This is a genomic window from Pseudomonas sp. SLFW (genome assembly GCF_009905615.1).
Taxonomy (GTDB): Bacteria; Pseudomonadota; Gammaproteobacteria; order Pseudomonadales; family Pseudomonadaceae; genus Aquipseudomonas; species Aquipseudomonas bambusae.
The window spans coordinates 1-46,277 of the sequence record NZ_JAAAKW010000031.1; the positions used below are offsets into that span (position 1 = coordinate 1).

The following is a 46,277-nucleotide window of genomic DNA, read 5'->3' on the forward strand; positions in this document are numbered from 1 at the left end:
GGGGCAAGGTCGGGGGCGCCGGGGGCGGTTTTGTCGATTTCGATGTTTACGGAATCGGAGAACGCTTCAGATTCGCTGAATGGGCTGTAGACTCGATAAGCAACAGCATGGACGCCTTCGGTAAGGAGCGACAGCGGGATTTCTACGATCAGTGGGTCACCTGGTTTATCGGAGGTTGAAATAGTGTGTTCTGGAGGGATTCGTTCTCCGTCGAGTACCAACTGATAGGTATAGCTGGGCTCTGCTGCTGGCCATACAGGAAAGGTCACGCTGACTGCCTCGGTCAGATGTTCGTTAGGAATCAGCCCCCCTTCTAGTGCCACTGCAATGACGGGCAGTTCGAGAGGGATGGGAGCGGTCCCGGCGGTATTATCTTGATTGTTCATTGTTGTAGCTTCCATGGTAAAGAGCAGGGCGAACTCGTTCGCGCCTGCCCAGATTTACATTATTTAGATCGTACAAATAGGCTCAATCGATTCGCGCATGTCGATGGGAACACGCGTTAATTTCGAGGTTACAGGGCTTTGGTTTTCGCCCGGTGCGGGTTCAACTCGGATATACGCTTCGCAGAACCCATTGCATGCAGTTCGTAAAATGGTATGAGGAACGTGAAAACCATAACCTTCCACTATATCCCGGTCGTCCAAAATTCGAGTCATGGTGAAGTCAGCTGCGTCGATAGGATTATTTTGTCTGTCAAACCCTTTAAAGCTAAAAGTTAATTTTTGGCCCTGTTTAATATTATCGTATGGGGCCACGAATCCATCAGTGCCATCGGGTGCAACATTAGGTGCAATAAATCCGCCACTGTTTAGCTTGAACACCGGGCCGTCAATACCATTTGCACCGCCTGGCAGTTCCTCTTTAGAACGTACTGTCACCTTTTGAGCAGGAGATATGGTTGTATTAGGGTTGCCCAATCGAGTCACGCTGTACCGCACTGGAATCTCGGCGCCGGTACCTTGAGCTTTCATGATGGCGTTATCGATTCCGATGATGAGGTCCTTAGCATCGGCAACATCGGTAGCTCGCACCTGATACCATCGCAAACGCTCTTGGTCCCCCCATTGCAGATGGATTTCATCGCTGAGTTGAAATTCATTGTTCCACTTGATGATCGCTCTGGCATTAAGATCATAATCGTCTTCGTCGATAAAGTTATCATCATTGTTAGAACTTTCCGAACTGGTACCTTGAACGGTCAGGCCCTGTAAGATTCCTGGAATGGGCAGTGTGATATGTACATCAACACGTGTAAGCAGTGACGATCCGTTAAGCTGGTTGTTTCGCATGACACGGTAGCTAATCGAGAGCGTGCCGATTGGCATTTCCGCAATCATCTCGTACGGCACGCGCAGTGAGAGCACAGTGTCTTTGGTTTCGTCGCCAGGCTGAAGCTCCACGGGACGCATCGGGGAATTGGAACCCCAATACAACGTGATTTGATCAAATGCCGACGCGCCCACATAGCGTGGAATATCTACGCGAACTCCAGGCCTGGCTTCTGCGTAGTCGATCAATGTGCCGACCACGGGGTCAAGAACAGGAGCGGGATAGTTGTCCGGAATCTCTTCAAGTAACAAAAGTACGTCAACTACCAGGGATGCGTCCGAAATATTCCCGGCACGGTCGATAACTTGGTACCACACAGGATGCGGTCCGCTGGGAATCCTTTCCAAAAACGCTTTTGTGAACTCTAAGACGACTTTGTTCAATCCCATGTCGGTTTCATCAACGGTTGCTGTTGGACCTTCGATGTCGCCCCAGTAGGTTCTGACCAGATCGTGTTTCTCCATCCCGGTATAGCCGGGAATACTGACCTCCAGTTTGTCGCCCAAGCCAGAGAGTTCCGCCGCAGTCAGGCCATTCAGTACCTCGACAGGAAACAGGATGGGCGCTAAAACAGGTTTGCCTGGAGCGGTTCGGTCAATGATGATCGGAAACACATCAGAGAAATTTTCTGATTCAGATCTCGGGCTGAAGGTTCGATATGCGAGGCTGTGATAACCCTCGATCAAGGCCTCTGCAGGGATATTCAATGTCAGCGGATCACCAGGCTTATCAGTGGCAGAGATAACTTTCTCCGGCCCCAGTCTTTTTCCGTCCCAAAAAATTTGATAAGTGTAGCCCGGCTCCGCAGCCGGCCATACTTCCAAATCTACCGTCAATGGTGTATCGAGTTCGGATACGGGAATCAATCCCAAGCTATCTTCATCGTGAAACGCCACTGCTACATCAGGTGCCGGCAACGGAATTGGCTCATCAGCTGAGCGGGTGATAATAACTTCGGGTGCAATAGTACCAGTACTCATAACTATCCTTCGAATGAGTTTTTTGTTGTTTGTTTGGAGGCGTTGTTGAGAAGCAGCCTCTTGCTAAGAACGGCTGTAGCGCCAGTTCGTAATCAAATAAATAGATATTTTTTTGGGGTGTCAACCTGTGATACCCCATGTGCTTGTAGTACCAAATGGGGTCTATGTAGGAAAATGGAAAAAGTCCTACAAACTACCTCTGCAGAGGTTTTCAATGACGACCCCAGAATATCTAGGGTTTCGAGAAAAATGAGTCGGAAGTGGACTGCATGTGCTGAGGAAACGTCCTACTTCAAATTTTTTTCAAATTTAAGCTTTTTTTTCCAGTTTCCCTCAGCCTTCGGTACTTCCACTTATGAGGTTGTAGGGGTTCGAATGGCTTCAAATAGGGTTCATGGGACGCTTGGTTTCAAGCGAACGGTTTTGGCGATTTCTGTGAGTATGTTCTCAGCGGTTGAAGCCGCAGAAGCTTTTGATAGTGAACCGAGGATGGCGATCGGGAGGAGGGCGAGTGATGAAAGTCGCAGTTCAAACACTAGAGATTCTGAAAAATTTATAGTTGGCGAGGTGGTGACCATTACCTCTGCAGACGAGATGTATAGCTACTCTGTTAGCAGTAAAGGAACACTAAACGCGCTTCCAGGGGCACAGCTTAAAGATGTTTCAATTAGCGAGTCGCGATTCAATACCGAGGGTAGCCAGATTTTCGGCGGCGTGACCGTCAGCTCAGGCATCGCCAACATTTTCGGGTCCAAAATAGAGAATGAGCGTGGCTCAGGTGTTGTATTACCCATGAACGAGATGGACCCGCTTGCCGTTTCCAACATGCATGTTGTTGATAGCGAAATAGTAGGCGCATCTGACGGAGCTAGGGTAGGCGCTACGAGTGAGATATGGCTGGAAAACTCTATTGTTAAGGGGTTGGGCGGCAAAAATAGTGGTGCTGGATTGTATTTGAGTGGTGGCATCGCCCACGCCAGCCGTAATACAACCATCCTAGGAAGTGAGAATGGTGTGTATATTGCCGATGGTTCTGCTGGAACCGGTCTACAAGAGAACCTTCTAAAAATTGACAATTCTTCTATCGTCGGCAGTGCAGGGGCGGCTATAAAAATTGATCGAAACCCTAGCGCACATCAAGGCGATACAACGGCAAAGATCCTAATCACAAACGGCTCGACACTGTCAGCAGGCAATGGCCGTCTGATTGATGTCCTCACCCGAAGCAAAGCCGATGTTGAGGTCAACAACAGCGTCCTCACCGGAAACTTCGTCGCCGACGACACCAGCACCCTGAACGTCGCGCTGCGCAACCATGCTCGTCTGGATGGGAACATCGTCAACGGCAATGCCGTGATCATCGATTCCAGTGGTCACTGGCAGTTCGCCGAAGACAATTCGGTCAAGTCTCTGGCCATCGACGGTGGCAGTGTCGGCTTTGCGGGGGAAGGCTTTCATACGCTCACACTCGGTCAGCTGTCGGGGCGAGGTCGGTTTGACATGCGCATCGATCCGGCCAACGGAGAAAGTGACTTGTTGAATGTCGAAGGCCAGGCCAGTGGCAATCATGTGCTCAACGTTCGTAATACAGGTGAAGAGGCGGTGCCGTCGGACTTCGACGCGTTGCGGGTGGTGCACACCGAAGGGGGCGATGCGCAGTTCCGCTTGCGAGGCACGCGCGCGGACATCGGTGCCTACTCGTACGCGCTGGAGCAGCAAGGTGATGACTGGTTCATCATTGGTTCCGGCAAGACCATCAGCCCTTCGACGGAAAGCGTGCTGGCGCTGTTCAACGTCGGGCCGACGATCTGGAACAGTGAGTTGAGCACGTTGCGTAGCCGAATGGGTGAGGTGCGCGGTCAGGAGCAGGGCGGCGGCTGGATCCGCAGTTACGGCAGTCGCTTCAAGGCATCGCTGGATTCGGGACTGAGTTATCAGCAGCGGCAACACGGGCTGTCTTTGGGTGCTGACGGGCCGGTGCCCGTCATGAATGGCCAATTGTTGGTGGGTGTGATGGGTGGCTACAGCCAGTCCGATCTGGACATGGGCCGTGGCACGTCCGGCGAAGTCGACAGCTACTACGTGGGCGCCTACGGCACCTGGCTGTCGGACGAGGGTTATTACCTCGACGGCGTGGTGAAGGTGAACAAGTTCCACAATGCGTCGAAGGTGGCGATGAGCGATGGCGAAAAGGCCAAGGGCGATTACACCAATATGGCGGTGGGTGGCTCGGTGGAGTTCGGCAAGCACATCAAGCTGCCTGACGATTATTTCGTGGAGCCGTTTGCCCAACTGTCGAGCGTGTGGATCGGAGGCGACAGCTACACGCTGAATAATGGCCTGAAAGCCAAGACCAGTGAGACGCAGTCGATCGTGGGTAAAGTGGGTGCCACGCTGGGCCGTTCGTTCACCCTTAAGGATGGCGGCGTGGTGCAGCCGTACGTGCGAGTGGCAGGGGCGCATGAGTTCTCCCGTAGCAATGACGTCAGCGTCAACGACCAGCGTTTCGACAATGACCTGTTCGGCTCGCGGGCCGAGCTGGGCGCGGGTGTGTTGGTGTCGTTGTCCAAACGCCTGCAAGTGCATGCCGATTTTGATTACATGAAAGGCGAGCATGTCGAGCAGCCATGGGGGGCCAATCTGGGTCTGCGTCTGGCGTTCTGACCGGTTGACCCTGTAAACGATTCAAGTCGTAAGCAAGCCCCGACGGCAGTCATGCCGCCGGGGCTTTTTTTCTCCATTGTTTGAGCGGGCATGGGGGCGCGCGACGGGTATCGAACGCCTTCATGCCGGATCGGTTTTACAGGTCGAGTTTACGTCGACGGATAGGTCGGCCATGGGAGCCTTTTGGCTCCCCTGTTCCATCGTCGCGCACGTAGATCGTCAGGGTCTCTGACACACCGACCAGACGTTTGCGACGGACCACTTCGTAGCGAATATCGATCAACCCGGTACGGTCGTTTGGTACTCCTCCAGCGTTGAGAAATTGAATCAGACGTGGCCCTTTTCGTGATTTGGAGGGCGGCACCGTGGTGTAGAACGTGCTTTTCCCCCAGCGCATCTTGAGCTGATCAGTGACCCAGATCTTTGAAGAACGCGGTACGGTAATCAGCACACCCTTGGCGAGCTGTGCGGTGGAGACCTCACCGTTTCTTCCGCCGTCCAGGGACGGCGGAGGCAACGAAGGGGCCGCCTTTCGAGCCTCTTCATCGATTTCCCAAGGGAAACCCAGAACGTGCTCGAGGTGTTCGCTGTAGAACGTGGCGATGTCCTTGGATGTGGCGCCAGGCGGGAGAATGGCGCGCAAATCTTCGTAATGCGGTATCGAATCAAAGTTAAAAGTCGACCCGTCCACACGTTCGTCAGCATTCGCCAGTTGATCTTCCGCAGATGTTTCATCCTTGTTCCGAGCGATGTCAGTCGGATTTACAGATGGCGGAATATCCTTTTCATCTTCCATTAAAGTTCCCTGAATTGGATGGGGTTGTGATAACAGAGGTTACAACGACAAACATCGTTGTGGGGCTGCGTGCCCCGGCTGCATATGTTCAAGTCATGACCTGTCACTGTCAATCGAGCCCCGTGCAGAGGTTGAATGTGTCCGCAGCGTCATTTACAACGCTTGAAGCGGAACCTGTTTTATGCATTACGGCATATTTAGTCGAATTTGACGGGGGTGTAAGTACATATGTACCGCATCCAAGGTCTTGGAGCGTGCTTGCGGCTTCACATAGTCCTCAATCGTTGTAGGCAAAAGGGAAATAAGCGAGAAAAAAATAATTCCCCGGCGTTCGAATTTCGACGTAATTGGGCCGCTCCTCCTTCAAATGAAGGGGGAGTGGCACGTCAAATGATCTAATTAATTTCAGCGGTCATGACATTACATAGTGAGGGAAATTGTTACAGGTAAGGAATTGAAGGATGGGTTGCCTGCGCGGTCGACGACAACGTACTCGATGGTCACCTCTTGGGCTGCGAGGCCCAGCAGGTAGTCTGCCTCGAAGACGATTTCGATGGGGCGCACGGTGAGTTCGTCCGCTTGCACGGTGTGGGTCGGGCCGGAAATGCCGTTGCACAGGGTGCGAACAACGTCGCCTATGGCCATGCCCGCGTAGCCGGGAAGAATGGCGTTGGCGTCGCCGTTGATCGAGCCCTCGGCGAAGAACAGCGGGGCGAGGACCGCGGCGCCGGGTGGGGTTCGGTCGACGATCAGGGGGATTGCCGGAGAGAAGTCTTCCGACTCACCAATCGGGCTGTAGATCCGGTACTGAAGGGAGTAGCGCTTGTCCTTCAACAGGTGATTTTCCGAGAGGTACAGCGTAAGGATATCGCCGGGTTTGTCAGTGGCGGTGATGACGCGTTCTTCGGTGGCGGGCAGGCCGTCCAGGTTGAGCCGCACGGTGTAGCCTGTTTCAGCCGCAGGCCAGACTTCAACCTGCACGGCGACAGGGGCATTCAAGTCAGCGGTTTTCAGCAACCCATCTTCATAGGCTGCAGGCACGAAAGCGGCTGGAAGAGGGATGGGTTTTTTGACATTCATGTCGTTCATGGCATTTCTCCATAAGGCACAGTCGTCCGCATTCGCTTGCGGAACGGGTGCTTGATTGCTCGGATGAGCGTGTAGGTTTGCCCGGCGGCTTGGCCTGCCGGGCTGTGATGTGCGTCGGGGGTGGTTACGGCACCAGTGACAGCGTTACCGGCACTGCCCGGATCGACTCATTGCCTGCGCGGTCCGTGACTGAGTAATCGACGACGACCTCGGGTGCCGCGAGACTCAGCAGGAAGTGCTCTTCGAAGGCGATCTGGATGGGAGCCAGCGAGAGTTCCTCCGCGACCACGGTGTGGACTGGGCCGGGCACGCCGTTGCAGAGGGTTTGAATCGTGTCCCCAACTGCCATGCCGAAATAGGCAGGGACCCGCGCGGTCGCACGCGCGCCAAAGCTGGCACGAGGAAACATCATTGCAGCTAGAAGCGCGGCGCCTGGAGGGGTTCGGTCGACGATCAGGGGGATCGAGGGTGAGAAAACTTCCGCCCCCGTAATTGGACTAAAAATCCGATACTCCAGGGTGTGAGTGCCTTCACTCACCAAGTGCTTTTCGGGCAGACCGAGCGTAAGGATATCGCCCGGTTTATCGGTGGCGGCGATGACACGTTCCTCAGTAACCGGCACACCATCCAGGTCCAGCCGGACGGTATACCCGGTTTCGGCGGCAGGCCAGACCTCAACCTCTACCGCAATGGGCGCATTCAGATCTGCAGTTTTCAGCAACCCATCCTCATAAGCTGCAGGCACGACCGCAGGCGGAAGGGGGATCGGTTCTCTGACATTCATGTCGTTCATATCATTCTCCATAAGGCACAGTCGTCCGCGTTCTCTGGCGGAACGGGTGCCTGATTGATCAGGTGATCGTGTTGTGTTTGTCCGGCAGGTGGGTTCGCCGGACGGCGTTACGAAACCAGCGTGAGCGTCTTGGGCAAGGATCGGATCGATTCATTGCCCGCCCGGTCGGTCACTGTGTAGTCGACCTCCACGTATTGCGCGGCGAGGCTTTGCAGGAAGGCTTTTTCGAAGACGATCTCGATGGGGCGCAGGGTGAGTTCGTCTGCCTGCACGGTATGGGTGGGACCGGCCACGCCGTTGCACAGGGTGCGAATCAGGTCGCCTGCTTCGATGCCAGCGTAGCCGGGGACGAAGGCGAGGGTGTTGCCGTCGAATTCACCTTCTGCGAAGAGCACTGAGGAGAGGAGTGGGCCGCCCGGTGGGGTGCGGTCCACTTTAAGGGGTGTGCACGGTGAAAAATCTGACACCTGCGTGTTTGGGCTGAAAGTCCGGTATTGCAATTGGTACGTACCCTCTTCGTGCAGGTACTTCGGGTCCAATTCGAACGTAAGAATATTTCCCGGTTTGTCGGCCTCAGTGATCACTCGCTCTTCAGTGACAGGGAGGCCATCCAAGTCTAGCCGTACGGTATACCCTTTCTCTGCAGCAGCCCAAACTTCGACTTCGACCAGGATAGGGGCACTCAAGTCTGCTGATTTTAACAGGCCATCTTCATACGCCGCTGGAATAACGGCGGGTGGAAGTGGAATCGGCGCTTTGACATTCATGTCATTCATAACATTCTCCATCGAGCACCCTCATCACGTTTTTCGCCAGTGGGTGCTCTTTTATTAATTGGGCTAGATCAGCGAGTTCACTCCAGAGGTGGTACATATATATCGCGATCTGAATTTCAACTAATAGCGATCCCGACTTTCTGTCAACCCTACATTTCGCTCCAATTCCTTAAAAACAGCACTGAACTTGCAACTTCGGAAACTTCCTACTTTTTCACCGCGCAATAAAAAGCCCCGGCAGGGTCGCTGCCGGGGCTGGAGTCTGGCTGACTATTGATTAGCGGTTAAAGCGTTCTACCAGCGAATACTGGCTGAGCGCAGTGTTGGTCAATTCGGCGCTGAGGTCGGCGGAGCGGCGGGCTTCGTCGGAGGTCTGGTCGGCCAGTTGGGCGATGGTGCTGATGTTGCGGCTGACCTCTTCGGCGACCGAGCTTTGTTCTTCGGTGGCGGCGGCGATTTGCGTGGTCATGTCAGTGATGTTGGCCACCGCGTCGCTGATGCCCACCAGCGCCTTGTCGGCTTCCATGACTTGTTCGACGCCTTCTTCCGCCTGGCGGCGGCCGGTGGCCATGGTTTGCACAGCGTTGTTGGCCGTGGCTTGCAGTTTGGCGATCAGGGAATGGATCTGGCCGGTGGATTCGGTGGTGCGTTGCGCCAGTTGGCGAACCTCGTCCGCCACGACCGCAAAGCCACGGCCCATTTCGCCGGCGCGGGCGGCTTCGATGGCGGCGTTCAGGGCCAGCAGGTTGGTCTGGTCGGCGATGCCTTTGATGACGTCGACCACGCCACCGATTTCGTCGCTGTCCTTGGCCAGTTGCGTGACGGTGAGCCCGGTTTCGCCGACCGAGGTCGAGAGGCGTTGAATGGCCTCGCGGGTTTCACTGGCGATGGTGCGGCCGCGACGGGTCAGTTCGTTGGCTTGCTGGGTGGCGTCGGCGGTGCGTTGAACGTGGCTGGCGACTTCCTGGGTGGTGGACGCCATCTGGTTGATCGCGGTCGCGACCTGTTCGGTTTCCACGCGCTGACGTTCCAGTCCGTTGGAACTGGCCTGGGCCAGGCTGTCGGACTGGCGCGCCTGGGAATTCAGGTGTTCGGCAGTGTCCTGCAAACGCGTGAGGCAGGTTTTTAGGCGGGCTTCCTGGCTCAGAATGGACATTTCCAGACGGGCCTGGGCGCCACGGCTGTCGGTGTACATCTGCGCGATCAGCGGGTCCGACGTGGTCTGATCCGCCAGACGCAGCAGGCGCTTGATACCCCGTTGCTGCCAGCTCAGGCCCAGCAGCCCCAATGGCACGGACAGTGCCGCCGCGAGCGCGAAGCCCCAATAGGAGTTGAGCCACACGCCGATCAGGAAGCTCAGTTGGCTGACCAGAATGAACGGCAGCCAGTCCTGCAGCACCGGCAGCCAGGTGTCGCGGCTCGGGACGGCTGACTTGCCGTTGTTCAGGCGTTGATACAGCGATTCGGCACGGCGGATCTGTTCGGCGGTAGGTTTGACGCGCACCGACTCGAAGCCCACCACCTGTTTGCCGTCGAAGATGGGCGTGACGTACGCGTTGACCCAGTAATGGTCGCCGTTCTTGCAGCGATTCTTGACGATGCCCATCCATGGCAGACCCTGTTTGAGGGTGCTCCACATGTGTTCGAACACGGCGGACGGAACGTCAGGATGGCGCACGGTGTTGTGCGGCGCCTTGAGCAATTCGTCGCGGGTGAAGCCGCTGATCTCGACGAAGGCGTCGTTGCAGTAGGTGATCACGCCGCGAGCATCCGTGGTCGAAATCAACCGCTGCTGTGCCGGGAAGGTCCGTTCGCGTTGGGTGATGGGCTGGTTATTGCGCATAAGCTGTTCTATCCGGGAAGGCTTTGAGGTGTTATCGGCCCTGTTGTCAGGAAATTAAGCATTTTGTGAACTGCGTCATGGACGGTTTGCCGCAGGTCAACGCTCATCGGTCGAACATCGGGTAGGTGAACAGGCTGAAGTGCGCAAGGTTGAGCCCAAAATGAGTGATGACCGCCGCCGGTAATCCACCATATCGGTAGGCGATGCCATAACCGAGTCCGGCGATGCTGGTGAGGATCATCCATTGCCAACCGCCGCCGAGGTGCATCACACCGAACAGCAACGAGCTGATGAGCAGTGCCAGCGTGGGGGCGTTTGGCATTCGCGCGAGCAAACGGCTGAGGCCGCCCTGCAGATAGCCGCGAAAGATCAGCTCTTCGGTCATCGTGACCAGCAGCAGATTGTTCAGCACCCAGATACCCCCTTGCTCGGGCCATTTCGGCGTCCAGCCCACCACCCCCATCCCCAGGGCGGTTGTCAGGCACACAAGGAGTGTCAAGGGCAGGGTCAGGCCAATGGTGATCAGTGATCGGCGCAGATTGAACCCGGCGAACACCCAGGGGCAGGCGAGGATGATCCAGAAGCCGATCAGGGGCTTGTCGAGGTTGAGGTACATCGAAAAGGGCGCGGCTTCGGGAGTGAAACGCGCTGCGGCGATGACCCGGGCGCTGAAGAAGCCCGGCAGCCAATGGCAGGCCAGACCCGCCGCGAGGGCGATGAACAGGGCATGACCGAATCCGCGAACGGCCCAGTGTCGGAAATGGACGACGCAGATCCCCGCCATGATCAACAGCCCGAACGTGACGACCACCGGCAGGCTCAGCTGGCCATACACCCAGGCGATGCAATAACCGAGGGTCAGCAGCGTGAGCGCGCTCCAGCGCAGCACTGGCATGGGGTCGTCCTTGAACGGGGGATAAGGACGGCGATTTTAGCGTTGTTTAAACGTGGGTGCTTGTGGGAAAGGGCTGAAAGTGTTGTCGGTGGGGCGGGGTGTGGCGGGTTCGGACAGCGTGGGGTGTCAGGTCGATCGAGTCGTCAGGTTTTGCTGCCGCTTCGCGACAGATCGCTGCCGTCGTGCCTCCGGCGTCTCCCACAGGGTTTTGTGTCGAGTCAAAGGTATGCAGTGAGTAGATCGGCGTTTTGTCTATTCTGCTGGTCGGTCTGGCGGGTTGCGTCATGGAGCGGCCCATGACCTGAGATATCCCTCAAGGGGGGGGATGGGTGTCCAACTTCTTGGGGGCAGTTCAGACCTGTGGGAGACGCCGGAGGCACGACGGCAGCGATCTGGCGCGAAGCGGCAGCAAAATCTGTGCACGCGGTGTGTCTGGAGAACCGAGCAGGGCGCTCGTCCGCGACAGCGGACAAGCGCCACACGGTCAGGCGTTACGACGCAATCAACTGCCGCAGTACGTAGTGCAGAATCCCCCCGGCCTTGAAGTATTCGACTTCGTTCAGGGTATCGATCCGACACAGCACGTCGACGTTTTCTTGCTGGCCGTTTTCTCGGGTGATCTGCAGGGTCAGGCTCATGCCCGGTTGCAGCGTCGCGTCGGTCAGGCCGGTGATGTTGAGGATTTCCTTGCCGGTCAATTCCAGGGTCTTGCGGCTCTGACCGTTCTTGAATTGCAGCGGCAAGACGCCCATGCCCACGAGGTTCGAGCGGTGGATACGTTCGAAGCTCTCGGCAATGACCGCTTTGACGCCCAGCAGGTTGGTGCCTTTGGCGGCCCAGTCACGGCTGGAACCGGTGCCGTATTCCTGACCGGCGATGACCACGAGCGGCGTGCCTTCCTTTTGATAACGCATGGCGGCGTCGTAGATCGGCAGTTTCTCGTCGGTCGGCACGTGCAGGGTGTAGCCGCCTTCTTCGTTGCCCAGCATTTCGTTGCGGATGCGGATGTTGGCGAACGTGCCGCGCATCATCACTTCGTGGTTGCCGCGACGCGAGCCATAGGAGTTGAAGTCTTTTGGCTCCACGCCTTTGCTGCGCAGGTAGCGGCCGGCCGGGCTGTCGGCCTTGATGTTACCGGCAGGCGAGATGTGGTCGGTGGTCACCGAGTCGCCCAGGATCGCCAGCACGCGGGCCTTTTGCACATCAGCGATCACCGGCAATGGACCCGCCACGTCGTCGAAAAACGGCGGATGCTGGATGTAGGTCGAATCGTCCTGCCACACGTAGGTAGCGGCCTGTGGCACTTCGATGGCTTGCCACTGCGCGTCACCGGCGAAGACCTCGGCGTATTCCTTGTGGAACATGCCGGTGCTGACGTTCAGCACGGCGTCGGCAATTTCTTTTTGCGTCGGCCAGATGTCGCGCAGGTACACGGGCTGGCCGTCGCTGCCTTCACCCAGCGGTTCGCTGCTCAGGTCCACGCGCACGCTGCCTGCCAGCGCATAAGCGACGACGAGGGGCGGGGAGGCCAGCCAGTTGGTTTTCACCAGCGGGTGCACGCGGCCTTCGAAGTTGCGGTTGCCCGACAGCACGGATGCCACAGTCAGGTCGGATTGCTGAATGGCTTTTTCAATCGGATCGCGCAACGGCCCGGAATTACCGATACAGGTGGTGCAGCCGTAACCCACGAGGTCGAAGCCGAGTTTGTCGAGGTACTCGGTCAGGCCCGCCGCCTTGTAGTAATCGGTCACGACCTTGGAACCGGGGGCCAGCGAGGTTTTCACCCACGGTTTGCGTTGCAGGCCTTTTTCCACGGCTTTTTTCGCCAGAAGGCCCGCCGCCATCATCACGCTCGGGTTCGAGGTGTTGGTGCACGAGGTGATGGCCGCAATGACCACCGCGCCGTTTTTCAGGCGATAACGATTGCCTTCATATTCATACTCGGCTTCGCCCACCTGCTCGGCGTTGCCCACGGCCACGCCACCGCCGCCTTCGCTTTCCAGACGGCTTTCGTCGTGTTTGCTGGGTTTGAGCGCCAGGCCGAGAAAGTCGTCGAATGCCTGGGAAACGTCCGGCAGTGCGACGCGATCCTGCGGGCGTTTCGGCCCGGCCAGGCTGGCGACGACCGAACCCATGTCCAGCTCCAGTGCATCGGTGAACACCGGCTCTTTGCCGGGCAGGCGCCACAAACCCTGGGCTTTGGCGTACGCCTCGACCAACGCCACCGTTTCATCCGGACGGCCCGACAGGCGCAGGTAGTCCAGCGTCACGTCGTCCACCGGGAAGAACCCGCAGGTCGCGCCGTATTCCGGGGCCATGTTGGCGATGGTGGCGCGGTCGGCGAGGGGCAGGTCAGCCAAACCATCGCCGTAGAACTCGACGAATTTTCCGACGACGCCTTTCTTGCGCAGCATCTGCGTCACGGTCAGCACCAGGTCGGTGGCGGTGATGCCTTCTTTCAGCTTGCCCGTGAGCTTGAAGCCGATCACTTCGGGAATCAGCATTGACACCGGCTGGCCCAGCATCGCGGCCTCGGCTTCGATCCCGCCGACACCCCAGCCCAGAACGCCAAGGCCGTTGATCATGGTGGTGTGGGAATCGGTACCGACCAGCGTATCCGGGAAGGCGTAAGTCCTGCCGTCCTCTTCCTTGGTCCAGACGGTGCGGCCCAGGTATTCAAGGTTGACCTGGTGACAGATCCCGGTGCCAGGCGGTACGACGCTGAAGTTGTCGAACGCGCTCTGGCCCCAGCGCAAGAAGGCGTAGCGCTCGCCGTTGCGCTCCATTTCGATGTCGACGTTTTCGCTGAACGCTTGTTGATCGCCGAACTTGTCCACCATCACCGAGTGGTCGATCACCAGGTCCACGGGGGAGAGCGGGTTGATGCGTTGGGGATCGCCGCCCGCCTTGGCCACGGCGGCGCGCATCGCAGCCAGGTCGACCACCGCGGGCACCCCGGTGAAGTCCTGCATCAGCACGCGGGCAGGGCGGTATTGAATCTCGCGGTCGGATTTGCGCTCGGTCAGCCAAGCGGCAAGGGATTTCAGGTCGTCGCCGGTGACGGTCTTGTTGTCTTCCCAGCGCAGCAGGTTTTCCAGCAACACCTTGAGCGACATAGGCAGTCGGTCGAGGTCGCCGAGTGTCCTGGCGGCGTCGGGCAGGCTGAAGTAATGGTAGGTCTTGTTGCCGACGTCGAGTGTCTTGAGGCTTTTCAGGCTATCGAGGGAGGGCATGACTAACTCCTTGACGGGTCCGCACGGCGCGGACGGGCGTATCACACAAAACGGTAAGACGATGGGTTTGAGCCCTCTGCATGGCGGCTTTAAACGGTCATTGAGTAGTACTGGACCTTTGGCGTGGGCCAGTGGTTCCTGATTCCGCTATCATGCGCGGCTTTCGAGTCACTGAGGTGAAATCGCCTCAAGTATAGGACGCGTGGGCCGTTTGCCCGGCGCGTCATGGAGAATTCCGTGAACACCCTTTTCATGCATTGCCGTCCCGGTTTCGAAGGCGAGGTCTGCTCGGAAATCAGCGAGCACGCCGCGCAGCTCGGCGTGTCCGGTTATGCCAAGGCCAAGCCCAATGCGGCCTGCGCCGAGTTCGTCTGCACCGAAGCGGATGGTGCCAAGCGCCTGATGGGTGGCGTGCGTTTCACCGACCTGATTTTCCCTCGCCAGTGGGCGCGCGGGGTGTTCGTCGAGCTGCCGGAAACCGACCGCATCAGCGTCATCCTGCAGCACATGGCGGATTTCGCGACCTGCGGCAGCCTGTGGCTGGAAGTGGTCGACACCAACGACGGCAAGGAACTCTCGACGTTCTGCCGCAAGTTCGAAGGCCCGCTGCGCAAGGCGCTTGAGAAGGCGGGCAAGCTGGTGGACAACGCCAGCCTGCCGCGTTTGTTGCTGACCTTCAAAAGCGGTCGCGAGGTGTTTCTGGGCCTGGCCGATGCTCACAATTCGGCGATGTGGCCCATGGGCATTCCGCGTCTGAAGTTCCCCCGCGAGGCGCCGAGCCGTTCGACGCTGAAGCTGGAAGAGGCGTGGCATCACTTCATCCCGCGCGATCAGTGGGACGAGCGTCTATCAGGCGACATGACCGGCGTGGACCTCGGCGCTGCGCCGGGAGGCTGGACCTATCAACTGGTGAAGCGCGGCATGTTGGTGACCGCCATCGACAATGGCCCGATGGCCGAAAGCCTGATGGACACCGGGCTGGTGCAGCACTTGATGGCCGACGGCTTTACCTACAAACCGCGTCAGACCGTCGACTGGATGGTGTGCGACATCGTCGAGAAGCCTGCACGAAATGCCGCATTGCTGGAGACCTGGCTCGGTGAGGGGTTGTGCCGTGAGGCCGTGGTGAACCTCAAGCTGCCGATGAAGCAGCGCTATGCCGAGGTCAAGCGCCTGCTGGAACGCATCGAGGAAGGCTTCAAGGCGCGGGGCGTCAAGGTATCGATCGGCTGCAAGCAGCTGTACCACGACCGCGAAGAAGTGACCTGTCATTTGCGGCGGTTGGATATGAAGCGCAAGGGGTGATGGTCGGAGTGGCAGCAAGACCTGCCACGCTCGATGCGTCAGGCTCTGCGAAGGTTTGTGACACCCGCGATTGAGCAGTACATTGCCCACCAAGCCCTATGGGGGGAGCGATCCAGTGCACAAGGAACATTCGCAACGCGCGTCGGTGCTGCAGCACGTCAGCCTCAATGTTCGACGTTTGCGGCACGAGGCGGCATTGAGCCAGACCACGTTGGCGGAAAAATCCGGGGTCAGTCGGCGCATGCTCGTGGCGATCGAGGCAGGGGAGAAGAACGTCAGTCTGGCCACGCTGGACCGCGTTGCGGCGGCGCTGGACGTGGCGTTCAGTGATCTGATCCAGGCGCCTGACGAGCGCGACCCGAGCCGCATCAATGAGGTGGGGTGGGCAGGCGCGCTGCCAGAGAGCAAGGCGGTGTTGCTGGCCAAGGCGTCGGCGCGGCATGGCGTGGAGCTGTGGGAGTTCTCGCTAGCGCCCGGCGAGGCGTACGCCTCCGAGGCTGACCCCAAGGGCTGGAGCGAGCAGGTCTATGTGATCGAAGGCTGCCTGACCGTTGCATTTCCGGACAACACCCGGCAGATCGCGGCGGGGGAGTTTTTCATGTTCGCCAGCGACCGGCCCCATGCCTACCGCAATGATGGGCGCGTGGCGCTGCGCTTTGTGCGCAATGTGGTGTCGTGAGCGTTTGGAGGAATTACCGCGCGTCACCTGTGGGAGCGAATTCATTCGCGAAAAAGGGGACTGACGATAGAGATGCATTGTCTGACAGACCATCGCGAATGAATTCGCTCCCACAGTAGAGAACTGCGCCACGGCCGGGGTTTGTGATCACCCTCGATGTTGGTCAGGCAACAGCCCTTCAGCACGTTGCCCGCTTTCCCATCAGCAAATTTCCGATATCCCGGCACGCGCTGTGCCTTGCATCCTTCGTACCGAAACGGGCCGACCATCGTCCTGTTTGAATCCCTCCGCAGGCTCGCCATAATCGGGCAGGCGCGCCACTGTGGCGAAGACAAGGCAAAAACAATGACCTCACAACACAATCGACCTGACGCCGACATCCTGATCATCGGCGGCGGCCTCAGCGGCACGATGCTGGCCGTGCAGCTGCTGCGCCTGCCGGGACAGCGGCGGATCGTGATCGTCGAATCCCGCAGCGAACTGGGCCGGGGCGAAGCCTATAGCGCTACCGAATTGGGCCACACCCTCAACGGCAACGCTGCGCGCATGAGCGTCGACCCCGACGACGCGGATGACCTGACCCGTTGGCTGGGCGAGTTCATTGCGTCGGGCGGCTGGCCAGAGTCTGATCAGCAGCACGTGCCGCTCGCCGAGCTGTTTCCGCCTCGCGGTATGTTTGGACTGTACGTGCAGCAGCGACTGGCCGAGGCACAGGCGAAAGGCGCGCAGCATGGTTCGAGTGTCGAACATGTGCGAGGTGAGGTCGTGGATGTGCAATCCGAAGCGTCCGGCATTCGCCTCGCGTTGGCTGACGGCACTGAGCTGAATGGCCGCTTCGCCGTTCTGGCGACGGGGATGTTCGCCGCCGCGCGCACGCCGCAAACCGACTCCAACGCCCTGAATGCTGCGGCCGTGGACCCATGGGACGTTGCCGCGATGCGTCATCTTGACCCTCAAGGCCGGGTGTTGATCATCGGTTCGGGCCTGACCATGGTCGATGCGGTGGTGTCGCTGGAACAAGCCGGGCATCGCGGCCCCATTGACGTGTTTTCCCGGCATGGTTTGCTGCCGCACGTGCGCCGCCAGCCGCCTGCCTGGCCGGATTTTTTCGGCGCTGACCACCGCCTTCGCAGCCCCCGGCAACTGGTGCGCGCGTTGCGTGAACAGTGCGAGCAGGCCATCGCCCAAGGGATCGACTGGCAGGCCCCGCTGGACACCGTTCGGGTTCACATCCCACGGCTGTGGAGTCAGGCGACTGACGTGCAGCGGCGCCAGTTCGTACGCCACGTCCGCCCTTGGTGGGAAAGCCATCACCACCGCTCGCCACCGCCCAGCGCGGCTTTGTTGGAGCGGCTGGTGCAGGAGGGCCGTCTGAACATTCATGCGGCGTCGTTGCAAGACGTGCAGGATCGCGAGTCGGGGCAGGTGCGCATCAGCGTGCGCTATCGCGGCGAGGATCATCCGACCGAGGTGCGGGGGGCGGCGTTGATTAATTCGACGGGTATTCAATACGACTGGCGCCGCGTGGACCGAGCCCTGCCTCGGCAATTGCTGGCGCGGGGGCTGATTCAGCCGGGACCGCTGGCGCTGGGCATCGCCTCCGATCCGGGCGGCGCGGTGCTGGACGCCGAAGGGCGCGTGTCGTCTCGACTGTTCGCCATGGGCCCGCCTCTGCGCGGGATGTGGTGGGAAAGCACGGCGGTGACCGATGTGGCGTTGCAGGCGAAGGCGCTGGCGGTGAGGTTGGCCGAGATGTCTGAACGCTGACGCGAGGCGCCTGCGGCCAGAATCAACGCCTGACAGCGTATCAACGCCAAGATTGTGTCGACCCCGACACACTTTCGGCCCCTCATCCTAAAGGGCTATCCGAAAGAGCCGACAGCGTGGGATGGAACCGGTGAAACCGTGTGGGTTTTCCACGTGGTCGCAGGGCAGCCAGGGCTATGGAGGCGTTTTTTTCATGATGAGCTTGAGTTTCCGCAACCCGGCGGACGCGGCGTTGCTTGTGCAGCAGGCGACCGCTAAAAGTCAGCACACCACTGAGGATTCAACTGACATACCCAGCGCGGCTGAGCAAATGCGCAAAAGCGTCGAGGTGCTGTTGTCGCCCGAAGCGCAGAAGGCGGCGAAAACCGGTGACAAGGACGCCGACATCGACGCCTCGAACCTGCCGGACCGGATCAAGGATCAGCTCAAGATGATCCGTTCGATACAGGCGCGCATCGCGCAAAAGATGAAGGACATGCAGGCCTTCATGAGTGATCACTCGCTGTCGCCAAAAGCACGCGAAGGCAAGATTCGTCAGTTGCAGATGGAGATCATGGCCATGTCCAACTCGTTGATCCAGGCCACGAACGAGCTGAACCAGTCGATGCAGCAAATGCACCTCTCGGTCGACGACCGAGTGCTGGCCGCCACGCTGGTGGGGCCGCAGCACGTTCAGTCCTGATCCAGAAGTCGAGGACCGGCGCCATCTTCACCCAAGGTATCGCCCCGGTTGCGCAACGGGCAGGCCTCCATCGACAGGCAGCCGCAACCGATGCAGCCGTTGAGCTGGTCGCGCAGGGCCGTGAGGCGATGGATGCGTTCGTCGAGGTCGGCTTTCCAGCATTCCGACAGCCGGTTCCAGTCATCAAGGTTGGGCGGACGATCCTGTGGCAGGCTGTCGAAGGCGGCCTGAATGGTCGCCAGCGGAATGCCCAGCCGCTGCGCCGTCTTGATCAGCGCCACCCGGCGCAGCACGTCCCGTGAGTAGCGGCGCTGATTGCCCGCATTGCGCTGGCTGCAGATCAGCCCTTTGGTTTCGTAGAAGCGCAGGGCGGTGACGGCGACACCGCTGCGGGCCGACAGTTGGCCGACGGTCAGTTCTCGGGGCAGATGCTGAGACACGGTAGGGCGCATGGATTCCTTCAATAGCCCGTTGATCAACAGGCAAAAGATGCTTGACCTCTAGTTAAGTGGAGGTTTTACCCTCCGCAGCCTGTATTAACAACTGGCAGCGCCTGGCCACACCGTCGCCCCTGACAATACGACGCAAGAAACGTAGTTCACGCGAAACCTCAATGCTGCATTTTGTTCTGCGACATCCGTTCATCTGTGGAGAGCGTTCATGACGTCACAAGACTCAAACCTTCCGTTCAGTCAGTTCGTCGAGTTCACGGTAGATCCCCGAAACCAGGCCGGTCTGGTGGCGGACCTGAATGAGCGCTTCGAGCGCTTCACCCGTACGTACCCCGGTTTTATCCGCGCCAGTGTCCACGTCAGCGAAGACCAGGGGCGAGTCATCAGCCATGTGCTGTGGCAGTCCAAATCCGCCTGTGAACAGGCGTTCCGCAATGCCGAGCAGGGGGAAGGGGATTTGTGGGGATTGATTCGCAGGCACCGGACGACGGCGATGGCGTTCAACGCCTACGAAATGGTGGGAGAAATCACAGGGTCGCGCTGAAGGTCTCAAACCGACAACTGCACCATCCGGTCGCCTTGCACCTGCTCGCCCGGTCGACGCTTGTTCACGGCCAACTCGCCGATTTTGATCAGCCGCGCCCGGATGACGTTGCGGCTCAGGCCCAACAGCTGCGCCGTGTGCACCTGGTTGTAGTGGCTGAACCGGTACGCCGCGCGCAACAGCGCATCTTCGACTTTCTCGTGCAGCGCGCCTGCCTGCTCTTCGAACAACTTTTGAAACGCCCGGGCCAACAGCGCGTCGGTGGAGTCGTCGCTAGCAGGTGATGCGTCGTCCTGACGCTCCAGACGCAGGTTCGACAGGCGCAGGTCGCTGGCCTGAACCACGCCGTTGCGGCAAATCAGCAGGGTGTGATGAATGACGTTTTCCAGCTCGCGGATGTTGCCCGGCCAGCTGTAGGTCCGCAGCTTGTGCTCGGCGTCGCTGCTGATCTGGATCGGCCCGCAGCCCAGACGCTGGCTGTAGACCTCGATGAAATGTCGGGTCAGCGGCATGATGTCGCCAGGGCGCTCACGCAGGGTGCTCAGCTCCAGGTTGACCACGTTGAGGCGGTAGAACAGGTCTTCGCGGAAGTGCCCGGCGTTGATCGCACGCTCCAGCTGCACGTTGGTCGCGGCCAGCACGCGGACGTTGATCGGCGTGCTTTTGCGCGACCCCAGCCGCACCACTTCACGCTCCTGCAACACGCGCAACAGCTTCACCTGAATGGCCATCGGCAGGTCGCCGATTTCGTCGAGGAACAGCGTGCCGCCGTTGGCCTCTTCGAACCAGCCGGCCTTGGCGGTCAGCGCGCCGGTGAACGCGCCTTTTTCGTGGCCAAACAGCTCGGCCTCGACCAGCGATTCGGAGAATGCCCCGCAGTTCACGGCCACGAACGGCTGATGGCGGCGGTCGCTCAGGTTGTGGATGTGACGGGCGACCAACTCCTTGCCGGTGCCGGTTTCGCCGATGATCAGCACGCTGGCATCACTGGGCGCGACCTGTTGCACGTGGGCCAGCAGGGCCTGGGATTTCGGGTCTTCGAACACCTGCGCGGTGGCGCGGATGGAGGTCGCCAGAGCTGGGGAGGGCGGTAAGGTCAGTAGCTGCATGGGGATCACTTGTGGTTGAAACGGAACGCTGGCGGTCATGTGGGGGAACTCCGTGTACGAATGCCGCCTAATACCTTGTGGGAGCAGCCGGAGGTTACGACGGCCGCGAAAGCGGTGTGTCAGGCGATACATCCAACCCTGACCCGACGCAGTCGCTGCTGTCGTAACCTCCGACGTCTCCCACAGGTCATGCGGTGAACGGGTTACTTCTGCGGTGGCAAATCGTTGGCGATCATCTCCCCGAACGGCCCGGTCAGGTTGGTGATGCCACGCCCCGCCAGGCTGCGGTACGGCTCGGGCAGCAGCGGGAACACCAGCTCGGCGAAGCGGTAGGCTTCTTCCAGGTGCGGGTAGCCGGAGAAGATGAAGCTCTCGATCCCCAGGTCCGCGTATTCCTTGATCCGTGCCGCGACTTCTTCGGGGTTGCCCACCAGCGCTGTGCCTGCACCGCCACGCACCAGACCGACACCGGCCCACAGGTTCGGGGCAATTTCCAGGTTGTCGCGTCGTCCGTCGTGCAGCGCGGCCATGCGGCGCTGACCTTCGGAGTCGAAGCGCGAGAAGGATTTCTGCGCAGCGGCGATGGTCTCGTCGCTGATGTGCTCGATCAGGGTGTTGGCGGCTTTCCACGCCTCTTCGCTGGTCTCGCGCACGATCACGTGCAGACGGATGCCGAACTTCACGGTGCGGCCATTGCGGGCGGCGCGTTCGCGTATGTCAGCCAGTTTTCCGGCGACGGCGGCGGGCGGCTCGCCCCACGTCAGGTAAACGTCCACCTGCTCGGCGGCCAGCTCGTGGGCGGCTTCCGAAGAACCGCCAAAATACAGCGGCGGGTAGGGTTTCTGGATCGGCGGGTACAGCGCCTTGGCGTTCTGCACCTTGAGGTGTTTGCCTTCGAAATCGACGGCTTCGCCCTGCAGCACGCGACGCCAGATTTTCAGGAATTCGTCGGTGACTTCGTAACGTTCGCTGTGATCGAGGAAACTGCCGTCGCCACGGTTTTCGTCAGGGTCGCCACCGGTCACGACGTTGATCAGCAGGCGCCCACCGGACAAACGGTCCAGAGTCGCGGCCATGCGCGCGGAGACGGTCGGGGAGATGATGCCCGGACGAATGGCCACCAGATAACGCAGGCGTTCGGTCAGCGGCACCAGCGCCGAAGCGATCACCCAGGAGTCTTCGCAGGAACGACCGGTCGGGATCAACACACCGTGGTAGCCCAGATCGTCAGCGGCCTGGGCCACTTGCTTCAGGTAATTGAGCGTGACCGGGCGCGCGCCCTTGGTGGTGCCCAGAAAATGGCCGTCGCCGTGTGTCGGTAGAAACCAGAAAACATCCATGAGAAATCCTTCGAGCGGGAATCGGTGGCTTTTGGAATAAGTGCGCTAGTTATAGAGGTTGTGATTTATTCCGTAAAAGAACTGAATTCCATATTTTTAGAACGTTCGGAGATATGCCCGGTTTTACGTTTTGAAACGTATGAGCGGCGCGGGATGTTATTCTCTCGCCCTGCACAGGCCGCTGTAGGAGTGAGCTTGCTCGCGATGGGGGCCGGCCAGTTCGTGATTGACACGACGCCATCGCGAGCAAGCTCACTCCTACAGGATGTATGTGAGGCTCAGATAGCACCCATACCGTGAAAAATCGATTGACCAGAAAAAAGAAGCCGCATGACCTCAAAAAAAGAAGTGGCGCCGTTGCCCGAAGACCTTCGGGTGTTTCTCACCGTGATCCGCAAGGCGGGCTTCGCGGCCGCCGCCGATGAACTCGGGCTGTCGCCTGCGTACGTCAGCAAGCGCATCCAGATCCTCGAATCGACCCTGGCCACGCGCCTGTTGCACCGCACCAGCCGCAAGGTCGCGCTGACTGAAGACGGCGAGCGCGTGCAGCGCTGGGCGGTGCGGATTCTCGAAGATTTTCAGTTGCTGCACGACGAATTGTCCGACGCCCATTCGGCGCCACGGGGCAAGCTGCATTTGTGCAGTTCGTTCGGTTTCGGTCGCAATCACGTCGCTCCGGCGATCTCGAAACTCGCCGAGGCGTACCCCGATCTGGAGGTGCGGCTGGACCTGTTCGACCGGGTGGTGGATATCGTCAGCGAGGGTTTCGATCTGGAGATCCGCGTGGGCGATGACATCCCCGGTCAGCACATCGGTCGTCAATTGGTGAGTAACCGACGAGTACTGTGCGCGGCGCCGGATTACCTGGCGCGTCGGGGCACGCCGCAGCAATTGGTGGACCTGGAGCATCACGACTGTCTGGTGATCAAGGAGCGCGACAACGCGTTTGGCATCTGGCATGTCGAGCGTGACGGCGTGCGGGAGAGCGTGCGGGTCAGCGGGCCGCTGTCGTCCAACAGCGGCGAGATCGTCCTGCAATGGGCGCTGGACGGGCGCGGGGTGTTGCAGCGTTCGCTGTGGGACGTCAAACCGTTTCTGGAGCAGGGGCGGCTGGTGCAGGTACTGCCGGAATACACCGAAAGCGCCAACGTCTGGGCGGTGTACCCGACGCGGCTGGCCAATTCAGGGAAATTGCGGGTGTGCGTGGAGTTTCTGCAGGCGCATTTTCAGGGGTTGTCTTTGTAAGTCGCAACTCTCGTCCCTATCTCTGTGGGAGCGAATTTATTCGCGAAGGGGTCGGTGTGTCTGGCACTTCTCTATTGAATGTACCGACGTCTCGCGAATGAATTCGCTCCCACAGTTGAAATTCGCGTCACGCCTCAGACTTCGCGGCGCCGCTGGGCTTCTGTGGGAGCGAATTTATTCGCGAAGGGGCCGGTGTGTCTGGCACCTCTCTATCGGATGTACCGGCGTCTGGCGAATGAATTCGCTCCTGCAGTCGGGATGGGTTTCGTCAGTGATGTTTCAGGTTAGCCACGGGTTCTCTGCCAGATGCTTTTGCTGAAACGCGAGAATCTGCTCGCGTTTTTGCAGCGTGCTGCCAATGGCATCCAGCCCCAGCAGCAGGGCGTTTTTGCGCAGTTCGTCGATGTTGAACGGTATGACGCGTCCGTCTTGCAGGCGAATTTCCTGTGCGGGCAGGTCCACTTCGATCTGCGCGCTGTCGGCCTGGCTGATCACCTTGCCCAAGGCCTGAACCTGCGCCTCGTCCAGCACGATCGTCAGCACGCCGTTGCGCTGGCAGTTGTCATAGAAAATCCCCGCAAAACTGCTGCCGATTAGCGCCTGAATGCCCATCTGCTTGAGGCCCCAGACCGCATGCTCGCGACTCGACCCGCAGCCAAAATTGGGCCCGGTGACGAGGAATTTCGCGCCCTGCCAGCCTGGCTGGTTGAGGATGAAGTCCGGGTTTGGCGCGCCTGAAGGCAAGAAGCGCAGATCGAAAAACAAACCCCGATCCAGCCCCGCGCGGTCGATGCCCTTGAGGAATTGCTTGGGCATGATCACGTCAGTGTCCGTGTTGGCGGCCAGCATCGGTGCGGCCTTGCCGGTGACTTGGGTGAAAGGCTGCATCTCAGAAACTCCCTTGCAGGCTGCGAACGTCGGTCAGGTGGCCGGTGATGGCAGCGGCGGCCACCATGGCCGGGCTCATCAGGTGAGTGCGGGCACCGGCGCCCTGACGGCCTTCGAAATTGCGGTTGGTGCTGGACGCGCAGCGGTCGCCGGGGGCGAGCACGTCGTCGTTCATGGCCAGGCACATCGAGCAGCCGGACTGGCGCCACTCAAAACCAGCATCGCGGAAGATCGACGCTAGCCCTTCGGCCTCCGCCTGATCGCGCACGGCGGTGGAGCCAGGGACGATCATCGCCCGCACATGCTCGGCCACGTGTTTGCCGCGCACGACCTTGGCAGCGTCACGCAGGTCTTCGATGCGCGCATTGGTGCAGGAGCCGATAAAGGCGTGGCTGATGACGATGTCACTCAGCGGCATGCCCGCTTCCAGGCCCATGTAGGTGAGGGCGCGGCGCATGTCCTGGCGCAGGATCGGGTCGGCGATGGCCTCTGGGTCGGGAACGCTGCCGTTGATAGCCGCTGCCTGATCCGGGCTGGTGCCCCAGGTGACCATGGGCTGCAGGTCGCGGGCGTCGAGTTGGACTTCGCGGTCGAATACGGCGCCCGGGTCGCTGTGCAAGCCTTTCCATTTGGCGACGGCCTGATCCCACAGATCGCCTTTTGGAGCGCGGGGTTTGTCCTTGAGGTAGGCAAAGACTTTCTCGTCCGGGGCCATGAACGCACCCCGTGCACCGGCTTCGACGGCCATGTTGCAGATGGTCATGCGCGCTTCGACGCTGAGGGCCGCGATGGTCGAACCGGTGAATTCGATGGCGTAGCCGGTGGCGCCCGACGCGCCGATCTTGCCGATCAGGGCCATGATCACGTCTTTGGAGGTCAGCCCGCTGGACAGATCGCCGTCAACCGTCACGCGCATGGTTTTCAGGCGTTTGTAGACCAGCGTCTGCGAGGCCAGCAGGTGTTCGATTTCCGAGGTGCCGATGCCGAAGCCGAACGCGCCCAGCGCGCCGTAGGTGGTGGTGTGGCTGTCGCCCGCGGCGATGACCATGCCCGGCAGGATGAAGCCCTGTTCGGGGGCGATGACGTGTTCGATGCCCTGGCGCTTGTCGAGGACGTCGAACAGTTCGATGCCGAATTTTTCGCAGTTGTCAGCGAGATAAGAGACTTGCAACGCGCCGCCCGGATCGGCCATGGCGGCGACACGCTGTGGGGCGGTGGGGTTGACATGATCGACCACGGCCAGTGCGGTCTCGGGGCGCCAGACATCGCGCCCGGCTTCGCGCAGGCCGCTGAACGCCTGCGGGCTGGTGTATTCGTTGATCACCTGACGGTCGATGTAGAGCAGGACATGGCCCTGATCGTCGAGGTTGCACACGGTGTGCGAGTCGACGTGTTTGTCGTACAGCGTTCTTGTTTGAGTCATGGAGAGGCTCGCTTGGAAGAGATCACGGCCAGACAGGCTGTAGTCAACATCTTAGGCAGGCGAGGAGGGGCATCAATGGCCGAAGGGTGTGGGCATGGGACATGGATCGTGTTTGATGGAGTCGTTTTGTATTCGAGCCTGCCGCGGATCGCAGGATCAATGCAGCACCTGTGGGAGCTTGCGGAGGTTACGACGCTGGCGAATGCGGTGTGTCAGGCAATACATCTTTCACGGACCCGCTGCATTCGCTGCCGTCGTGGCCTCCGGCGTCTTCCACAGGGTTCGAGGTGCACCGAGACGTTGTGGATGTTGCTTTCAGCGCGCAAAAAAACAGGCGCCGAAGCGCCTGTGAAGGAGAGCACGTGAAGCTCTGCAAATCAGAAAATCTGGGTGAAGAACCAGTACAGGCCGCCCGACAGCAGGATCGCCGCTGGCAGGGTCAGGACCCAGGCCATGGCGAGGTTGCGCAGGGTGCGCATTTGCAGGCCTGAACCGTTGGCGACCATGCTGCCCGCCACGCCGGACGACAGCACGTGGGTGGTCGAGACGGGCAGGCCGTACATGTCCGCCGCACCGATGGTGACCATGGCCACGACTTCCGCTGAAGCGCCTTGGGCGTAGGTCATGTGAGTCTTGCCGATTTTTTCGCCGACGGTCACGACGATGCGCTTCCAGCCGACCATGGTGCCCAGGCCCAGCGCGATGGCGACGGCGATCTTGACCCACAGCGGGATGAAGCGGGTGGCGGTGTCGATCTGCTGCTTGAACAGGTCCACCTTGCCCTGAGTGTCGGCGTCGAAATTGCCGACCTTGCCCTTGTCCATCAAGCGAATGGCTTCGGAGGTCAGGTACATGTCGTTACGCACGTTCGCGGTGGCTTCGGCCGGGACTTTGGAGAGCGAGCCGTAGCTGGCGACCTGATCACCGATCTTGCCGGCCATCACCGCCAGCGCAGGCACCAGCTCAGGCGTCGGCTGCTTGTCGCGGATGTAGGTGGAGAGTGTCTGGCGCGAGTCCGCAGGGGCCGGCGCTGGCGCCGTCTTGCTCAGGGCCTGTTGGGTGACTTGCGCCACCGCCGCGAATTGCAGCGACTGATCGGCAGGCATCGCACGGTTCAGCGCGTAGGCCATCGGCAGGGTGCCGACCAGAATCAGCATGATCAGGCCCATGCCTTTCTGACCGTCGTTGGAGCCGTGGGCGAAGGACACGCCTGTGCAGGTCAGGATCAGCAGGCCGCGAATCCAGATCGGTGGTGGGGTGTTGCCTTCCGGTGCCTTGTACAGCGCGCGGTTCTTCACGAACATGCGCAGGGCCATCAGCAGCAGCGCCGCGCAGGTGAAGCCCACCAGCGGCGAAAGCAGCAGCGAGTAACCGATCTTGGTGGCTTGCGTCCAGTCCACACCGCTGGTGCCATCACGACCGTGCATCAGCGCGTTCGCCACGCCTACACCGATGATCGAGCCGATCAACGTGTGCGACGACGACGCTGGCAGGCCCAGCCACCAAGTGCCGAGGTTCCACAAAATGGCCGCGATCAACAGGGCGAAGATCATGGCGTAGCCTGCGGAGGAGCCGACTTGCAGAATCAGTTCTACCGGCAACAGGGCAATGATGCCGAACGCCACCGCACCGCTGGAAAACAGCACACCGAGGAAGTTGAACAGCCCCGACCAGACCACCGCCACGTTCGGCGGCAGGGAGTGGGTGTAGATCACGGTCGCCACCGCGTTGGCGGTGTCGTGGAAACCGTTGACGAATTCGAAACCCAGAGCGATCAACAGCGCAACGCCAAGCAACAGGAACGGGGTCCAGGTCGTCACGACCGTGCCCAGATCGTCCATGTCCGACTTCAGGCTGAAGGCCGTGTACAGCAGGCCCAGACCGAGTACGGCGAAGAAGATCACCATCGTCAGAACACCGGGCTTACGCCCGAATTGAGAACTCAGCCCTGCGCCTTTCAAGGAGCCTTGAGCCAGTGTGGGGGTCGCCATGATTCACAATCCTGTTGAGATGGGATGTTGCCCATGATCATTACAAAATGTGACAGAGATACGACGCGGGTCAGGAAAGCGCGGGATTTGTTGCGCTAAGGGATGGGTGGTGCTCGAAAAATCGAATAAACGCCGCTGTTGATTCTGCCCGGAGGGCGTAGGAGCGCAGCTTGCTCGCGATCTGCCGCGAAGCGGCAGCAAACCCTGACGATTCAATTTGCCTGACACTACTTGGCGCGTGATTTTACTTCCGCTTCGCGGCAGATCGTCAGCAAGCTGGACTCCTACGCCCTCCGGGCAGAATCAAAAGCTAGGCTCAATAATCCCGGCTCTTACGAAACGCCCAGCGTCCCGCCACGAAGGTAAACGTCGCCACCAGCAACACCAGAATCCAGAACCCATGAGGATCGGTGGCCAGGGGAATGCCGCCGACGTTCATGCCGAAAAAACCCGCGACGATGTTGATCGGCAGCGCCAGCACGGTCACGACGGTCAGGGTGAACAGCGTGCGGCTGCTCTGTTCATTGAGGTTGGCGGCGATTTCTTCCTGCAGCAGCTTGATCCGCTCGCCTAGCGCGGTGAGGTCACTGATCACCAGCGCTGATTCTTCGGTGGATTGACGCAATTCCTGCAAGTCCTCTTCCAGCAGCCACTGCGGCGGGCGGTGCAGCAGGCGCATCAGCGAGCCCGGCTCCAACGCCAGCAGCCGCTGCAGGCGTACCAGCACCCGCCGCATCGCGCCCAGTTCGCTGCGGTTATTGCTCAGCCGCTGCGACAGCAACTGGTCTTCGATCTTGTCGACACTGATGCTGGTCTTGCGCATGAACTGCGCCAGCACGTCGCTTTGATCGCGCAGCAGGTGGGCGAGCAATTCGAGCGGGGAGCGAAACGTTTCGCCGTGTTTGACCGACGAGCGCAGCTTGTCCACCGAACGCAACGGCTGATGCCGCGCCGAGATCATCAGGTTGCTGCGCACACAGACCCACAGCGTGGCGATGTCGGTGGAGACGCGGTTGAAGTCGAAGACCACGTCGTTGACCACCGCCAGGAGGGCCGAGTCCACATGCTCGATGCGCGTCGAGCGCGAGCCTTCGTGCAGCGCTTCGAGGAACTCGTCCGGCAGCTCCAAGTTGGTTTTCAGCCAGCGTTCGCAACTGGCGTGGGCCAGGTTCAAGTGCAGCCAGATGAATTCGTTTTCGTCGGTCGGGTTGCGCAGGGACTCCAGCGCCGTTGCCGCGTCAATTTCTCGGGCGGACTCATCGGGACGAAAGCGGAATCCATACAGCAGACCGAAGATGTCGGAGTCCTGATGACGGGCAATGGTTTGATTCATGAAGGCTCGCAGGCGAGAGGGGCCGCTGAAGGCAGAAGATCTAAAGCGGCATCATCGCAAGCGGTTTTGACAGTTTTGTGACGGTTTGTATCGTTTCATGTTTGGGTGGCAGCGGGAGGTTCAGACCATTCCCAAACGCTGTTTGCGGATCGGCGCGGGCCATGAGGTGTCGATCAACAGCTCGTCCTCCAGTGTCAGCTCAATGCATGCCGCTTCTGCGTTCAATTGCAGGTGGTGCGGGTCGACCGCCTTAGGGATGGCAATCACGCCGTCCTGTCGCAGCACCCACGCGAGGCTTATCTGCGCTGGAGTGACGTCGTGGCGCTGGGCGACTTCGAGGATGGCGGGGTTCATCAGTAAATTGCCAGCCTGGCCGATGGGGCAGTAGGCCATCAGCGGCATGCTGGCGGTTTCCATCCACGGGATAAGGTCGTACTCGATGCCCCGCTCTTCGGGGTTGTAGAGCACCTGATTGGTGGCGCAGCGGGGGTCGTTCAATTCCAGCAAGTCCGACACGTCGAAGTTGGACACGCCCCAACGACCGATCTTTCCGTCTTCGCGTAGCCGCTCGAAGGCTTCAACGGTTTCGTCGAGGGGGTATGAACCGGGCCAGTGCAGCAGATAGAGGTCGATGAAATCGGTTTTCATCCGTTGCAGGCTGCGCTCGCACGCCGCGGGGATGCCCTTGCGGCTGGCGTTGTGGGGATAGACCTTGCTCACCAGCGTGACCTGATCGCGTTTGCCCGCGATGGCTTGACCCACCACTTCTTCCGCGCCGCCTTCGCCGTACATTTCGGCGGTGTCGATCAGCGTCAGCCCGAGGTCGATGCCCCGTTGCAGCGCCTTCACCTCGTCCTGCCGCTGATGCCGATCTTCCCCCATGCGCCACGTGCCCTGACCGATGACGGGAACGGTTTTGTCTGCCAGTTGAAGCGTGCGCATGGGGTGCCTCCTGCCGAATGGGGTATAGACGATCAGGCAGTGTAGGCGGGTGAGGGTTCCCTTCGGGAAGCCGTTATGAGTGGCAAGCGGCACGCAGAGTGGGGCGTTGCGCTGGCCGAAGGCCGTAGGAGCTCAGACGGCGCAGAAGGCACATACGGCGTAGAAGGCACAGAAGGCACAGAAGCGCAGACGCGGCAAGCGCTGTGTGTCGGTGGAGGGGATCTCTGTAGGAGCGAATTCATTCGCGATGCGGTGGTACATCCGACCCTTATCGAACGGGCATACCGACCCATCGCGAATGAATTCGCTCCCACAGGTATTGATCTGCACTTTTATGTATGTGCGTGTGGCTGCGCCGCCTGCTTATTGGTCCAATTCCCTCCAAACGGCAGAAACAAATCGATCTGCCCATTAGTCAGGGAGCATGGAGCGCTCCACGCGACAGGACCGCATTGAGCTTCCCTATCGCCGACGCTTTCAGTAGGTAATGACAATATTGTCTAGTTCTATGTAGTCGACGTATTCGGGATCACGTATTGGCGCTGTTTCTATTTCAATCTTTGAGAAAGAGGGGAGAGAAATATTTAAAGTGTCATAGTCAGCCAGTGATGGCGTTATCGTGTAAACAAGTATATTGTTGTTATAAAACCTGTATATGTTAGGCGCTTGGTTGTTCATGACCCTGCAGGTGAAGTTTTTGGCGTTATCGTATTTAAGTGTAATGGCCAGCCGTCCGGAAATGGTCAGGCAATGGTTTGCGAATGGGGCACCGCTTTGTGTGCCGATCGAATTTGGAATAGCCGGGTATCGATTGGATAAGTTGGTAATCAAGAAGTTTCCAATGTCAACAGCTGTGTTAAGTGGTAACAGTTGGAGCGGTATCTTCTCGAAGTCCTCGGTAAGGGTGTTGATCTGACGGACGGCCCATTGCGTGGATGAAACGTTCAATGCTTTAGCAGATATCCTGTGTAAGTGATTGGCCTTCAGGCTGAGTTGCGTTTGCCACTGGCCTTGCGCATTAGTTACGGCCGTTCCTAACAGAGAATTGTCCGTCTGATCAAACAGCTCAACGGTCACGCCTGAACGATTGTTGACGACGGTGGTTACGCCATTAATAGATGAGTTAGCCATGGTGGTCATCCTTGAAGAGAATAAAGCCACAGTTATGATGCTCGCTCTCAACGGCTTTGTCCATTCATGGGGATGACCACACCATCAGTCGCTAAGGAGGTTAATACCCTGAATCACAAGAATTTCTAGAGTCATATAACTAAGCGCGAATCTCGCTATAGCGAAACAGTCAAAGGGAAATCTTCTATTGGCTGTCTCAGATATAAGCGTTGCACCACGCCTGTAGCAGTCCGGCGCGGGTTACTGCGGCTTCGCGGCAGCCGTTTGCGCCGGCTTGTTCTCCCAACCCCCGCCCAGCGCCAGGAACAAATCGATCTGTCCCATCGCCACCTGCGTATTCGCCGCCGCCAGTTGCGCGGTGACGTCGGTGTAGGTGCGGGTCGCTTGCAGGTCGGCGAGGAAGGATTCGCGGCCAGCCATGAAGAAACGGTGGGTCTGGTCGGCGGCTTGTCTGGCGGATTCTTCGGTGTCGGCCAGAGCGTCGCGGCGTTCCAGCAGGGCGGTGTATTGCGAGAGGCCCGTCTGGGCCTCACGGATCGCGTTCAGCACCACGCCGTCGAAATGCGCCAGGGCCGCCTGATTCGAGGCTTCGGCCATGTGAATCCGCGCCCGTGCGCCGTTTGACGGGATGGTCCAGCTGATCACGCCGCCAAAACCCCAGCGGTTGGTCGAAGGCTCGCCCAGTTCCTTGAGAATACCGACGGTGCCGACGGTCGCGCCGATGCTGATGTCCGGGTACAGCTCGCCGGTCGCCACGCCAATCGCCGCACTCGACACCGCCAGACGACGCTCGGCCTGACGCACGTCCGGGCGACGCTTGAGCAGCGCGGCGCCGTCGCCCACCGGCATCACTTGGGCGATGTGGGGCAGTTCGGCGCAGTCAGCCGCGCCTTTCGGCAGTTGATCCAGCGGTCGCGCCAGCAGCATCGACAGGCGATACAGGCCCGCCCGTTGCGCGGCTTCGTAGCGCGGCAGTTCGGCGCGCAGGGATTTGAACTGGGTTTGCGAGCGCGTCACCTGGGTCTCATCGCCACGACCGGCATCGCGCAGGCGTTGGGTCAGGTCGACGCTTTGTTTTTGCAGATCAAGCGAGTGCAGCGCGATGTTGCGCTCTTCATTGGCCGCGCAAATCTGCGTGTACGAACGCACCACGTCGGCCACGAGGGTGATCCGCGCCGTGTCGACGGCGGCCTGGGCGGCGTCGGTGTTGGCTTCGGCAGCCTCGATCCCGCGCTGCAATACGCCGAACAGGTCGAACTGATAGGAGGTGGTCAAACCGATATCACCGACGTTGGCCACCGGCACTTTTTCCGGCAGCAGAAACGCCTGACCGGCTTCCTGCAAACGCTGGGCTCCGGCCTTGGCGCTGTTGGTGAACCCTCCTGCGGCGTCGGCTTCATCAGTCTGATAACGGGCCCGTTGCAGGTTGGCGGCGGCCACCCGCAGGTCGGTGCTGGAGACCAGCGCCTGACTCACCAGCGTATCGAGGGTCGGGTCGTTGTACAGGCGCCACCAGTCGGCAGGCACCGGTGCGGAGACCACGTTGGCCGAACTGCCAGCGATCTCGCCCTGCAAATCGGGCCGGTTGACCGCCGCGTCTTTCGGCAGCGTGTAGTCAGGGCCGACCACCGTGCAGGCCGACAGCAACAGGCCCAGGCCCGCGCTCAGGAAGGCCGCGCTGCGTTTCATTGGGCGGCTCCTTTCTGGGTGTTTTTGTCGGCGAGGGCGTCGTCGATGATCGACACGGTGGCGGTCCGCCCGGCGATCATGCGGAAGTCTTCCGGCACTTCGTCAAAGGCGATGCGCACCGGAATCCGTTGCGCCAGCCGCACCCAGCTGAATGCCGGGTTGACGTTGGGCAGCAGGTTGGAGCCGCTGCTGCGGTCGCGGTCTTCGATACCGGCGACGATGCTGACGACGTGCCCGCTCAGGCGGGCGTTGTCGCCGATCACGCGGATGTCCACTTTCGAGCCGATGTGAATCCCGTCGAGCTTGGTCTCTTCGAAATAGCCGTCGATGTGGTACGAGGCGCTGTCCACCACCGACAGCACCGGGCGCCCGGCGCTGACGAACTCACGATCCCGAGGGGCGCGGTCGTTGAGGTAGCCGTCGACCGGGCTGCGAATCACCGAGCGGTCGAGGTTCAACTGCGCGGCGTCCACGGCCACCTGCGCTTCGTTCAACGCCGACAGGGCGCGGGCCTCCTTGGACTGGCTTTCTTCCAGTTGCTCGCGGGCGACAAGGTTGCCGAGGCCGCGGTTACGCTTGTTCTCGCGCTGGGCCTGTTCCAAGGTTTCCTTGCGGTCGGCCACGGTCGCCTGGGCCTGACGCAGCGCCAGGCGGAAGCGGTCCTGGTCGATGGTGAACAGGATCTGGCCTTTGGTGATGGCCTGGTTGTCGCTGACCGAGACTTTTTCGATCAGGCCGGACACGTCCGGGGCGATCTGGATCACGTCGGCGCGGATGTGCCCGTCGCGCGTCCAGGGGGCGTACATGTAATACATCACCATGCGCCAGACGACGACCGCGGCGAGCAGGATGACCAGCAATGTCAGGACCACACGGCCCAGCGTCAACAGAGGTTTTTTCATTTCATCAGGTATCGACTAAGGGTATCCACGACGCCGAGCAGCAGAGCGTATAGACCGACGTTGAACAAAGCCCGGTGCCAGACCAGGCGGTAGAAGTGGGCACGGGACAGCACGGCGTGCACCACCAGAAAAATCACGTAAGCGATGCCCATCAGCACCAGAAAGGTCGGCAGGAAAATCCCGCTGATGTCCAGATCACCAATCACAATGGCGCTCCATCGATGCCGTACGGCGGTTGTTCTTCTTGCTCGGCGAGCACGTCGACGATTTCCACACCCGGCAGCAGCGCCAGGCGCAATCCGCTGAGCGCGTGCAGCAGGTGCAGGCGCGACTCGTCGTCGCCCATCCAGTCGAAGGTCAGCGAGCGGCGTGCGCGGTCCATGGTCATCAACAGACCTTTGGGCGCCGGCAAACGCTCGCGGGCCTTGAGGCACGCGCGGAAATACGTGCCCACTTCAGTGGCCACCTGACGCAGCAATTGGCGTGGCACCGCGTGCACCCGTGGCATGTAGGCCAGCAAATCCAGCATGTTCAGCGCGACCCGCACTTCACGCAGGGCGATGTTGGTGTCCTGGGCGGTGATGGTCAGGCGCGGCAAATGCTGCATCAGTCGGTCGAGCATCCGCACGCCCATGCGCCGGTGTTCGGCCAGGCTCGCTTCCTCGCTCAGCGAAACGATGTCGTTCCAACTGAAGCGTGTCAGGCGCTTGGCCGCCACTTCGGTGCCGAACGGGCGCACGATCAGGGTCCAGACGAAAGCGAACGCCAAGCCCACGGGACCGGCAATGTTGGAATTCACGAAGTTCAGGAAGTCGGCGTCGTAGGCGCTCTGAATGCTGATGAACGACGAGGTGTTGACGATGGTCAGCAGCGTGCCGAGGTAGAACTTCGGTTGCACGGTGAGGGTGCCGACGCAGATGAACGGCACGGCGAACGCCAGCACCAGCATCGGAAAGTCGTGCAGGTTCGGCAACACCACGAACAGATAGAGGCTGGCGAAAACCACCGACAGCATTGTCCAGAAAAAGAAGCGGTAAATCTGCGGGGCGGGGTCGTCCATGGCCGCGAAGAAGCTGCACGCCACTGCGGCCAGCGCGACGGCACTGGCGCCGTCCTGCCAGCCCAGCAGAATCCACAGCACCGAGGCGACGATGATTGCGCTGACCGAGGTGGCCACCGAGTACAGCATCATGCCCTTGTCGAGGAATGGCGACAGGCGCCCCAGCCGCCAGTGCCGATAGACCGCGCGCCATGGGCGGTGATCGTCGGTGGCGATGGCGACCTGCAGGCTGCGGCAGTCCTGCCACAGATCGATCCATTCGCGCAGGCGATAGAGCACGTTGGACAGCAGCAATTGCCGCCGGTCATCCAGCTGCGCCGGGGTCGGCTGCAGGCGGTCGAGTTCGGTGTGCAGCGCTTCCCAATAGTTCACGGGGGCGCCGTCGGTGGTCTTTTCCACCCAGTCGCGGCATTCGAGGATCAGCGGCGCGACGTCGGCCACCAGTTCGGGGGTGCGGCGTTCCAGGGCCCACAAGGCATCGTCGAGGGCGTCGATCACCGGCAGCAGGTGAATCATGCGCCCGCGCAACTCCTTCGCGTTGCGCACGGTCTGGCGGTGTGTGCCTTCGTGGGGCAACTGGCCGATCATCAATTCCAGCGTGTTGAAGGTGCCAACCATGGCCGTGCGCAGGGCGCCGACGGTTTCCGGGGTCGCACGACGAGAGAGAAACAGGTCGCTGTAGGTCGAAGCGTCCTGAAACCACTTGCCCATGGTGTCGACCAGCACCGGCGCCAGGCGCCGGGGCCAGAACATCGCGCCGACCACGGCGGCGCAGACGATGCCCAGCAAAATTTCTTCGGTCCGCGACACGGCCACGTCGAACACTGCTTGCGGGTTGTCGACCACGGGGAAGGAAATCAGCGGCATGGTGTAGCCCGCGAGCATCAGCGCGTAACTGTTGGCGGTGCGCAAATGCAGGGACAGGTAGAGCAGGGTGCCGGTCCACAGCGCGATCACGGTGGCCAGCAAAAAAGGCGTCTGCACGAACATCGGCACCAGCACGACAGAAGCCGCCGCTCCAAGGAACGTGCCCGCTGCGCGGTACAACGCCTTGGAGCTGGTGGGGGCGACGAAAGGGCTGGAGACGATGTAGACCGTCGCCATCGCCCAATAAGGACGGGGCAATTCGAAGATCAGCGCAATGTACAGCGCGAGCATCGACGCGGCAAAGGTGCGCACGCCGTAGAACCAGTCACGGGAAGGGGGGACGCCCTGAAAGAAGCCCTGGAACATACCTTTCAAGAGGACAGCTCCGGACCGACAGGGCTGGCCTTCGCAAAGGCTTTGAACACGCGGAGAGTGGCTTCCAGATCGGCGGGATCGATATCGGCGAACACGTCGCGGCGCAGTCGGATGAGTTCGTCTTCGATGGAGTTCGCCAGTGCGCGACCTTCTTCGGTCAGGCTCAAGGCCTTGGCGCGGCGGTCGGTCGGGTCTTCGGTGCGCTGCACCAGATTGGCTTTGCCCAACTGATCGAGCAGGCGCACCAGCGAGGGGCTTTCAAGGCCACAGGCTTGGGCGACGGTGACTTGGCGTACCCCTTCGCCTAGGCGCGCGATCATCAACAACGGACCCGCGCAGGCCTCGGACACGCCGTAGTTCACCAGCGTGGTCTGGCAGACGCGGCGCCATTGACGGGACGCCGCGACCACGCCGCCGGTGATGTGCATTTGCAGTGAGTCGAGGTTCATGAGCGGTGCCACTGGTGAATTCAACAAAAGGATTTGGTTAGGCAGTGAATGATTAGGCGCTGCATTATTAGGTTGCTAACTATTAATATCCGGTAACAAAGTCGTTTCGTCAATGGGGGCATGTGGCGAGGAGATGGATGGCGGGTCGTGGGCTGCCGCATATCCCTGTGGGAGCGAATGAATTCGCTCCCACAGGGACGGTGTAGGCAGTGGCAACTGCGATTGGGCGGTAAATTCGTCGACCGTCTGTCGGCGCTTTCATACGTTTTTTGGCGATTTGCTGGATTTCTTCTACACGCGCTCCAAAAAAATGGCGCGACCAGTGAAAATCGCTGACCCCGGAATTCGCCGTGCTGATCAAAATTTGCGCAATCAAGCGTTTGAACTCGCTGATGTCGAGATGATAGCCAAGGCCGATTTTCGAGGCTTTTCGGCAGTTTCTTGACTGGGTGCGCGCGCTAAAGAAAAACCGGTTCAGCCGATAGCAAAGGCGACAGGAAACGGGGCGCAAACCCCCGTTCCAGAGACATTCCTTTGCTGGTGCGCATGTCGCACCCACGAGCGCAACATGATCGACCTCGCCACCTGGAACCTCTCCGTACCCGTAGGCACCCCTGCGGCCATCATCGACACGACGAAGCTGGTCAGCGGCTATCAGGATGGGTACTTCCGTTCGGGAGAGACGCTGTTTTTCTGGGCGCCCGTGACCGGGTCTCGGACCGATAACGCCATTTACCCGCGCACGGAATTGCGTGAGACCTACGCCAACGGCGCCGTGCACAACTGGGCCTACAGCCAGGCGGACAACTTCCTGCGTGCCGCGTTGACGGTCGATCAAGTGCCGTCGACCGGCAAGATCGTCATCGGCCAGATTCATTGCTACGGCAGCACGGAACCGCTGCTCAAGCTGGAATACCAGTACAAGGAAAAAACCAAGAACGGCAATCTGGTTATCAAGTACCGCCCGACGCCCACGTCCGAACCGGTGGTGATCCAACTCGCCACCGGGGTCCTGATGAAAGAGCGTTTCAACTACACCATCCACCTGACCCCCGCGGGCGACCTCAGCGTCAACGCCCACGACATGCAATGGAACGCCCGGCTAGACGGCACGTGGAATGGCAAGCAGCTGTATTTCAAGGCGGGCGTCTACACCCAGGACAACGCGGGGTATGCGACGGAAGGTGGGGCGGCGACGTTCTACAAACTGCAGATCAGCCACGACAAGAAGGCCTGACCGCAGCGGCAAGCTGCGAGCTGCGAGCTAAAGGCGGTTGGCGGTGATGCCGCTTTTGATTCTGCCCAGAGGGCGTGGGAGCTGGCTTGCCTGCGATCTGCTGCGCAGCGGCAGTAAACCCCAACCACGGGGTGTATCAGATACAACCGAGTTGTCTGACTTTACTGCCGCTGCGCGCCAGATCGTAGGCAAGCCAACTCCTACGGCCTTCGGCCAGAATCAAAAGCCCTGATCGCGTCACCCCGGCAGCCGCTATGTCTTGCGCAGAAGGAACATCACGCAGGCATTGAGAAAATGAGCGCAAAGCAAATCCGCCCCGGTATCGGCTGGTTCACCGCCACGTCACCCCCATGCAATTGCATGATTGCCGCGACGATGGCCAACCCCAGCCCGTTGGAATCGGAGCTCTGGTGGCGGGAGGCGTCGGCGCGGTAGAAGCGGTCAAACAGTTTGCCGAGGGCTGATTCGCTCAGGACCGGGCCCTGGTTTTCCACCTCGATGCGGCGTTCATCGCCGTTGTCGATCACCCGAATCTCGATCTCGCTGCTTTCATCGGCGTATCGGATCGCGTTGGCCACGAGGTTGCTCAAGGCACGACGCAGCAATAGTGGATCGGCGTCGAGCTGGCCATCGCCCGATACGTTGAACGTCATCTGCCGTTCCTCGGCCAAACCTTCGAAATACCCCGTCACCCGCTGCACTTCATCAGCGAGGCTCAGTGGCTGACGATTGAGCGCGGCCTGTGCATCGTCGGCGCGGGCGAGGAACAGGATGCTTTCGACCATCCGCGAAATCCGCTCCAGTTCCTCAAGATTCGACGCCAACAGCATCTGGTACTCATCGGCGCTGCGCGGTTGCCGCAACGCCACCTGACAATGGCCCATCAACGAACCCACCGGCGTACGAATCTCGTGGGCGAGGTCCGCGGAAAACTGGGTCAGGCGCTGGTAACCGTCTGCGAGGCGGTCGAGCATGCCGTTGTAGGCGTCACTCAGTTGCTGCAACTCCACCGGCGTGTCGCGGCTGTCCATCCGGCTGTCGAGGCGCGCCGGGGTGATGGCGGTGGCGTGGGCGGCCATGTTGCGCAGCGGTCGCAGGCCTCGGCGCAGCAACAAATAGCCGAGCCCGGCCGTCACCGCGAACGCCAGTGCAATCGAAATCAGGATGCGGTCGCGAAAGCTGGCCAGGGTCGCCATTTCCTTCACCGCCAGGTGCGCGGCGGTCAGGTGCACGACCTTGCCGCCAGACACCGCTTCCACCGTGGCCGCCCGCATCGGCACGTCCCCACGGACCATTCCGCTGCGCATGTCGTCCGCGCTCAAGGGTGCGTTGGCGCTGATCACGGGCATCTGCGGCAAAGTCGCGTGCAGCGGGTTGACCATGATCACCGGGGATTTGCCCGGCTCGCCAATGACGAAAATATCGTCCTCGCTGTCCAGCATGTTTTCGAACAGTTGCGGGCTGCTGCGCAGGGTGTCGAGGGTCAGGTCGTATTGCAGCAGTTTGCGAAAGTGATCGAGCCGCGCCAGCACCGCGTGGTCGCTGCGGGTCATCACCGAGGCTTTCATGGTTTCGTACAAATACATCCCGGCGCTGGCCACGGCGAGCATCGCCACCACCGCAAAGGCCAGGGTCGAGCGCAGGGTCAGAGAGGGCTGGCGTCGGGCTCGCATGGCCGCACCTCGCACACGTAACCGATGCCGCGCACGGTATGGATGAGCTTGACCGGGTAGGGTAGGTCCACTTTGCTGCGCAGGCGTTTGATCGCCACGTCGACCACGTTGGTGTCGCTGTCGAAGTTCATGTCCCAGACCTCCGAGGCGATCTGCGCCCGAGACAGCACGTCACCTTCGCGGCGCAGGAACAGATGCAGCAGGGCGAATTCCTTGTTGGTCAGGGTGATCACCTGTTGCTGGCGGGTGACGCGTCGACGCAGCAGGTCCAGCTCCAGGTCCGCGAGATGAAAATGATCGGCCTCGCGCACCACGCCCCGGCGCAGGATCGTGCGGATGCGCAGCAACAGTTCGGTGAAGGAAAACGGTTTGACCAGGTAGTCGTCGGCGCCCAGCTCCAGCCCGCGAATGCGGTCCTGCAACTGGTCGCGGGCGGTCAGGAACAACACCGGCACGTCCTGCTTGGCGCGCAGCACTTCGATGATCTGCCAGCCGTCGATGCCGGGCAGCATGACGTCCAGCACCAGCAGGTCGTAACGGTGCTCCAGCGCCATGTGCAGACCGTCGGCACCGTGCTGGGTCCAATCGACTTTGTAGCCGGATTCGCTGAGGCCCTTTTTCAGGTACTCACCGGTTTTGGTGTCGTCTTCGATCAGCAGGATGTGCATCGTGGGCGGGGCTCGCTTCGCGTCGGGGCAGTGTCGCCGGGCGGTTATCAAAGGGCGCTGAAAGCGGCTGGATGCCGCGTCGTGTGCGGAGTTTAACCATTTGGGCCGTTGAGGTCGGTTACATTTTTGTCATTGATCGAAGGGGGAGCGAGGCGTGCGGCGAATGACAAAAATGTCATCGCGCGGTCATTGTCCGGTGCCGGTTGCGGGCGGAGGATGGCAGTCATTCAACACGCACTATGCTTCATCCCTCTGCCCTCAAGGAACGTCACGATGAAAATGAAGAATGCATTGTCCGCCACCTTTGGTTTGCTCGCCCTGAGCGCGGCCGTCATGGCCTCGGCAGCTGACATGCCCGTGGTCAAGCCGGTGCGCGGCACCATTGATAGCTTCGAAAACAACACCCTGACTTACACCACCCGCGCCGGTGCTCATCAGAGCATCGCCCTGACCGACAAGACTGGCGTGCGTCTGGTCTCGAAAGGCGACATCGCCTCGATCAAGGCCGACAGCTTCATCGGTTCGGCGGCCACGCCTCAGGCCGACGGCACGCTGAAAGCGCTGGAAGTGGCGGTGTTCGAGCCAAGCCTCAAAGGCAGCGGCGAAGGTCACTACGGCTGGCAGAACGCTGACGGCAGCACCGGGACCATGACCAACGGCACCGTCGGCAAGCTGACCGGCACCAACGGCCACACCCTGAGCGTGAGCTACAAAGGCGGCGAAAAGCAGTTGGTGGTGCCGGACGACGTGCCGATTGCCTACATCGAAGCAGGCAAGGTCGACCAACTGGTCAAGGGCGCCAAGGTCGTGGTGTTCCCGGCTGACGACGGCAAGACTGCCCGTGGTGTAGCGGTCGGCAAGGATGGTTTCCAGCCACCGATGTAAAATTCAAAACCATCGCGAGCAAGCTCACTCCTACAAAGACCGCGTATCAACTGTAGGAGTGAGCTTGCTCGCGATACCGATGGCTATAGGTTGTCTTGAGCCTTCCTGAATGAGCCTCACACCATGAAAAAAAACAGCATTCATCCCTGGCCCATTCGCCTCACGCACTGGATCAACGCCTTTGGCATGGTCTGCATGTTCATGAGCGGGTGGGGCATTTACAACGCGTCGCCGCTGTTCCGCTTTTCCTTCCCCCGGGATTTCACCCTCGGCGGCTGGCTCGGCGGCGCGCTGGCCTGGCACTTCGCGGTGATGTGGCTGTTGGTGATCAACGGCCTGATCTACGTGGCGTACGGGCTGCTCAGCAAGCACTTCAAGCGCGACTTCCTGCCTGTCACCCCCAAGGCGGTCAAACGCGATTTGGTGGACGCCTTGCGTTTTCGCCTCAAGCACGAGAAGGGCGTGTACAACGCTGTCCAGCGCTTGATGTATTGGCTGGTGCTGGCGGCAGGCGTGCTGATCGTGGTGTCGGGGCTGGCGATCTGGAAACCGATTCAATTGCAGGAATTGACCGCGCTGTTCGGCGGCTACGACTTTGCCCGCTTCGTGCATTTTGGCGCAATGGCGGCGATTGGCGCGTTTGTCGTGGTGCACCTGGCGCTGGTGTTGCTGGTGCCGAAAACCCTGTTGCCGATGATCACCGGCGGCACGCGTGTGATGGAAAGCGGGAAGGGCGAACATGATTGAACCGAAAAAACGCGCGATCCAGCGCATCAAGCTGGAACCGGCGCAACAGACCCAACTGGAAAACCTGCAACGCCGTCACTTCCTCAAAGGCGGCCTGACCGTGGGCGCGATGGCCATGCTCAGCGGCTGCAACCTGCAGGACGGCGATCAGGTGGACAAAGTGCTGTGGAGCATGTCGCGCTGGAACGACCGGGTGCAGGCCTGGCTGTTCAGCGGGCAGAAACTGGCGCCGACCTTCGCCAAGGAGCAGATCCGCAACCCGTTCCCGTTCAACGCGTTCTACGGCGAGGACGACATCCCCGACCTGGACGTGGCCGACTGGAAGCTTGGCGTCTCCGGGTTGGTGCGCGACAAGGCCTCGTGGACTCTCGACGGCCTGCGCAAACTCCCGCAGCGCACTGACATCACGCGACTGATCTGCGTCGAAGGCTGGAGCGCCATCGGGCAGTGGGGCGGAGTGCCGCTGAAGACGTTCCTTGAGCACGTCGGCGCGGACACCTCGGCCAAATTCGTCGGCTTCAAGTGCGCGGACCGTTACTACTCCAGTCTCGACATGCCCACCGCCTTGCACCCGCAAACCCTGCTGGCGCTGGATTTTGGCGAGGTCGCGTTGCCGCCGAGCTACGGCTACCCGCTGCGCATCCGCGTGCCCACCAAGCTGGGCTTTAAGAACCCCAAGCACATCGTCGAGATCTTTGTGACCAACGATTATCCGGGCGGGTATTGGGAGGATCAGGGGTACAACTGGTTCAGCGGGATTTAGGCTGGCGATGTTCCCCCTGTCTCTGCCTCAACACCTTCATGCGCCGCTGACCCCCTGTGGGAGCGAATCCATTCGCGAAAAATGGTCCAGTCGATAGAGATGTACCGACTGGGATGGCCAATCGCGAATGAATTCGCTCCCACAGAATGAATTTTCGCCGGACTGAACGGACATAAAAAAACCGCCTGCCGAGTCATCGGCAGGCGGGCTTTTTGTTGCGTTGAAACTCAGTTCAGACCGAGTTTGCCACGCATTTGCGACAGGTCTTCAGCCAGGGTGTTGACCGGGCCGGTCAGGGCTTTACGGTCGTTTTCTTTCACCTTGTCATAGGTTTCGAAACCGCCATCCTTGGTTTTGTACTTCGCCAGGATCTTGTCCACGGTGGCGAAGTTCTTGTCGACCTTGGCCACGAACGCCTTGTCCGACTTCTCCAATTGCGGCTTGAACAGGTCGACGATTTTCTTCGCGCCGTCTACGTTGCCCTGGAAGTCATACAGGTCGGTGTGGCTGTAACGGTCTTCTTCACCGGAAATCTTGGTCGCCGCGACCTCTTCCAGCAGCGCCGCTGCACCGCCCACGACTTTCTCTGGCGGGAAGGTCAGGTCAGCGATGCGCGCTTGCAGGTCTTTGACGTCAGCCATCAGCTTGTCAGCCAGCGCGCCTTGATCCTTGGTGGTGTTCTTTTCGAAGAGCGCGTGCTCCAGACGGTGGAAGCCGGTGAAGTCTTCGGCTTCTACGCCTTTCTCATGGTCGTCAACGCGGGAGTCGATCGACTTGTCCAGGTCGTCGAACAGCTCGGCGATCGGCTCGATGGACTCGTAGGCAACGCGAGTGGTCGGGTACAGCTTCTTGGCGGTGGCCAGGTCGCCTTTTTTGATCGCGTCGGTGAATTTCTGCGTGTCGGCGGCCAGCTTGTCGACGTTTTCAGTGACATAGATTTTGTAGTCGGACACTGGGGTCACCAGGTCCAGCGGTGCCGTCGCCGCGAACACGGACGGGGTCTGCAACAAGCCAAGGGTAACCAACAGCGCGAGAGGCGACTTTTTCATGGAGCTCTTCCTGTGAGGTAAGGGTTGTCAGGCAGTTTTTGTTTTTACAGCGGAGGCAGCGGCCAGCAGCGACCGGCCTATGAAATCGTTGCTGTCTTTCACACCCGGCAAGGTGAAGAAATACCCGCCGCCGACCGGCTTCAGGTACTCCTCCAGCGGCTCGCCGTTGAGGCGGGTCTGCACGGTGATAAAGCCTTTTTCCAGATCCGACTGGTAGCAGATGAACAACAGGCCCATGTCCAGCTGGCCGTTTTTCATCACGCCGTTGGAGTAGTTGAACGGACGGCGCAGGATCAGGTTGCGCTGGCTTTCGGCCGTGCGCGGGTTCGCCAGGCGGATGTGAGCGTCGAGTTTCGTGAGCTTGCCTTCAGGGTCTTTGGCGTAATCCGGGACGTCGGTCTCGGTCTTGCCGTCCATTGGCGCGCCGGTCGGTTTGACCCGGCCAATGATGCTTTCCTGTTCCTGCAGCGGAGTACGGTCCCAGCGTTCGACCAGATTGCGAATGATGCGCACGGCCTGATAGCTGCCGTTGGCGGCCCAAGCGGGCTCGTCGCTGCCGGCTTGCACCCAGACCAGTTCGTTCATGGTCTTCTGGTTGTTGGAATCAGGGTTGGCCGAGCCGTCGCGGAAACCGAGGAAGTTGCGCGCGCTCTCAGGCGGTTGGCCTGGTTTGAGCGGGGCCTGGGCGGGCACGGTGCCTTCCTGCTTCCAGCGCACCAACAGCAGGTCCGGCAGGTTTTTCACGATGTCGCGCAGGGCGTGAATGTTGCTGTCCGGCGCGTTGGAGCAGAACTGAATGCTCAGGTCGCCGTGGCAGCAGGCCGCTTCGAGGGCGTCGTTGGGAAAACCGACCATGCGTTGCAGGCGCTTGGGCTTGACGTGCTCCAGACCGAAACGCTCGTCGAACAGCGAGTCGCCGACCGACACGGTAATGGTCAGGTTATCCGGGGTGACCACCGGGCCAAGAATGCCGGAGTCCAGCGGCGGCAGCTTCGGATCGACCTGAGGCACGGCGCCACCGGTCATCAGGAACGTGATGCGCTCGTTGAGCGTGCGGAACAGGCGCTCCAGATCGTCGGTGTCCTGGGCCAGCACGTCGAAGGCCACCACCATGCCCGCCGTCGGGCGGGGGGTGACGATGCCGGTCTGATGCACGCCGTGGAATTCGTTGCGGTCCTGGGTCTTTTCGCTTTTCGGGGCTTCGGTCACTTGCGCCGGGGCACTGGTGGCTGCGAGGGCATTGCCGCTCAGGCTGGCACCGGCCATGGCAGCACCGGCCGCGCCAAGGCCCATCAGGACACGGCGGCGTTCAGCGGAAATCGGGGCGTTGGACGAATCGGAGTCTTTCATGTGGATAGTTTCTTCGCTCGGGTTTCAGGGCCGGGCGGGTGCAGAAAGGCACCCGCCAGGGCACGCTTACAGGCCAGTGAGGCCCAGGGCCGGATCGATTCCATCGAGTGCATCGGCCAGCGCCTTGGCCTTGTCCGCGATTTGTTTGCGTTGTTCTGCGCCGACCTGGTCGTACGGCTTGTAGCCGCTGTCGGTCTTGAGCATCAGGAACTGGTCGTCCAGTGCGGTGCTGGCGTCGTCGATTTTCTTCAGCACATCGCCCCAGTTCCTGGCCAGCAGTGGGCGCAACAGCTCGATGACTTTGCGAGTGCCTTCCAGGTTGGCGGCGAAACCGCTGACGTCGAGGTGGCTGTAACGCTCTTCTTCGCCGTTGCTGCGGATGTCGGCCAGGCTGCGCATGTTGCGCACCACCATGCTCGCCAGTTGCTCCGGCGCGATGCTTTGGGCCAGCAATTGGGTTTTCAGCGTCGCGATGTCGGCTTGCAGCTTCTGCGCGACCGGCGACAGGCCGTCCACGGACTTCTGCGAGAACAGGCCGAACTCGATGCGGTGGAAGCCGCTGAAACCAGGGTCCTGCTCGCGTTTTTCGAAATAATCGGCGCGGGCGTTGATCGCATTGTCCAGCTCGGCCAAGCGTTGCGCGGCGGGGGCAATCCGCTGATACGCGGCGCGGGCCGGGGCGTAGGCTTTCTGCGCAGCGGCCAGATCGCCGCTGTCGATGGCCTGTTGCAGATCGGCGGTGGCGCGGATCAGCGCGCTGCTCTGGGTGCTCAGGTAGACGCGGTACTCCGACAGCGGGCCGATGAAGGCGACCATCGAAGGACGGGCTTTCGCAGCGGCTTCGGATTCAGCGGTGGGCGTCACGTGCAGAGTGCCGCGCGGGTTGCTCAGCAGGCCGCAGGTGATCGCGTAGTCGCCGGGTTGCAGGTTGGCATTGATGATCTGACTCAGGCCGGGAACGATGTTTTCGCGCTCTTCGACCACCAGCACGCCGTCGAGGATTTCCCACTCCACGGCACGCTCGGAGGCGTTGACGATGCGGAACGCGTGCTTGCCCGCAGGCACGGTGATGGCGTTCGGCTCGCAGCTCTTGGCGTTGATGGTCACCACGGTTTCATTGCCGCCGTTGGCGATGCGCTTTTTCTGCGCGGCCTGCGAGGCGAAATAGAACATGGCGCCTGCGGCGATCATCAGCAGCACGGAACCTGCGACGGCAAATTGCAGGGCGCGTTTAGGCTTGGCTTTCTGCGGAGGAAGGCCGGTCTGACTGGTCATGGTTGCCCTTATTTGTTCGTAACTGAGGAAGAGTGGCCGTGTTCATGGGCCGGGCG

General features: G+C 60.4%; 39 protein-coding genes and 1 pseudogene. 12 read left to right on the forward strand and 28 right to left on the reverse strand.

Going from position 1 to position 46,277, the window contains the following annotated elements:
* Both GVN17_RS27625 and GVN17_RS27630 read right to left on the reverse strand, forming a co-directional pair.
* Window positions 1-386, reverse strand: a pseudogene (locus GVN17_RS27625) (hypothetical protein); the annotation flags it as partial.
* A 63-nt stretch (window positions 387-449) separates the two neighbouring features.
* Window positions 450-2,312 (reverse strand): hypothetical protein, encoded by a 1,863-nt coding sequence (locus GVN17_RS27630; protein ID WP_218576441.1) that lies wholly within the window; start codon window positions 2,310-2,312, stop codon window positions 450-452.
* Between the two features lie 249 nt (window positions 2,313-2,561).
* On the opposite strand from GVN17_RS27630, the gene GVN17_RS27635 reads away from it, so the two are divergent.
* On the forward strand, window positions 2,562-4,976 hold the full coding sequence (locus GVN17_RS27635) for an autotransporter outer membrane beta-barrel domain-containing protein (RefSeq protein ID WP_371928636.1): 2,415 nt from the start codon (window positions 2,562-2,564) through the stop codon (window positions 4,974-4,976).
* Window positions 4,977-5,112: 136 nt separating this feature from the next.
* On the opposite strand, the gene GVN17_RS27640 is transcribed toward GVN17_RS27635, so the two are convergent.
* The 7 genes from GVN17_RS27640 to acnA form a co-directional block, all read right to left on the reverse strand.
* Window positions 5,113-5,772 carry a hypothetical protein gene (locus GVN17_RS27640; protein ID WP_166598470.1) on the reverse strand — a complete coding sequence of 220 codons (660 nt, stop codon included), beginning with the start codon at window positions 5,770-5,772 and terminating at the stop codon, window positions 5,113-5,115.
* A 420-nt stretch (window positions 5,773-6,192) separates the two neighbouring features.
* Window positions 6,193-6,861 (reverse strand): hypothetical protein, encoded by a 669-nt coding sequence (locus tag GVN17_RS27645; protein ID WP_166598471.1) that lies wholly within the window; start codon window positions 6,859-6,861, stop codon window positions 6,193-6,195.
* A gap of 124 nt (window positions 6,862-6,985) precedes the next feature.
* Window positions 6,986-7,654 carry a hypothetical protein gene (locus GVN17_RS27650; RefSeq protein WP_166598472.1) on the reverse strand — a complete coding sequence of 223 codons (669 nt, stop codon included), beginning with the start codon at window positions 7,652-7,654 and terminating at the stop codon, window positions 6,986-6,988.
* 107 nt (window positions 7,655-7,761) lie between these two features.
* Window positions 7,762-8,430: a hypothetical protein gene (locus tag GVN17_RS27655; protein WP_166598473.1), complete on the reverse strand. Its 669-nt coding sequence runs from the start codon at window positions 8,428-8,430 to the stop codon at window positions 7,762-7,764.
* 277 nt (window positions 8,431-8,707) lie between these two features.
* Window positions 8,708-10,273, reverse strand: coding sequence for a PAS domain-containing methyl-accepting chemotaxis protein (locus tag GVN17_RS27660; protein ID WP_166598474.1), 1,566 nt, complete (start codon window positions 10,271-10,273; stop codon window positions 8,708-8,710).
* Between the two features lie 103 nt (window positions 10,274-10,376).
* Window positions 10,377-11,168, reverse strand: coding sequence for a CPBP family intramembrane glutamic endopeptidase (locus GVN17_RS27665; RefSeq protein ID WP_166598475.1), 792 nt, complete (start codon window positions 11,166-11,168; stop codon window positions 10,377-10,379).
* 491 nt (window positions 11,169-11,659) lie between these two features.
* Entirely contained in the window at window positions 11,660-14,401 is a 2,742-nt protein-coding gene (gene acnA / locus GVN17_RS27670; protein ID WP_166598476.1) for an aconitate hydratase AcnA, read from the reverse strand.
* 237 nt (window positions 14,402-14,638) lie between these two features.
* On the opposite strand from acnA, the gene rlmM reads away from it, so the two are divergent.
* From rlmM to GVN17_RS27690, 4 genes are all read left to right on the forward strand, one after another.
* Window positions 14,639-15,706, forward strand: a complete 1,068-nt coding sequence (rlmM, locus tag GVN17_RS27675) for a 23S rRNA (cytidine(2498)-2'-O)-methyltransferase RlmM (protein ID WP_166598477.1) — start codon at window positions 14,639-14,641, stop codon at window positions 15,704-15,706.
* Between the two features lie 115 nt (window positions 15,707-15,821).
* Window positions 15,822-16,385, forward strand: a complete 564-nt coding sequence (locus GVN17_RS27680; protein WP_166598478.1) for an XRE family transcriptional regulator — start codon at window positions 15,822-15,824, stop codon at window positions 16,383-16,385.
* Between the two features lie 345 nt (window positions 16,386-16,730).
* A complete protein-coding gene (locus tag GVN17_RS27685; protein ID WP_166598479.1) occupies window positions 16,731-18,152 on the forward strand; it encodes an FAD/NAD(P)-binding protein in 1,422 nt (473 codons plus the stop codon).
* Between the two features lie 193 nt (window positions 18,153-18,345).
* A complete protein-coding gene (locus tag GVN17_RS27690; protein WP_166598480.1) occupies window positions 18,346-18,834 on the forward strand; it encodes a hypothetical protein in 489 nt (162 codons plus the stop codon).
* Here the strand turns inward: GVN17_RS27690 and soxR are convergent.
* A complete protein-coding gene (soxR, locus tag GVN17_RS27695; RefSeq protein WP_166598481.1) occupies window positions 18,825-19,286 on the reverse strand; it encodes a redox-sensitive transcriptional activator SoxR in 462 nt (153 codons plus the stop codon). The genes GVN17_RS27690 and soxR overlap by 10 nt on opposite strands.
* A 208-nt stretch (window positions 19,287-19,494) precedes the next feature.
* Between soxR and GVN17_RS27700 the strand changes: the two genes are divergently transcribed.
* On the forward strand, window positions 19,495-19,830 hold the full coding sequence (locus GVN17_RS27700; RefSeq protein WP_166598482.1) for an antibiotic biosynthesis monooxygenase: 336 nt from the start codon (window positions 19,495-19,497) through the stop codon (window positions 19,828-19,830).
* Between the two features lie 5 nt (window positions 19,831-19,835).
* Here the strand turns inward: GVN17_RS27700 and GVN17_RS27705 are convergent, their stop codons facing one another.
* Together GVN17_RS27705 and ssuD are read right to left on the reverse strand one after the other, a co-directional pair.
* Complete coding sequence (locus GVN17_RS27705) at window positions 19,836-20,939, reverse strand: sigma-54-dependent Fis family transcriptional regulator (RefSeq protein WP_166598505.1); 1,104 nt, start codon at window positions 20,937-20,939, stop codon at window positions 19,836-19,838.
* Between the two features lie 203 nt (window positions 20,940-21,142).
* A complete protein-coding gene (gene ssuD / locus GVN17_RS27710) occupies window positions 21,143-22,279 on the reverse strand; it encodes an FMNH2-dependent alkanesulfonate monooxygenase (protein ID WP_166598483.1) in 1,137 nt (378 codons plus the stop codon).
* 330 nt (window positions 22,280-22,609) lie between these two features.
* Between ssuD and GVN17_RS27715 the strand changes: the two genes are divergently transcribed.
* On the forward strand, window positions 22,610-23,524 hold the full coding sequence (locus tag GVN17_RS27715; protein WP_166598484.1) for a LysR substrate-binding domain-containing protein: 915 nt from the start codon (window positions 22,610-22,612) through the stop codon (window positions 23,522-23,524).
* 279 nt (window positions 23,525-23,803) lie between these two features.
* Here the strand turns inward: GVN17_RS27715 and leuD are convergent, their stop codons facing one another.
* From leuD to GVN17_RS27770, 11 genes are all read right to left on the reverse strand, one after another.
* On the reverse strand, window positions 23,804-24,412 hold the full coding sequence (gene leuD, locus GVN17_RS27720) for a 3-isopropylmalate dehydratase small subunit (RefSeq protein ID WP_166598485.1): 609 nt from the start codon (window positions 24,410-24,412) through the stop codon (window positions 23,804-23,806).
* Between the two features lies 1 nt (window position 24,413).
* On the reverse strand, window positions 24,414-25,835 hold the full coding sequence (gene leuC / locus GVN17_RS27725; RefSeq protein WP_166598486.1) for a 3-isopropylmalate dehydratase large subunit: 1,422 nt from the start codon (window positions 25,833-25,835) through the stop codon (window positions 24,414-24,416).
* A gap of 377 nt (window positions 25,836-26,212) precedes the next feature.
* Window positions 26,213-27,826: an inorganic phosphate transporter gene (locus tag GVN17_RS27730; RefSeq protein WP_166598487.1), complete on the reverse strand. Its 1,614-nt coding sequence runs from the start codon at window positions 27,824-27,826 to the stop codon at window positions 26,213-26,215.
* 316 nt (window positions 27,827-28,142) lie between these two features.
* Window positions 28,143-29,159 (reverse strand): transporter, encoded by a 1,017-nt coding sequence (locus tag GVN17_RS27735; RefSeq protein WP_166598488.1) that lies wholly within the window; start codon window positions 29,157-29,159, stop codon window positions 28,143-28,145.
* A 120-nt stretch (window positions 29,160-29,279) separates the two neighbouring features.
* Window positions 29,280-30,101: an aldo/keto reductase gene (locus GVN17_RS27740; RefSeq protein WP_166598489.1), complete on the reverse strand. Its 822-nt coding sequence runs from the start codon at window positions 30,099-30,101 to the stop codon at window positions 29,280-29,282.
* A 477-nt stretch (window positions 30,102-30,578) separates the two neighbouring features.
* Window positions 30,579-31,232: a hypothetical protein gene (locus GVN17_RS27745; protein ID WP_166598490.1), complete on the reverse strand. Its 654-nt coding sequence runs from the start codon at window positions 31,230-31,232 to the stop codon at window positions 30,579-30,581.
* Between the two features lie 240 nt (window positions 31,233-31,472).
* The gene (locus GVN17_RS27750) at window positions 31,473-32,921 is read right to left on the reverse strand and encodes an efflux transporter outer membrane subunit (RefSeq protein WP_166598491.1); all 1,449 of its coding nucleotides are present in this window, start codon (window positions 32,919-32,921) and stop codon (window positions 31,473-31,475) included.
* Window positions 32,918-33,823, reverse strand: coding sequence for an HlyD family secretion protein (locus tag GVN17_RS27755; RefSeq protein WP_166598492.1), 906 nt, complete (start codon window positions 33,821-33,823; stop codon window positions 32,918-32,920). Before GVN17_RS27755 ends, GVN17_RS27750 begins: the two co-directional genes overlap by 4 nt.
* Window positions 33,820-34,029: a DUF1656 domain-containing protein gene (locus tag GVN17_RS27760; RefSeq protein ID WP_166598493.1), complete on the reverse strand. Its 210-nt coding sequence runs from the start codon at window positions 34,027-34,029 to the stop codon at window positions 33,820-33,822. Before GVN17_RS27760 ends, GVN17_RS27755 begins: the two co-directional genes overlap by 4 nt.
* The gene (locus GVN17_RS27765; protein WP_166598506.1) at window positions 34,026-36,116 is read right to left on the reverse strand and encodes an FUSC family protein; all 2,091 of its coding nucleotides are present in this window, start codon (window positions 36,114-36,116) and stop codon (window positions 34,026-34,028) included. Before GVN17_RS27765 ends, GVN17_RS27760 begins: the two co-directional genes overlap by 4 nt.
* Window positions 36,117-36,121: 5 nt before the next feature.
* Entirely contained in the window at window positions 36,122-36,574 is a 453-nt protein-coding gene (locus GVN17_RS27770; protein WP_166598494.1) for a MarR family winged helix-turn-helix transcriptional regulator, read from the reverse strand.
* Window positions 36,575-36,896: 322 nt separating this feature from the next.
* On the opposite strand from GVN17_RS27770, the gene GVN17_RS29765 reads away from it, so the two are divergent.
* Complete coding sequence (locus GVN17_RS29765) at window positions 36,897-37,019, forward strand: hypothetical protein (protein ID WP_256665469.1); 123 nt, start codon at window positions 36,897-36,899, stop codon at window positions 37,017-37,019.
* A gap of 123 nt (window positions 37,020-37,142) precedes the next feature.
* Window positions 37,143-37,811 (forward strand): polysaccharide lyase family 7 protein, encoded by a 669-nt coding sequence (locus tag GVN17_RS27775; RefSeq protein WP_166598495.1) that lies wholly within the window; start codon window positions 37,143-37,145, stop codon window positions 37,809-37,811.
* 275 nt (window positions 37,812-38,086) lie between these two features.
* Here GVN17_RS27775 and GVN17_RS27780 read toward each other — a convergent pair whose 3' ends face one another.
* Window positions 38,087-39,484: a heavy metal sensor histidine kinase gene (locus tag GVN17_RS27780; RefSeq protein ID WP_166598496.1), complete on the reverse strand. Its 1,398-nt coding sequence runs from the start codon at window positions 39,482-39,484 to the stop codon at window positions 38,087-38,089.
* Complete coding sequence (locus tag GVN17_RS27785) at window positions 39,457-40,152, reverse strand: heavy metal response regulator transcription factor (RefSeq protein WP_166598497.1); 696 nt, start codon at window positions 40,150-40,152, stop codon at window positions 39,457-39,459. The genes GVN17_RS27780 and GVN17_RS27785 overlap by 28 nt, the downstream gene beginning before the upstream one ends.
* Before the next feature lie 279 nt (window positions 40,153-40,431).
* On the opposite strand from GVN17_RS27785, the gene GVN17_RS27790 reads away from it, so the two are divergent.
* From GVN17_RS27790 to GVN17_RS27800, 3 genes are all read left to right on the forward strand, one after another.
* The gene (locus GVN17_RS27790; RefSeq protein ID WP_166598507.1) at window positions 40,432-41,037 is read left to right on the forward strand and encodes a hypothetical protein; all 606 of its coding nucleotides are present in this window, start codon (window positions 40,432-40,434) and stop codon (window positions 41,035-41,037) included.
* A gap of 123 nt (window positions 41,038-41,160) precedes the next feature.
* Entirely contained in the window at window positions 41,161-41,784 is a 624-nt protein-coding gene (locus GVN17_RS27795; RefSeq protein WP_166598498.1) for a cytochrome b/b6 domain-containing protein, read from the forward strand.
* A complete protein-coding gene (locus GVN17_RS27800; protein WP_166598499.1) occupies window positions 41,777-42,547 on the forward strand; it encodes a molybdopterin-dependent oxidoreductase in 771 nt (256 codons plus the stop codon). The genes GVN17_RS27795 and GVN17_RS27800 overlap by 8 nt, the downstream gene beginning before the upstream one ends.
* 227 nt (window positions 42,548-42,774) lie before the next feature.
* Here GVN17_RS27800 and efeO (GVN17_RS27805) read toward each other — a convergent pair whose 3' ends face one another.
* The 3 genes from efeO (GVN17_RS27805) to efeO (GVN17_RS27815) form a co-directional block, all read right to left on the reverse strand.
* Window positions 42,775-43,596: an iron uptake system protein EfeO gene (gene efeO / locus GVN17_RS27805; RefSeq protein WP_166598500.1), complete on the reverse strand. Its 822-nt coding sequence runs from the start codon at window positions 43,594-43,596 to the stop codon at window positions 42,775-42,777.
* A 27-nt stretch (window positions 43,597-43,623) separates the two neighbouring features.
* Entirely contained in the window at window positions 43,624-44,946 is a 1,323-nt protein-coding gene (efeB, locus tag GVN17_RS27810; protein WP_166598501.1) for an iron uptake transporter deferrochelatase/peroxidase subunit, read from the reverse strand.
* 66 nt (window positions 44,947-45,012) lie between these two features.
* Entirely contained in the window at window positions 45,013-46,221 is a 1,209-nt protein-coding gene (gene efeO, locus GVN17_RS27815) for an iron uptake system protein EfeO (protein WP_166598502.1), read from the reverse strand.
* Window positions 46,222-46,277 lie beyond the last annotated feature (56 nt).

Bases quoted from the DNA above. Each gene is read 5' to 3' on its own strand.
- GVN17_RS27630 (WP_218576441.1), bottom strand. From the start codon at position 2,312: ATGAGTACTGGTACTATTGCACCCGAAGTTATTATCACCCGCTCAGCT.
- GVN17_RS27635 (WP_371928636.1), top strand. From the start codon at position 2,562: ATGAGTCGGAAGTGGACTGCATGTGCTGAGGAAACGTCCTACTTCAAA.
- GVN17_RS27640 (WP_166598470.1), bottom strand. From the start codon at position 5,772: ATGGAAGATGAAAAGGATATTCCGCCATCTGTAAATCCGACTGACATC.
- GVN17_RS27645 (WP_166598471.1), bottom strand. From the start codon at position 6,861: ATGAACGACATGAATGTCAAAAAACCCATCCCTCTTCCAGCCGCTTTC.
- GVN17_RS27650 (WP_166598472.1), bottom strand. From the start codon at position 7,654: ATGAACGACATGAATGTCAGAGAACCGATCCCCCTTCCGCCTGCGGTC.
- GVN17_RS27655 (WP_166598473.1), bottom strand. From the start codon at position 8,430: ATGAATGACATGAATGTCAAAGCGCCGATTCCACTTCCACCCGCCGTT.
- GVN17_RS27660 (WP_166598474.1), bottom strand. From the start codon at position 10,273: ATGCGCAATAACCAGCCCATCACCCAACGCGAACGGACCTTCCCGGCA.
- GVN17_RS27665 (WP_166598475.1), bottom strand. From the start codon at position 11,168: ATGCCAGTGCTGCGCTGGAGCGCGCTCACGCTGCTGACCCTCGGTTAT.
- acnA (WP_166598476.1), bottom strand. From the start codon at position 14,401: ATGCCCTCCCTCGATAGCCTGAAAAGCCTCAAGACACTCGACGTCGGC.
- GVN17_RS27685 (WP_166598479.1), top strand. From the start codon at position 16,731: ATGACCTCACAACACAATCGACCTGACGCCGACATCCTGATCATCGGC.
- GVN17_RS27690 (WP_166598480.1), top strand. From the start codon at position 18,346: ATGATGAGCTTGAGTTTCCGCAACCCGGCGGACGCGGCGTTGCTTGTG.
- soxR (WP_166598481.1), bottom strand. From the start codon at position 19,286: ATGCGCCCTACCGTGTCTCAGCATCTGCCCCGAGAACTGACCGTCGGC.
- GVN17_RS27700 (WP_166598482.1), top strand. From the start codon at position 19,495: ATGACGTCACAAGACTCAAACCTTCCGTTCAGTCAGTTCGTCGAGTTC.
- GVN17_RS27705 (WP_166598505.1), bottom strand. From the start codon at position 20,939: ATGCAGCTACTGACCTTACCGCCCTCCCCAGCTCTGGCGACCTCCATC.
- ssuD (WP_166598483.1), bottom strand. From the start codon at position 22,279: ATGGATGTTTTCTGGTTTCTACCGACACACGGCGACGGCCATTTTCTG.
- GVN17_RS27715 (WP_166598484.1), top strand. From the start codon at position 22,610: ATGACCTCAAAAAAAGAAGTGGCGCCGTTGCCCGAAGACCTTCGGGTG.
- leuD (WP_166598485.1), bottom strand. From the start codon at position 24,412: ATGCAGCCTTTCACCCAAGTCACCGGCAAGGCCGCACCGATGCTGGCC.
- leuC (WP_166598486.1), bottom strand. From the start codon at position 25,835: ATGACTCAAACAAGAACGCTGTACGACAAACACGTCGACTCGCACACC.
- GVN17_RS27730 (WP_166598487.1), bottom strand. From the start codon at position 27,826: ATGGCGACCCCCACACTGGCTCAAGGCTCCTTGAAAGGCGCAGGGCTG.
- GVN17_RS27735 (WP_166598488.1), bottom strand. From the start codon at position 29,159: ATGAATCAAACCATTGCCCGTCATCAGGACTCCGACATCTTCGGTCTG.
- GVN17_RS27740 (WP_166598489.1), bottom strand. From the start codon at position 30,101: ATGCGCACGCTTCAACTGGCAGACAAAACCGTTCCCGTCATCGGTCAG.
- GVN17_RS27745 (WP_166598490.1), bottom strand. From the start codon at position 31,232: ATGGCTAACTCATCTATTAATGGCGTAACCACCGTCGTCAACAATCGT.
- GVN17_RS27750 (WP_166598491.1), bottom strand. From the start codon at position 32,921: ATGAAACGCAGCGCGGCCTTCCTGAGCGCGGGCCTGGGCCTGTTGCTG.
- GVN17_RS27755 (WP_166598492.1), bottom strand. From the start codon at position 33,823: ATGAAAAAACCTCTGTTGACGCTGGGCCGTGTGGTCCTGACATTGCTG.
- GVN17_RS27765 (WP_166598506.1), bottom strand. From the start codon at position 36,116: ATGTTCCAGGGCTTCTTTCAGGGCGTCCCCCCTTCCCGTGACTGGTTC.
- GVN17_RS27770 (WP_166598494.1), bottom strand. From the start codon at position 36,574: ATGAACCTCGACTCACTGCAAATGCACATCACCGGCGGCGTGGTCGCG.
- GVN17_RS27775 (WP_166598495.1), top strand. From the start codon at position 37,143: ATGATCGACCTCGCCACCTGGAACCTCTCCGTACCCGTAGGCACCCCT.
- GVN17_RS27780 (WP_166598496.1), bottom strand. From the start codon at position 39,484: ATGCGAGCCCGACGCCAGCCCTCTCTGACCCTGCGCTCGACCCTGGCC.
- GVN17_RS27785 (WP_166598497.1), bottom strand. From the start codon at position 40,152: ATGCACATCCTGCTGATCGAAGACGACACCAAAACCGGTGAGTACCTG.
- GVN17_RS27790 (WP_166598507.1), top strand. From the start codon at position 40,432: ATGAAGAATGCATTGTCCGCCACCTTTGGTTTGCTCGCCCTGAGCGCG.
- GVN17_RS27795 (WP_166598498.1), top strand. From the start codon at position 41,161: ATGAAAAAAAACAGCATTCATCCCTGGCCCATTCGCCTCACGCACTGG.
- GVN17_RS27800 (WP_166598499.1), top strand. From the start codon at position 41,777: ATGATTGAACCGAAAAAACGCGCGATCCAGCGCATCAAGCTGGAACCG.
- efeO (WP_166598500.1), bottom strand. From the start codon at position 43,596: ATGAAAAAGTCGCCTCTCGCGCTGTTGGTTACCCTTGGCTTGTTGCAG.
- efeB (WP_166598501.1), bottom strand. From the start codon at position 44,946: ATGAAAGACTCCGATTCGTCCAACGCCCCGATTTCCGCTGAACGCCGC.
- efeO (WP_166598502.1), bottom strand. From the start codon at position 46,221: ATGACCAGTCAGACCGGCCTTCCTCCGCAGAAAGCCAAGCCTAAACGC.